Raw genomic sequence first — 56,174 nt, forward strand, 5'->3', positions numbered from 1 at the left:
GGGTCACCGCTTGCGCCGGTTGGCAGGTAAAGGTTCTGTCCGATTGGCTCAAGACCACCCGGGTTAATGAAGTCCACCGTAGTAATCTGACCAATAACGGCGTTAGCTTGCTGTCCACGTAATCTCGCAGAGACTTCACCATCGGTACCGATAGTCACCTGAATAGCATCAGGCGGTACGACAATTTCCGGTTCAAGCGGATAGCCTGCACCAGAGGTCACAATCACACCTTCATCATTAAGAGTGAACTGACCGTTACGCTGGTAACCGATGTTGCCGTCTGGCAGCAAAATCTGGAAGAAACCATCGCCTTCGATCATCAGGTCGAGAGCGTTGTTGGTGGTTTGGGCATTACCGTTGGTGTGAACGCGTTGCGTTGCCACCACTTTTGAACCGGCACCCAACATCAAGCCGCTTGGCAATTCGGTATTCTGCGAAGACTGACCGCCTGGCTGATTGATATTCTGGTAAAACAAATCTTCAAAAACCGCACGGGACTTTTTAAAGCCCACCGTTGAGGCGTTTGCCAAGTTATTCGAAATCGTCGAAATATTGGTCTGTTGTGCGTCTAGGCCGGTTTTACTCACCCACAGTGCTGGATGCATACTGAATTCCTCTCAATTAACCCAAGCGCAGCAGAGAGTTAGATGCTTGATCCATTTCCTCTGCGGTCTTCATTAGTTTGACTTGCATTTCAAAGTGACGCTGAAGGTCAATCAATCCCGTCATCTCGCTGATTGGGTTGACGTTACTGCCTTCCAGCGCGCCGGTCAGGAGCGATACGCCCGCATCGGCTTCATATACAGTGCCGGGATTAATCGGCTTGAATACGCCATTTTTGTCTTTGAAAAGCTCTTCGTTATTCGGGCGGACAAGTTTGATACGATCAACTTCTTCCATCGCTTCCGGTGGTGCACCCTGTGGTAACACTGACACCGTGCCATCAGTTCCAATTTCAATTTTCGAAACAGGCAAAGGAAGGAAGATAGGCGCGCCTCGCTCACCTAGGATCAAATGGCCATGACCATTTTGCAGCATGCCTGTTTGGTCGACTTTCAGGTTACCCACGCGGGTGTAACCTTCCTGGCCGGTGCCATCCAAAACCGCCAGCCATCCGTCACCTTTAATCGCAACGTCAAGTTCACGACCTGTGGTGATGGTTGAGCCTTGTGCAAAGCTATGCCCTGGGCGCTCTGTCATGTTGAACACACGGGTAGGCAAACCTTCACCGTATGCCTGCATGGCACGAGCTTGCTCCAAATCAGCGCGAAAGCCGGTAGTACTGGCGTTAGCCAGGTTGTTGGCACGCAGCTGCAAAGCCTGCATATCTTGTTTGGCGCCACTCATGGCGAGAAATAGTGCGCGATCCATTAAGACGTTCTCCTGTCGCTTATGCATTAAAGAAAGCAAGAAGAGTGCCAAAACGTTATTTTGTATTTTTACAATACGTTAGCGCGATAATTGAGCAAATTGAGGAGAGAGATGAGAGTCGTTCTGGGAAAAGAATTGCCGCCCGGTAGCCGAGCGGCAAAAGAACACATATAGCAATTAACGAATCTGAAGAATCGTTTGTTGCATCTGGTTACCTACTTCCAGCGAACGGGAGTTAGCCTGGAAGTTTCGCTGTGCGGTGATCAAGTCTACCAGCTCTTGGGTCATGTCGATGTTTGACTGTTCGATAGTACCGCTTTTCACCTTACCGAACGCGCCTTGCATCGCTTCACCCCAAACCGCTTCACCAGACTGTTGAGTCACTTTCCACTGGGTATTACCCGCTTGGGAAAGACCCTGCTGGTTAGATACGCGAACCATTGCCACACGACCCAATGCAACGTTTTCACCGTTACTGTATGTCGCCATGATGGTACCTTTCGGATCGATGTCCACTTTAGCCAGGTAGCCCGTGGTTGCACCATCCTCTGTGAACTTACGCATTTCAAACGGTGATGCGTACTGCGTTGGCTCTTCGAAGTTGATAGTCAGCGCTTGCGATCCGTCTGCACCGTTCATTTCAAGGCCTGCACCGTTAGGGCCAAACTCTACGGTCTGGATTGGCGCGCCGTTGTTTACGGTATTTACAGAACCATCACTGTTAAATTCAATCGAGTGACCCACCTGACCGGTTGCACTGGTGAATTCACCGGCAGTCAAACTCAGCGGCTTTTCACCGGTCGCGTCTGTTGCCGTGTAGTAAACGGCCCACTTGTTGGGTGTCACGTTATCTTTGACGTAGTAAGTCGTCAGTTTATATGGCTGGCCCAGTGAGTCAAAGATCGTGGCTGACGTCGATTTGTTGTATGTGTCTGGGTCTTCAGGATTGAACAGCGCTGGATCTTTCTCTGCGCCACCTGCTGGCAGGTTCAAACCAATATCGACATTTTCAGATGCACGTGGCTGACCAAACTGATCTGGCACGTTCAGCGCTTTCGGCTCAAAAGAACCTACTTGCAGTGTTTCATTGTCAACGTTGTAGCCCAGCAGGAACTGACCCTCTGAGTTAACAATGTTGTTGTTTTTATCAAGGTGGAAAGCACCGTTACGGGTCAACACATTGTTTTGCGTTGCAAGATTGTCGTTAGCAACCGCGAAGTAACCGTTACCACTGATACGCAGATCCAGTGGGTTATTGGTGTAGATACTGGAACCTTCATGGAACTGCTGCGCAACAATCGAGGTTTGCACACCGCTACCTGTGGTGGTCTTTGCGTTCGAGAAGATCGACGCAGAATAAACGTCACCAAACTCAGCACGCGACTCTTTAAAACCAAAAGTGTTGGCGTTCGCAATGTTGTTACTGGTGGTGTTCATGTCTTTTTGAGCTGCCGCCAGGCCACTCAGTGCGATATTTAAAGCCATTGCTGGAACTCCTCTGTCCTTTTAGCTCTTGCTCACGTTGCCAAGGCTGGATGATTTACCTACTTCAAGCACTTCGGTGAGTTTGACCGGAGATGCGTAACCGGCGATGTTCAACATCACGTTACCGTCGCCATTCCCCAATAGAACACTGTTGACGTTCGCGTAGGTGGAAAGCTCAAGATCCTGAGACTTACCATCAATGTTGCCGCTTACGTTGACTTTGTAATTACCTTCCGGCAGTGGGTTGCCAGCATCGTCTTTGCCGTCCCACTCAACACGGTGATCCCCCGGAGACTTGGCACCCATGCTGAAGGATCTCAGCAACTCGCCACGCTCGTTCTGGATTCGGACAATCACATCATTCAGGGCCTGTGGCAGTTTCACCATACCGGCAATGCCACCTTCCGCTGATTTGAAGCCTTCGTTACCCGGAACCAATACATCCTGACCTACCAGTGAGGATGCCTGCAGCGCCTGACTGGATGTCATGGCCGCGTTCAGGGAACCGAATTGGTCGTTCATTTTGCCGATGCCGTCTACGGTCGCGAATGATGCCATCTGTGCAATCATCTGCTCGTTATCAACAGGCTTGAACGGATCCTGATTTGCCAACTGCTTGGTCAGCAGTGACAGAAAATCTTCTTGCTTAAGGTCGGTCTGGCCAGTGACTTTCTCGCCAGTGTCACCACGCTCAGCACGTTGTTTTTCTTGCAGCGCTTTGAGCTGGTCGATGTAGCTACCGCCACCTGCTCCGCCTGCGCCGTCAATAGGATTCATAGTGCCGTACTCCTACCTTATTTGCCCATTTGTAGTGTGCGCATCAGCATTTGTTTGCTCGCCTCTGCCACTTCTACGTTGGTTTGATAAGAACGGGAGGCCGAAATCATGTTGGCCATCTCTTCCATCACGTTGACATTGGGCTTATAAATATAGCCTTCCGCATTTGCCATTGGGTGTTCAGGGTTGTATTCCGCACGCAGCGGCTTCTGGCTTTCAACGATGCCCGCAACACGAACCGGAACACTGTCGCCTTGCTGGTACTTGTTCAACTCCGCCGCAAACACAGGGTGACGTGCTTTGTACGTCTCTGCCGCTGAGCTACTTACAGAGTTAGCGTTTGCCAGGTTACTGGATGTGGTGTTGAGCCGAACTGACTCTGCGCTCATGGCAGAACCGGTCACATTGAACACATTAAAAAGACTCATCCATTATTCCCCTTTCAGTGCCTTGGACATGTTTTTGAACTTGGAGCCAAGGAAATCCAATGACGCTTGATACTCAAGGGCATTTTGCATGAACAGGTTACGTTCTACCTGCGCATCCACAGTGTTGCCGTCGCCAGTATCAGGCTGGTTTGGAATGCGGTACATTTTCTGGCCGTTCACCTGAGAAGTGGCAGGGATATGCCGCTCGTTGGTACGACTCAGGCCAAAGTTTGCCCCAGAGGTTGCCGCTTGTAGCGCACGTTCGAAGTCAACATCCTGAGCTTTGTAGCCCGGCGTGTTGGCATTTGCCAAGTTGCTCGACAGCGTTTCCGCCCTTTGAGCACGCACACCCACTGTGTGTTGATGAACGCCCAGCGCTTTGTCGAATGATATCGCCATACGGCACCTCCAAAATCTTATACCGGATATTTTGCAAGTAAGATGCCAACTTTAAATGTTATTTCATTTCGTATGATGAAGTGCTTTGAATCAATAGGTTATAGAAAACATCTCATTTCTAGTCGGCAATCTACTTTTCGGCAGACACAAAAAAAGCGGCAACTTCTGTGCCGCTTTTTCTATAAACTAAGTAAAGCTACTTCAATTTGTAAATGATGCCAGGGTTGCAGCGAATCATCTCAAATCTGTCAGTCAAACCCGTCAACGATTCTGACGCACCCAGCAACAAATAACCACCAGGATTAAGGCTACCGGCCATTTGGTTCAACACTTTAGATTTCATATCAGGTGAGAAATAAATCAACACGTTACGGCAAAAGATAATGTCGAATTTACCGAGCATGCCGTAGCTTTCCATCAGGTTTTGCGGCTTGAAGGTCACCATGCGTTTTAGGGTGTCTTTCACCTTCATACGTCCTTCGCCAGCATCTTCAAAGAATTGGCGCTTACGCTCTGGTGACAGACCTCTGCTCAAAGCAAGGTTGTCGTAAATGCCGGTGCGGCAATTTTCGAGCATGGTAGAGGAAATATCTGTCGCAGTGATTGCCACATTCCCCAGCATACCTGGTTTTTTCTGCTGCACTTCCTGGATGGTCATCGCGATTGAGTAAGGTTCCTGACCTGAAGAGCTCGCCGCTGACCAGATTTTAATTGGCCTTTTGCTCTCTGCCACTTCAGGCAGGAGACGGTTGGCAAGGACTTCAAATGGATAGGAATCCCTGAACCACAAGGTTTCATTTGTGGTCATGGCATCAATGGCTGATACAGCCAGATCGCGGTTACGGTTTGTGAGAACAAGCTGGAACAGCTCGGACATTGAAGCGAGTTTATAGCGCGTAAGAAGCGGACTAAGTCGGCTTCTTACGAGATATTGCTTACTGTCGCCAAGAACAATGCCACATTTGCTTTCGAGATATTTACAAAAATCACGATACTCTTGTTCTGTGATCGCTATATTCGTCATGGATTAGTTTTCTTGACCTTTTACCGCGTTCATTACGGCTTCGCCGAGTTCGTCTGGGTCGAACTTCGGAATGAATGCATCTGCCCCAACTCGCTGTACCATCGCTTCATTGAAGACACCACTGAGAGAGGAGTGCAATACTACATGAAGATCTTTGAGGTTAGGATCTTTTTTAATTTCAGTTGTTAAGGTGTAACCATCCATCTCTGGCATCTCAATATCGGAGATGACCAGCGCAAGATCGTTGATGGTCCCTTCTGCCGCCATGCCTTGGAGTTTATCCAGTGCATCTCGTCCATCATGCGCCAACACCACGTTATAACCAATGGTTTCCACCGCACGTTTCACCTGACGACGGGCAACGCTTGAATCATCAGCCACCAGCACTGTTGTTGGTTCAGAACTACCCTCTTCAAACACAGGTTTATTTGCCAACAACTCTTCACTGATCTCTTCATTAACAGGAGAAATCTGATTCAGAATTTTTTCTACGTCGAGAATTTCTACTAACTCGCCTTCAATTTCTGTAACGGCAGTCAGGTAGTTTGAGCTGCCAGTGCCTTCCGGCGGTGGCAGGATAGCTTCCCAGTGCATATTCACAATTCGCTCAACAGAGCCAACCAGGAAACCCTGCGTCGAACGGTTGAACTCTGAAATAATGATAAAGCGATTTTCTGGGTCAGTGATCGGCATTCCGCCTGTTGCCAGGCTCATATCAATCACTGAAATGGTTTGTCCACGAATGTGCGCCACACCTTTAACCAACGGGTGCAGATTTGGCATGGAAGTCAGCTTCGGGCACTGGAGTACTTCCTTTACTTTAAAAACGTTGATGCCGTAACGCTGCTTACGCATCAAACGAAAGGTCAACAGCTCTAAGCGGTTTTGTCCGACCAGTTGCGTACGCTGATTGACCGTATCAAGAATCCCCGACATAAGATAAACTCCATATTGCCCTGTTTTTGTTATCGTATTGCAGCAAGCAACTTCATTCTCACCCGCATCTTGGCATGCGAATTGAAGGAATTACTGCATCTAAATTCACCATACTAACCAATATGTGACATATGTGTTATCAAAGATTAGTCTGGCTCTTTATCGGCACGTTTCTGTATAGCTTTAGCTCAATTATAGCTGCTGCACCGTCAAGTCAACTCGATGCAGTAAAAGAAGCAGCGCAAGCACATGTGGAAAGCCTGATCACTCCACCCGAATATGGCAAGCTTGAAGTACAGGCTGGCAATCTGGACAGTCGACTCCAACTCTCTCACTGCCCTTCACCACTGGTTACTGATGTTCCCGGAAGACAATCACTCAATAAAAGTGTCACCGTGATGGTGAGCTGTAAAGAAGATGGTTGGCAAGTTTATGTACCGGTGCAAATTAAACTGCTAACGCCAGTTGTTGTAGCAAGGAGACCGCTGGACAGGGGAATGACGATAGCAGCTGACGATCTTATCGTTCAGTTAGTCGATGCCCGATTTCAGCGAGGACAAACTTACACTGATGGGTCAACGATTGTCGGTTCGCGCATCAAGCGCGTGGTTGGGATAGGTGAACCAATTAGCGGTAACGACATTTGCATGGTCTGCCGTAATGATGAGGTGATTATCACGGCGTCAGGTAGTGGACTGAATATTATTGCAAAAGGTACAGCATTAAGTGACGGTGCTCTCGGTGAACAAATTAAAGTCCGCAACCGCAAATCCAATCGTATAGTCGATGGTACAATTACCGCAGTCGGTCAGGTAATTGTAAAATTCTAACTAAATGCAATTAAGTGCTAAAGTTCATAGTAATGCGGCCGATACTGTGAGCAACAGAAGGTTCGGACAGATATAAGGCTTTATTATGGCAAGTATCGATCACCTGCGTTCTGGTCAGCCATTGAGCACGAACAGAAGCAACCAAAGCAAGACGCAAAGCACTTCCGCCGAAAGCGGTTCTGCGGGCGAAGTGCGCAATCACCGTGGAGATGCATTCTCTATGAGCGACGAAAGTCGTGCGATTGGCGCCCTCAACCAGCAGATGGCTAGCGAAACACATTTTGACAGCGCAAAGGTAGCAGCGATAAAAGCAGCTATTGCAAACGGTTCATATAAAGTGGATGCAGACCAACTGGCTGCAAACATCATGAAGCACGAAGATGATCTTCGTGGAATGAAGTAAGCCTTCATGTCTGAAGCACTCTCTTTCGAGCAACTTCTTCAGGCACAGGCTGAAAATGTTGACGCGCTGCTTGAAGTCATGGAAAAAGAAACCTCGGCAATCGCCTCAAGAAAGGCTGCTGACGTTGGCGCCTGCGCGAAACAAAAGCTCACTCTGATCCAAAACATCCAGTTAAGAGATGCCCAATTAGCAAAATGTCCCGAGCTCCAATCACCTTCTGAAGAACATCTTGCGGCTATCTCACATATCAAAGCATCTCTAGAAAAATGTCATCAGACGAATGAGGCCAATGGCGTTGCGCTTCAACGCGCACAACTCAGCATGCACAAGCTTCGCAACCTGTTTCAAGAAGCGGCAGGTAAGAGTGAAATGACTTATGACAGCGAAGGCCAGGCATCAGGCAGCCGAACACTGGGCACCAATGTTAAAGCCTGACCCACGAATGAAATCAAAAAGAAAGCCGCTCATTTGAGCGGCTTTCTTACGTTTATTTGGCATTAGAAAATGATCGCATCATCTCTTGGCACGTGGTGAGATTCTCCATAATCTGACATTTTCTTCATCTTACGCAGGTTCAGCTGTAACTCAGTCACATAGCTGTCGCCCACTTTGTAGCTGGCAATGACTTCTGCCGCGCGAATAATCCCGTCAGATGCACCACGGGTTCTGTCATGACCCAGTTGTTGGTCATCTACCTCTGTCAAACCGCTCACTCGAATACCGTACACTTGCTCGGACAGTTCTTTATAAGCTTCCAGTTTCGACGCTCGCATCGCACGGAACTGCTTTTCTTCTTCCGTTTCACCACGCTGTGCGCTGATAGAAGCCGTTCCAACAGCAGTTAGCAACTCGTCAGAGCGAATAGTGGTAATTGGTTGGCAAGCAGTCAACATCAATAACATTGCCAGTGATAGCCAAGTCTTCATATTCACTCCAAAATTATGGTTTCAAAATGATAGTGTCTGAGGGGTGCTTACGCTGGTCACCACGGATGATCACGCCATCCTGAATACGAACCTTACGCAATGTATCAATGTCGCGGCCAATTCTGTCCGCTGGCAAAAAGCCCTGTGCCGATGCCACGACCACACGTGAGCGCATGCCAACAATACGGGCATTAACCAACACGCCACCGCCTTGACGCAACATGGTGCCAGTCAGTACATAATCGATTTGTTGCTCTGGATGCAGCTCTTTCCAATCGCGACTCAGTGAAAAGTCACCATCTTTCGTTACTCGGATAGTACCAGTGTTCTTAAAGTCGATGACGGTAAACCCGCGACGCTGCATCTGATAAATCATGCCTTCGGTGACAGAGTTCCCCAGCCAGTTGGTTTCGTCCATCTCTTCGACATCGACAAAGGAAACAACTGCCATGGGCGTTCTTGCCGTCAGGTAGTTGTTGGTTTCCAACAGTTCTTCCGCCAAACCATCCATAAAATAATCCAGCGTGTGCCGTGGGGTTTGCTGCAACAGGAACTGGCTCCCCGAATACGGTTCTTTACCGTTGTAAATCGGGTTATAGGCGCAAGATACGGTTGCTAGACTGAGTAATATCACTATCCAGTTTTTCATTGTCGTCTGGCTCCGGACACGATTTAGGACTGACCTGTTACTTTCTAGGGCAAAAGCCCAGTCCACTATTCATCCCTATTTCGGGAACATTATTTGCATTGAGTGGCTATATTCTCGCTTTATTGGCTAACCACCTTGCCGCTTTTTCAGCGATGTTATCTGGTCTAGCAATTTTTATACCTACTATTGGAAACCAAGGTTATGCGCAAAAGAATTATTAAGCCTCTCGTCGCTTGTATCGCGCTGGCATCGGCCTCTATCAACGCTGCATGGTACGAAGTGACTGGGATTAGCACGGTTTTAGAAAGCAAAGAGCAGGCAAGAGAACGAGCCTTGGAAGATGCCATATATCAGGCACTAAAATTCTCTGGGGCTGATATTGCCGGCCTGACAAGCGTCCGTCCTTACCTGAAAGAAGCGAAAGATGACTATCTTTTCAGCGGCGATGAAATTCGTCATATTCAGGTGCTTAAAGCGAAGGAGAAAGGCGGTGTCATGAAATTGACAGCGCGTATCGACATCTATCCGACGGCAAATGCTTGCCACAAGCATCAATACAAGAAAGGCTTGGTGTTGGGACGTTTTGATATTGTGTCCCCTCAACATGCAGCGTTAGGCGGCATTTTCCAGTTCGGGGACGACTTCACCGTTTTACTTCAGCGTCAATTTGAAACCCAAGCGCAGAGCTTTGTGGTTCAGGGCATTACCCCTTACTCCATTTCTCCCTCACAGCCTCACATGGCCACAATGGTGGCGGAAGATACTGGCGCACAATATCTGATGGTCGGCACTATCACTGACATGACAGCAACGATTGATCAGAAAGTGCTGAGAAGAGATCAAACCAACAGGCAGCTAGCTCTGTCTATCGATGTGATTGATGGAAAGTCCGGTGAAGTGATTTACCAGAATATCTACAGAGACATTGCCTCCTGGCCTTTTGAGCGTCACAGCAAAGTGGACACAAAAACAGCGCGTTTCTGGGCATCTCCTTACGGTGAGATGGCCCAGCGTATGAGCCGTAATATCCTGCTAGATCTTGAAAGCAACTTGGCATGCCGCGCCACGACTCCAGAGATCGTTTCAATCAATGGGCAAACCGGGCAAATCAATGCCGGACGTATTCATGGCGTGAAACATGGCGACGTGTTAGCGCTATGGCACAACGCTTCTTTCACCGACCAATACGGCATTCATCGTACACAGATGAAAAAGAGCGAGATAGGGCTCTCGGTAACCCGAGTCTATGAGAGCTCAGCAGAAGTCGCGGTCTCCCCGGTCGAGCTTGGCCCAAGCATTCAGATAGGCGATTTGGTAACCAAATACACTCAATAAGTCCTTTAAAGCCTTAACGTTACAGCACAATTGGGTATACTAATCATCCGGCGTTGATATTCTTCACATCAGCGCCAACGCTCCCATAGCTCAACAGGATAGAGCAGTCGCCTCCTAAGCGATCGATCGGGGTTCGAGTCCCTGTGGGAGCGCCATTTTTAATATCACCAACGCCACTAGTTCACTCCTTTTCTTCCAGCTTGTGTCAATTTACAGCCTTTTGCAGATATAAAAAAACGCCTGCAAGGCAGGCGTTTTTTGTCATTCAATTCGCAATCAATTATTTGATAGTGAAAGGAATTGTCAGAGTCACTTTGATGTCGCTCTCGTCTTGGAACAGGTTGGTATATGGTGCCCAGTTACCTGCATCCGTGTCGTTCACGTACTCGGTGTAGTACATGCCCAGGTTTGCACCTTGCAGCGCGCCGTTTTGGATTGCGTAGTTAGCAAATACACTACCTGCGTATTCGAACAGGTCATCTGCACCAGCTACATCAGTAGATGCCATACCGAATGCACCGCTGATACCTGCGCTGAAGCCAGGAGCACCCAGGTCAGTGAAGTCACGCGCTACAGAAGCAAACGCCGCAAATTCGCCGTCGTGGTTGAAGTCAGAACGGTTGTTCCACCAGATGTCGTAAGTACCGTTTGAGCCGCCGTATGCTTTAGTCAGACGGTAGGACATGTTACCAATCAAAGATGCATCTTTGTCTTCAGCAACGGTGTAAGTTGCTTCTGCACGAACATTGTACGCACCGAAAGATTTAGCAGAAAGGAACGCCAGCTGGAATGCAGTACTGTCAAACTGACCGTCATCCTCTACAACATACAGTTGTGGAGACAAGTACAGGCCGCCGTCAGTAGTGTACTTCACTTTAACGTGAGCGTTTTTACGGTCGCCATCAGTCAGGCCCGCGTAAGCAACGTCTAACAGAAGGCCGTTGTCAAAGGTGTAACGACCACCGATTGAGTACGCATCACCCGCATCAGTTTTACCGTCTGCTTCGCGGAAACCGTAAGTGTCTTTGAACCAAGGAGCCTTGTATTCAGTTGCGTAGACGAAACCTAGTTGCAGGTTATCTTGGTTGTAGCCAATTTCACCACCAGTGTAGCTACCCGCTGCGTATGACCAGTTCACACCAATCGCACCAGGTACGGAAGGTTGGAACCAACCAGCTTTCGCTGTCACGCTGTCGCCGAACTTAAATTTAGCAGCTGCAGTTTGCACAGCAACGCCATTGTCAGTACAGCCTGAATCCCATTCACCTTCACAGCCAGTGTTAGCATCTGGTTGCATGTCATATGGGTTGTTAACGTTCCAGAAGTTCATCTCATGGTCAGGGCTACCATTGTTGTATAGATCGAATGTGCTATACACGTTCAGATCCAAACCAGCAACGTCGCCAACATAGCCAGACGCGAAGCCCAGGTTCATCATTACTGAACCATGGTCTAGGTTAGTGGTTTTAGGTGTATCTTGACCGGTAGCTGAATCAAAGCCGCCACGAGTACGGTCGCGGAACCAAAAGTTAATGCCACCAGAGATAGATGAATCTTCAAAGAAGCCTTCAGCCTGAGCAGTCGGTGCAGTAATCATTGATGCGCCAGCGATTACACCTACAACCGCCATGCTCAGCATAGAGCGTTTAAACAGTTTTTCCATGGAATACTCCTAAAATTTCAATTTAAACCGATGGGGAGTTCGTCACTCTTAGTTGGCCGCCGAGAGCAACGACACCGGTGTATTTATTGATTTAATGTATCAACGAGTCGAAAGCTTAATTCGTAACGATAAAAAAAAAATCTGAGACTGCGGGAACTTTGAAACGCCTCAAAATTAAAATATAAAACAATATATAGTCATATATATCATTGACTTAGGTTAGTTAAAAAAACATAAAAAAGGCGCACTTTTTAGCTTTACCAGAGTGCATCTGATCCTGATCACGCAAACCAAAAGAAAAAGGAGCCTTATCCTCAAAAAGAGAAATAGATAAAGCGTCATATATTGATCTGATTCTCATTTCTTTCTGATGAAAATCACACTTATTCAACCTATCAGCAAAGAAAAAGCCCCTGAAGAAATCAGGGGCTCAATTGTTATGCGTCCAATTCTCGATTGTTGTTACTGAGCTTCACGCTGTGCGATAAACTCTAAAGCTTGTTTGATACGGGAAACAACACGAGCTTTACCAATCAGATCCATTACCGCATCAACGGATGGTGACTGACCCTGGCCTGTTACAGCAACACGAAGTGGCATACCCACTTTACCCATCCCTAACTCGAGCTCACTGCAAACGTCAGCGATAAGTTGGTGGAGGTTTTCAGTGTTCCACTCTTCAATAGACTCAGCTTTACTTAGTGCCAACTCTAAAGCTTCTTTTGCCACAGGACGAAGATGCTTTTTCGCTGCACCCGCTTCAAACTCTTCGAAGTCTTGATAAAAATAGCGACATTGTTCAGCCAATTCGATCAAAGTGTTACAGCGCTCACCAACAAGCTTTATCACATCAGTGATAGCCGGGCCGTTACTAACATCAATCTCTTTTGCATCAAGATGCCACTGCAGGTATTTCGCTACATAATCTGGCTCAGACGTCTTGATGTAATGATTGTTCAACCAAAGCAGTTTATCTGTGTTGAATGCAGATGCTGACTTACTAACCGATTCAAGATTAAACAACTGAATCATTTCATCTAGAGAGAAGATTTCCTGATCACCGTGAGACCATCCCAAGCGAACAAGGTAATTCAGCAGTGCCTGTGGAAGGTAACCGTCATCTCGGTACTGCATCACACTCACTGCGCCATGGCGTTTAGAGAGTTTTGCGCCGTCATCACCCAGAATCATTGAGCAATGTGCGAACTCTGGTACTGCCGCACCAATAGCTTTGTAAATGTTGATTTGGCGAGGAGTATTGTTGATGTGGTCTTCACCACGAACAACCTGAGTAATACCCATATCCCAGTCATCAATGACCACACAGAAATTGTATGTCGGGCTGCCATCTGTTCGGCGGATAATTAGATCATCTAACTCACTATTTGCGATTTCGATGCGACCACGGATTTTATCTTCAAAAACCACAGAGCCTTCTTTCGGATTGCGGAAACGAATACAAAACGGTGAATCTTCCGTTGCTGCTTCATTCGCTGCAACCACTTTAGGATGGTCTGCATCATAACGCGGCTTCACGCCCGCAGCCATTTGCTCTTCGCGGATTTCATCCAACAGTTCTTTTGGCGCATAGCATTTGTATGCTTTATCTTCTGCAAGTAATTGATCAACAACTTCGTTGTAACGATCAAAGCGCTTGGTTTGATAGTACGGTCCTTCATCCCAATCAAGTCCCAGCCACTCCATGCCTTCAATGATGGCATCGATAGCTTCTTGGGTTGAGCGCTCTAGGTCAGTGTCTTCGATACGAAGAACAAATTCACCACCAGTGTGTTTGGCACAGAGCCAAGAATACAGTGCAGTACGCGCACCACCTACATGCAAGAAGCCTGTTGGGCTTGGAGCAAAACGAGTTTTAACAGTCATGTTAATCCTATAACGTTCAGCGTGATTGAATAGAACGGAGGGATTTCCGATAGGGCGCTATTGTATGCTGTGAGCGCAGTCAGGACAACGTCTGAAAGTCTCTGGGCGACTGCCTTTCAAAAGGAAAATTAGGAATGAGAAATAGGAAAGCCCCGATCGGGACATCGGGGCTTTCAAAGCATATAGATGAGAAGGTTACATCTCATATTTATATGGGGCTGGTACTTCTCCGCCTCGGCCTCTGCAAAGAACGGGTGGCATCATTGTTGATTCTCCGTTAATAATGCATGGTCTTTCCCAAAGAGTCGGCCCTGCATTTGAGGTGCTAGCTTGAGACACTCCCACACCAGCAGCCATAACCACCGAAAACATCACAATTGTTTTTAAAATACGCATATTTCTTTCTCCTATTGCGTGATATTGCTCGCAATTTGAGAATAGAACAGGTTGTTTTTTTTGTGACAAAAATAAGAGCTTTTTTTTTCTATTCAAATCAGATGATTAATCTTAATCACCCACACAGCTCCCTGAATAATCGACAAGCACAAAAAAGCCCCCGCAAAAGCGAGGGCTTTTTGTTAAATATATCTCTTACAGGAAGTTGTAAGGGATGATTACTTGCAGACGGAAGTCTTGGCGAGCGTAATCAGAGTTGTCGTTCATGTCGCGCTCAAGGTGAGTCGCGTGGAAACGAATGGTAGAACCTTTCAGTGAACCATTTGGTACTGAGTAACCGATAGTACCGTTAACTGCGTACTCAGCGTCAAAACCAACTTGCTCTTCGCTGATGTCAGACAGAGCTACACCTGCGTAGGCAAACCAACCTTCACCCAGGTCGAAGTTGAAGCGGTTGTACCAAGCGATTTGGCTGTCTTGGTTCCAGTCAGACAGTGCATCCCACCACTGCTGCCAAGTACCGTTGTTCGAACCGTATGCACGAACAGTACGTGGAGAGAACTCTGCAGAGTTCTTAGTGTGAGTGTAACGAATTTGAGAGTCCCACTTCACATCACCCAGAGGCATTGCGAACTGGATACCATGGTGAGCACCAAGACCATCATAAGTAGACTTGTCGTTTACAGCGTAGATACCGTAACCCAGGCTCCAACCGTCAGCAGCGTAGTTAAACTTAGCTGCGTAAGAAGTAGAGCTATCGTCTGAGCCACCGTTTGCCAGGTTAGCTTGACCAACACCCAGGTCTACAGAAACATCACCAACAGCACCAACAAGACCTACAGAGTGAAGGAAGTCAAACGCTTGTTTTTCTTGTGGTGTTCTTTGAACAGTTTCCCACCAAGGTGCAGTGTGTTGATCTGCAAAACCATAGCCCAGAGTCCAACCGTTCAGGTCAACGAATGCTTTACCACCGCGGTAAGTACCTGGTACGAAAGACCAAACGTTACCGATGGTACCAACACCCATTTGGGTCAGGCCGATGTCACCGCGAATAGAATCAGTTTTAAACTTGATTGCAGCTTTAGTCGCCTTGAAAGTACCTTGAGTGTCTTGACCACCCCAGCCGTCACACAGAACGATTTCGTTACATGCGCCGTTGTTGTAAAGAGAACCACCCAGGTAACCACCAAGGTCAACACCAATCGCACCAGCATAACCAGATGAGAAGTTAACACCTAAGTTCCAATCGCTGTAGTTGAGGTTTTCAGTCCACTCAGCGTCTGCACCAATTTTACGGTGGCGGTAGCGCGTGTCAGAAACAACAACAGTCGACAAAGAAGCGCCTTCAAGAAACTCATTCAGTTTCTCTACGTACTGATCACCAGCTGCACTTTCAGTAGCAGCTTGTGTTGGCATTGCCGCAACACCTAGGATTGCTGCAGTCAAAGCAGACACTTTGAAAATGGTTGAACGTTTTTCCATGGAAAATAACTCCTAAAAGGGATTTTTCAGAATTCCGAATCATCGCCGTAATGGTTGGCCGCCGAAGCAATGACTCGTTTATTCGATTTTCTAAAACGGCTCAATTTCCCCGATTTAGATTTTTTGTTACCGATTGAACTCTCCCTCAACCGATGAGTCTCAGACTACTTTCAGCTGAAAAAACATCAACGAGAACTTTATTTGTTATTAAAAAAATATGACTCGGTGCAAAGTTCCATCCATGTTCGTGATCGAGATCCCTTATTTAGATAAATACATAAAAACAAAAACATAAAACATTTAAAAACAATAGCTTGACGGGGTTTTATTGGTGGTAAAAATACCAGAAAGACCGTATTGAGATCGTTATCACATATTCATTTTCGAGACGACGAAATGAATTTCCAGTCGTTTTAACGGCCAAATTTCACCTCGTGAAATATCTGAAATGGATCGCAAAAGCGCTTGGGGCGGGGCATAAAAAACGCCAGCATGATACTGGCGTTTGTGGATGATTTGTATTTAATGGATTAACGTGACAACAATCTCACCATTCCGTCTTCATCTAAAATTTCAATGCCAAGTTGCTGTGCTTTAGCCAACTTAGAGCCGGCTGCTTCACCTGCAATCAAAAGATCGGTTTTTGCAGAAACGCTTCCCGTTACTTTCGCACCTAACGCTTGAAGAGCTGCTTTTGCATCGTTGCGGGACATTTGCGATAGGGTTCCAGTCAATACAACGATTTTACCCGCCAATGGTTGTGGTTCATTTTCGTCTCGCTGTTCAATGGCAGGCCAATTAATACCACTTTCAAGCAATACATCAATAACGTCTTTGTTGTGCTCTTCATTAAAGAAGTTCACCACATGTTTAGCGACTATGACGCCCACATCCTGTACTTCGACTAACTGTTCTTCTGTCGCTTCACGAATCCCCTCGAACGTGAAGAAGTGGTTAGCCAGGTTTGCTGCCGTTGCCTCTCCTACTTCCCTGATGCCCAGAGAGTAAATAAATCGAGGCAGCGTGGTTTCTTTAGCTTTTGCCAGTGCATCCACGAGGTTTTGTGCAGATTTTGGTCCCATACGGTCGAGCATGGTCACTTGCCCTGCTGTGAGCTTGAACAAATCCGCGGGTGTGGTGATCAGTTCCTTCTCAATCAACTGCTCTACAATTTTGTCGCCAAGCCCATCGATATCCAGGGCTTTACGTGAAGAGAAATGCTTAATGGCCTCTTTGCGTTGTGCGCGGCAAATCAAACCGCCGGTACAACGAGTAACTGCTTCGCCTTCCACACGTTCAACGTGAGACTGGCAAACCGGACAAGCATCAGGGAATACCACGTCTTTTGCATCATCAGGGCGGCGGCTATCTACTACGCTAACGATTTGCGGGATCACATCACCAGCACGACGAATAATCACGGTATCGCCAACTTTTACGCCAAGACGCGCAATCTCATCCGCGTTATGCAATGTGGCATTGGAAACAGTTACGCCGCCAACAAACACAGGTTCAAGTTTGGCAACAGGCGTAATAGCACCAGTACGTCCAACCTGGAATTCGACATCTTGCAGTACCGTGATTTCTTCCTGAGCTGGGAATTTATAGGCAATGGCCCAGCGCGGGGCTCGGGCGACGAAACCCAAACGTTCTTGAGTGTCAATGGCGTCAACTTTGATCACCACACCGTCAATTTCATACGGCAAGTCATTGCGACGCGCGCCGATATCCTGATAGTAAGCTTTGACGTTTTCGATGCCTTCGACTTTTTTGACTTCCGGACTGAGTGGAATGCCCCAGATTTTCAGTTGTTCTAAACGACCGATATGGGAATCACCAAACGCTTCGGACATCACACCCACCGAGTAGGCATAGAAACGAAGGGGACGGGTTGCGGTAATTTTTGGATCTAGCTGACGAAGGCTTCCTGCCGCGGCATTGCGCGGATTCGCAAATGCTTTTTCACCTTTTTTGATGTTTTTTTCGTTAAGTTTTTCAAAGCCTTCCTTAGGCATGAAGACTTCGCCACGCACTTCCAAACGCTGAGGCCAGCCTTCCCCTTGAAGCTGCAAGGGAACATTGCGGATGGTACGGACATTGTGAGTAATGTTCTCACCTGTCGCACCGTCACCACGGGTAGCGGCTTGTACCAGAACACCATTCTCATACATCAAGCTCACTGCCAGACCATCCAGCTTAGGTTCACAGCTAAAGATGAAATCACCTGAGATGTTCAGCCTGTCCTTCATGCGCTTTTCAAACGCTTCAAGCTCTTCATCACCGAAGGCATTGTCGAGAGACAGCATTGGAATTTCGTGACGCACCTGTTCAAAGGCACCTAACGGCGCACCGCCAACACGCTGGCTTGGAGAATCTGCCGTCATCAACTCTGGATACTCGGCTTCTATCGCCAGCAGTTCTTGCATCATGCGGTCATATTCCGCATCCGGAAGTTCCGGTTTGTCTTCGACGTAGTAAAGGTGGCCGTGATAGTTAAGCTGCGTTTTCAGCGACTGCAGTTTTTGTTGAATTTCCGTGGTCATCAATGCTGCCTAGTTTGCTTCACCACTTTTTAGTGGCTTGGATATTGAGAATGTGCGCCAGTATACCCGAACTCCCACAAGGCGCGAAAATACCGCTTGTTGATAATGCATCCATGCGATTATGATGCTGTCAGATTTATCATTGAGTGACACCATGAAGGGTAACGCATTAAGACACAATGGCAGTTTGGGCACTTTGCTCGCGTTGCTGCTTGTCTTTTTTTCGCTGCCATCATTCGCGGCAGACTCTGTCGACACTAACAGCGATCACTCAAACTGTCTGGTGGTCACTCACCATGAAGCGCAAACGTCAGCACAAGATGCGCTCACTTCGTTAAATGCTGAGCACCGGGCGCCAGCCAAATCGCTCACACCTAGTTTATCCACTTTACTCAGAAACGGTTCCTGGCTGCCAGAAAGGCTTGCCAACACTGAACCTGAATATGAACTCGTTATCGAGCTGGCAAACGTTGCCACTTTGCTTGATTACTATCATTACGACGACACTTTCAGCCACTGGCACGACTGGACTCGCTCTCCCCCAGCGACCAGGCACCGTATCGCGGGCTGGAAAGATTCCAATCTGCAATACCGATTCATTTCTCAAGCTCAAGCCTGAACTTCAAATCCCAGCTGATTTCCATCGGCGAACTAAACACGTCCACGCAGTGGACTAAAGATTTGACGTATTTGCCGTAAATGTTTTGCGGTGACGAGCGAGAGCTATGCAAAAAACAACTCAAAAAAGAACAGGTCGAACGACCCTGTTAAATCACTATCCTGCATGGAAGTACGTGGTGCTTATCACCACCATCATCATCATGCTGTTCAGCGCCCTGCCGTCTTGGTTTGGCGAAAGTCCGGCTATCATGATTTCCCACAAAGGGAATACGCCATCGGCTGTCGCGATCAAAAGCATCTTGGATAACAAAGATGTCGACGTGACGCGTATTGACCAACAAGGCAACAAAACCACCGTGGTGCTGGGCAATGCATCCCAACAAAATGCGGCTAAGCAGATTTTGGCAAAACGTATGCCGGAAGATGACACCGTGACACTGGCCATGGTGCCAGCAGCACCAGCTTGGCTGCTGGAGATGGGATTCAAGCCAATCAAGCTTGGTCTAGACCTTCGCGGCGGTGTGCAATTCCTGCTGGATGTCGACATGCAGCAAGTTTTCCATGCTCATGCAACACAAGCCGCTGATGCGGTCCGCGAGCACGCGCGCGAGCTTCGCGTCCGTGGTGTGCGCGTTCAAGTTAATGGTGAAGGTGACTTAAAAATCGTTGCACCATCCAGTGCTTCTGAAGGCGAGCTGCGCCAATTCCTCCGCGAGCAATATCCGCAATGGGAAGTAAAAGGCAGCGGTGACAACACCCTGACCATGAGTTTGAAAGAAGCGGAAAAGCAAACGCTCACTAACCTAACTGTGCAACAGAACCTGCAAACCATGCGCTCTCGTATTGAGGAGCTCGGCATCACAGAAGCAGCAGTTCAACGTCAGGGCGAACACCGCATTCGCATCGAACTGCCAGGCGTTCAAGACCCAGCCGCCGCCAAAAACGTGATTGGCGCAACTGCAAGTCTTGCGTTCTATGAAGTGGTAAGTGATTACAAACCTGGCTCCATGGTAATCCCAGAGCAAAACGGTCGCCCGGTGCACGTTAACCGGAAACCGGTTCTGTCAGGTGAGCACATAGTCGATGCGCGCGCCAGCATGGGTGAAATGGGCATGCCGGAAGTGAACATTTCGCTGGATTCGACCGGCGGTAAAAAAATGTCTGACTTCTCAGCGCAGCATATCGGCAAACCTATGGCGACCGCTTACAGCGAATATAGCCGCAATGCAGAAGGTAAAACTGAGCAAGAAACGTCCATCATCAGCGTGGCGACCATTCAGTCCCAACTGGGTAACCGTTTCCGCATTACCGGCGTTGGCACCCTGCCTGAAGCACAGGATTTAGCGCTATTGCTGCGTGCAGGCTCTCTCACTGCACCAGTAACCATCGTTGAAGAACGCACCATTGGTCCTTCTTTAGGTGCAGAGAACATTCAAAACGGCTTTGCTGCGCTGGCAATGGGGATGGGCTTAACCCTTCTGTTTATGGCAGTGTGGTACCGCAAGCTTGGCTGGGTGGCAAACCTCGCCCTTGTCGTCAATATGGTGATGCTACTGGGTCTGATTGCCCTGCTTCCTGGCGCAGTACTCACGCTGCCAGGTATCGCTGGACTAGTGCTTACCGTCGGTATGGCGGTAGATACCAATGTCCTGATCTTCGAACGAATAAAAGAAAAAGTCCGTGAAGGAAGAAGCCTGGCTCAATCGATTGATTTGGGTTTCAGCAGTGCGTTTGCCACTATCCTCGACTCCAACATCACCACACTTATCTCAGCTGCAACCTTGTATGCCATTGGTAATGGCCCTATCCAAGGCTTTGCTCTGACATTGGGCTTAGGTTTGTTGACCAGTATGTTTACCGGAATCTTTGCGTCACGCGCTGTGATCAATCTGGTTTGGGGTAGAGATTCACGTCGCGGAGTGAGGGTATAACAATGATTACGATGAAAAACGCAACAAAACTTCGCCGTATTGGCAGCCTGATTTCCTGTGTGCTCATGGTGCTTTCTATTTTTACGTTGAGCACCAAAGGCCTCAATTTCGGTCTCGATTTTACCGGCGGTATGATCAGTGAAGTTCAATTGGACTCAACGCTAACTGCCAACCAAATTCAAGACAAACTGGAAGCTGCGCTCAAACAGCCTGTGACCGTGGTGTCAGCCGGAGAAGCTGGTGATTGGGTACTTCGTTACGCCGCACCGGAGAAATTGAGTGAACAGCCTGAGCTCAAGCCTATCCTTGAGTCTTTCTCACAAACTGTCGAGATGATTAACGTCAGTCTGGTCGGCCCACAAGTCGGTCAGGAACTGGCAGAGCAAGGTGGATTGGCTGTGCTTATTACTCTGCTGGTGATTCTGGGTTACCTGAGTTTCCGCTTCGAGTGGCGCTTGGCGTCAGGCGCACTCCTGGCACTGGTACATGATGTCGTTCTCCTGCTGGGCTTTTTCTCTATCACAGGGATGGAGTTCAATCTGACAGTATTGGCAGCACTCTTGGCCGTGCTGGGTTACTCGCTGAATGACTCCATCATTATCTCTGACCGGATCAGGGAACTGCTGAAAGCGAACGTGACCTTGCCAATCGCAGAGCTCAACAACCGCGCGATTGCTTCTACTATGTCCCGCACTCTCATCACCTCAGGAACCACACTGATTTCTGTTGGATCACTGTGGCTGTTGGGAGGAGAGCCGCTATATGGTTTCTCCATCACTATGTTTATCGGTATTGTCGCCGGCACCTGGTCAACCATGACGGTCGCGACCATTATTCCGGAAATGACGAATCTGCGTCCTGAACATTACATGCCAACACCTGTGTCTGACGCACCATAAAGCCTTAAATTCCAAGCCCGCTTCTGCGGGCTTTTTATTTTCAGCCGCTAGGGGCTGTTGATCTTTGGTGGTTAAGTTTTGTTCTCGCTATAAGCGTTTTAGGCGCGGCGAGGTGTGTGCCGCCTAGTCATTCTAAGCAAATACACCTCAACAAAGCATAAAACGCTTAGAGCAGAACCCTTCGGGCAGCGTTTGTGGGGAATTTCTGCTGCGTTATCAGCGTCTCATGTAGGCTAGCTACACATCGAAGCTTCTGCCTTGCATAAAATCCCCACAAACTGCTGCAAAAATCATCACCAAAGGTCAACAGCCCCTAGATTTAGGTCTTTTTAGGAAAATCCAGTGAACTCTGATTTGGTTTGCTCACTCAAAGAATGGCAGCACAACTTGCAATCGAGCTTGAAGCTCAACAGAATGCTTTCAGAAATCAGGAGACATGTTTTAGGCAATGCAGACAAAATCGGCAAAACTTCGTGCGCAGTGGGCGCTCACCTTTATCTGGTGGGTCGTGTTCGTGTGCCTGTCGCAAAATGCCGGGTTGTTTAACGTATGCCCACAGAAAAATCTCAATGCCTCAGAGCTTTCACAAGAAATCACACAGATAAAAGACAGTGCCGCTGCCGGTGATTGCGAGTTAACAGAACAACTTTTGTCCTCATCCAAAATTGGCTGGGAAGATATCACGCTGTCACTGTTTGTTTGGGTCTTGCTGTTCGTTGGCTTTCTGCCGTTAATACGTATAAAAACCGACGCTCAAACGGAGCCGATACACTCCCCCTACCGTTTACATCTAAAACTCTGCGTATTCCGAGAATAAGCCAATCGACTTTCACCCAGTTTCGATTGAATTATTTTAGGAATGGTAATGAAAAACACTTCAAGATTTTTTAAACAAGCACAATGGCTGATTGGCATTTTGTTGCTTGTTCTGTGGGCAATGGTTCCCGCACACGCCCAGACACCGGATACCGGATGGCTGACAAACCCTGCTCATCCACCGGTCAAAGCCCGCGTTGCGCTGACTGGCAATGTCAATGAATCAACCAACGCCGTTGAAGGCTTTATGGAAATTAACCTCTCCGGTGACTGGAAAACCTACTGGCGCTCCCCCGGAGAAGGCGGCATTGCGCCAAGTCTAAATTGGCAAGCATCAGACAACGTCAAAGATGTGGACTGGCAATGGCCAGCTCCACAACGCTTCGATTTGTTAGGTATTGATACGCTGGGCTACACAGGCGATATCATTTTTCCCATCACGCTATACGTTGATGACATCAACAAACCAGCAAACTTTGCAGGTACGTTAACGGTCTCTTCCTGTACCACAGTGTGTGTGCTCACCGACTACGAGTTTGAACTGGCATTTACACCAGACAATCTAAAACCCAACGCAAAGTTGCTGCACACGCATGCGCAGGCCGCTAGCCAAGTCCCTAAAGCATCACCTCAACTGAAAAATATCAGCGCGGTATGGGATGATACAAAACAGCAACTGCAAGTTTCCGCAAATAAAGCTGTCGATTGGCAATCACCCGACATCATTGTTGATGGCAGTTCAGACGCACTAACCGATGTGGCTTTTTCTGTGCCGACAATTTCAGTGAATGGCGAGACCATCACCGCTACCTACTCCGCCAGCAGTTGGATGGGAAAACCTGCGCTGGCAGATGAAGCGATAAAGCTCACCTTTATTGATAAGGATTTTCTGGCTGAGCAGGAAATCTCGGCAAAGGCGGGAACCATTGTTGAGTCAGTACCCGACTTTTCCTTTGCGTCTGCCATTGCCTTCGCGCTGCTAGGCGGGCTTATTCTTAATATCATGCCTTGTGTGTTGCCGGTGCTTGGCCTAAAAATGAGCACCGTGATTACCGCTCAGGGTCTGGAGAAAGTACAAATACGGAAACAATTTCTTGCCTCAGCTGCGGGTATCTTGTTTTCATTTTGGCTACTCGCTGCCTTCCTGCTCACCCTCAAACTCACTGGTAACGCGATCGGTTGGGGCATTCAATTCCAAAGCCCGATGTTTATCGGTGTGATGGTGGCGATTACGACGCTGTTTGCTGCCAACATGTTGGGATTATTCGAGATCAGGCTGCCCTCTTCGGCGAATACCTGGTTGGCAGCCCGTGGCGATAACTCCTATGTAGGGCACTTTACCCAGGGTATGTTTGCTACATTACTTGCTACCCCATGCTCTGCACCGTTTCTTGGTACCGCGGTTGCGTTTGCTCTAACCGCATCAACACCAACCCTGTTTGCGATTTTCTCCGCGCTAGCTGTCGGTATGGCGCTGCCTTGGTTGCTCGTTGCCGCAATGCCTTCCCTAGCAACGAAATTGCCAAAGCCAGGCGCATGGATGAACCGAGTGAAGTGGTTATTTGGCTTTATGATGCTTGCAACCAGCGTCTGGCTACTGACATTGCTGGCCAATCATTTATCGCTGCTTTGGCTTATCATCCTGAGCTTTATCGTCATTGCCTTTTTCATCACCAGAACCCACAAAGTTCACGGTAAGAAAACAGCAGTAATCGTCAGTGGCGTGGGCATTTTGCTGACGGCTGTAACGCTGGTAATTGCAAGCCTTACAGCCTCTAAATGGGTGACGCCTCTGCCACCTGATTTAGCGTGGCAAAAGCTCGATGAATCGCGGATAGCGCAAGAAGTGAATGCAGGAAACACCGTGTTTGTGGATGTCACTGCAGATTGGTGTATCACCTGTAAAGCGAACAAAATCGGTGTTTTACTGCAAGAGCCCGTCTACTCCAGACTTCAGGCGGAAGATATGGTGACATTCCAGGGTGATTGGACTTCTCCCAACGGTTATGTGACCGACTATCTGCGTAAATACGGCCGCTATGGTGTGCCTTTTAATATTGTTTATGGCCCAGCAGCACCAGAAGGCATCCCGCTTCCTGTCGTGCTGTCGAGTGAAGATGTCATTCGTGCCATCAATCATGCTAAAGGAGGTTGAAACCATGGACACTCCAAAAGACAAGAGTAAATGGAAACAGCCCGGATTCTGGATAAAGGAAATCCTGACACTGGTGATCTTGTTTTCCGTTGTTTCATTCGCTGTGGATCTTTGGCGCAGTCAGGACATGCCGAACGAGCAGTTGCCAAATGCTGCCTTACAGGATCTTTCAGGTGAAACCATAGATTTGGTCGCGCTAAGTGAAGACAAGCCCGTGGTTTTGTACTTTTGGGCCACATGGTGTGGCGCATGCAAATTTGTGACGCCAACCGTGGATTGGTTAGCGGAAGATCATGAGGTCGTCTCTGTTGCGATCACTTCAGGCTCAAATGATCGTGTTTCCGCCTACCTTCAACATCACGACCTCAAATTCGCCACCATCAATGATGAGCGAGGATCTTTGTCCGGTATGTGGGGCGTGCGCGCGACACCAACCATAGTGATTGTTAAAGACGGCAAAATCACATCTATTACCACCGGCATCACCACACCACCCGGTTTATTGGCTCGCCTTTGGTTTGCCTAACGCATTCGAGATTTGGATACATCATGAAAAATACAATGACTTCCCTGCTTGCACTGATTTTTTTAGTGCTCTCTGCGCAGGCTTTCGCTGAAAAAAACACCCTGACCATGGACCAGGAAAACAAGCTTTCCGACATTGTCACCATGCTTGAAAACCACCCTGCGCTTATTCCAGGGCTTCACCAAAGCTTGTCCGCATATCTGTCTCAACAGCAGCAGTTTGATGCGGTTTTAAAGGAAAACCACGCCTACCTCTATGACAATCCCGCACATCCACAGTTTGGCGGCAAAGACGCAGAGCTGGTGATCATCAATTTTACCGATTACAGCTGTCCTTTCTGTAAAAAGCTGGATCCCGTGCTCCACGAAATTGCCAAGAATAATCCGGCAGTCAGAGTCGTCAACATTCTGGTTCCCTTGAAAGAAATGCATGGCTTACTGCCCGACGTCAATTCGGCAACTCTCGCGATCAACGTTTGGAACCACGATAGAGACAACTATCTGGATGTTCACCAGTTGCTATTGAAGAAGCCAAGCGCACACGACCTGCGCTCGGTGAAACGCGTAGCGAAGGAAACAGGTACTGATAGGTTTGCAGAAAACGATGCTCAAACAGGTGAAATGCTGGAAAAAAACTATCAGCTTTTCAGTCAGCTTGGACTTCGCGGCACACCCGCTATGATCATCGGCGATCAAGTCGTTCCGGGCTATCTGCCTGAAGATAAACTGCAGGCGATCATCAACCAACATCTGGAAAATTAAACGCCTCTGAGAAATACCTCTCAAACAAAAGTGCCTGGCTCTCGATTAGTGATATGTATTCCTGATCAAGCTGGGCATTTTTCATATCTATGAAAAATCGAAAAACCTTTTTCGAGCCACCTTTAATTTGTAGAAACCGACAAAATCCCGCCGCCTAATTTTCAATCAAATCAGTGTGTAATAACAAAAAAGCAACAAAAACAACCAACACTGAGAGGAAACAACATGTTACGTACTCGACTACTCCCTTTGGTGGCAGTGGTATCGGCGACAATACCTCAACTCGCCTTTGCACACGGCTATATGGACTACCCACCTGCACGTCAGGAAATTTGTGACAGTGACGGTGGCTACTGGGAATCAACGGATGGCTCAACTATCCCGAACGCCGCTTGTCGCGCTGCTTTTAAAGAGTCTGGCTGGTATCCATTTGTGCAAAAGCCGGAGTTTGCCAAACTCGTTTCTGATTTCACCAATCAAGCAGCTGTAGAAGCGGGCGTACCAGATGGCGCGCTGTGTTCTGCGGGTGACCCGAAAAAAGCCGGTATCGACATTCCTTCTTCTGAATGGCAAGCCACACCGATTGACCCAAGCTTGAACGGTAAACTGACTCTGCTATACCGTGCATCAACGCCCCACAACCCAAGCTTCTGGAAGTTCTACCTCTCAAATGCCGCCTACAACTCGGCAACTGATGCATTGAAATGGTCAGATCTGGATTTGATCGCTGAGTTTGGCAATGTACCCGTTGTGGTAATCAACGAGAAAAAGTACTACCAAATGACTATTACCCTGCCAACCGACCGCACTGGCAACGCAGTGCTTTATTCACGCTGGCAGCGCGATGACCCAGCAGGCGAAGGCTTCTACAACTGTTCAGACGTCAGCTTTGGTGGCGACATCGTTGTTCCAACATGGCAAAGCCTTGGTGCAGCAGTTAAAGCAACTGACAACGCCAATAGTGGAGACACCGTCTGGTTCCGTGTTTTCGATGGAAGTGGGACAGAAACCGTGTTCGAAAAGCTCGCTATTGACGTGACCAACCAAGACGAAGCGGTTTGGGCAGCTCAGTTAGCAGATATCATCAATAATGGTTCGACCGGTGTTCGCCTCGGTAAACTCTCACAAGACGGTTTGGTGTCTTGGGACAACGCCGATCTTTACGGCAATCTGGTTTACGTGAAAGACCAAAGCGCTACCTTCCAGCTCGATATCAAACGGGAAGTCTTGAACAACGCGCCAGTTCTCAACGTTCCACTAACGGTGAATGTAGAAAGCGGTCAATCGACTCAAATTGCTGTTTCAGCAACAGATGCTGACAACGATGCACTGACATTTAGTGCCAGCCAAGGCACTGTGACAGTCACAGGCAATGATGCAACCATCGGTTACATTGCGCCAGCAACCACTACCGACCTCAACGATACGATTACTGTGACAGTCACTGACGGCACAGCGAGTTCTCAGGCTGTGATCAGTGTAAACGTTAAAGGCAGCGGTGGTACGGGCGGTGAAACAAACTGGGATGCTAATTCAACCTATCTGGCTGGCGATAAAGTGACACACTTTGGCGTGACGTACACGGCACAGTGGTGGAACAAAGGTGAGGAGCCGGGAACGTCTTCTGCGTGGGTCGCGGACAAAGGTGCTGGTGACCAAGCCTGGAGCAAAGATATTGCCTACAGCAGCGGCGATACTGTGGTTTATGAAACGAAAACCTACAAAGCCAAATGGTGGACCAAAGGCGATCTACCAAAGAATGGCGGGCCTTGGACGGAAGTGAAGTAACACACGCTACCAATGTAGCTGATATAAAAAACGCCCCTGAAGGGGCGTTTTTCTTTGTCTTGTCAGATTCAATCAGGCGTGTGCGTGAAACTGCTTAATTTTATCGCGGTAACCATCAAGACGCTGTGGTGTCATCATATTGCGGTTATCGTCTGTCACCAGACCACCAAGCTGATCAGCAACTTGTTGGGCAGTTTGAAGCATGAGCTTAAAGTTCTGCTCGGCTTCACCGTAACAAGGCAACGTCATAAACAAGGTAATACCCGGTGTGGTGAACTGATGAATCGTTGCCAGCGGGAAGCTACCTGGGTTAAACATGTTTGCTGCGCTGAACAAAACTTTGCCTGTACCAGCCAAATCAGCATGACGATGGAAAATTTCCATCTCACCGAAAATCATACCGTGCTGTTCAAGGCAGTTAATCAGCTCTTCGCCATCAAACTCACTGTTGTTGGCAGCCTGCACATTCATGATCAACACTTGTTGCTCAGGCTCTTTCGGTGCTTCCTCTTCAACCTCTACCGCTTCTTCTGAAACAGTATCAGTCGCCTCTTTCTCTTCAGCCAACGGCGCAATAGCCTCTGACTGTGCAATCACTGGTTCAGCAATCGTCTCAGAAAAAGCGCTCTCTTCCTCAGGCGTTTGAATAGATTGCACGGGAGAATCAACAACCTTATCAGCCTCTTCCGAATCTGCTGCTGAAAAGACCGGTAATGGCAAATCGTCTTCTTTTTCCTTTGCAGGCATTTCTTCTGTCTGTCCTGCAAATAAAGGATCGACGTCCGGCTTTTCACCGAAGTTGAGACCTGGCTCTTTGCGCTCTGTTTTTGGCTTTTCATTGCTACCCGCCTTGATCACGCGGACTGAGCCAATACCGTCCTGATCAAAACCAGTTTCGTCCTTTTCCCTTAACTTACCAATTGGCTTTTCACCAAATTTCGCGGGCTTTTCCTTACGGCTTGTCCACAAGCCATGAAGCAACAACGCGGCGATAGCCACCGCACCCAAAATGATTAAAACAAGGCGCAATTCCTGCATCATTTAATCTCAGCATTTATCCAATTAACGACGAGAGTCCGCAAGCGGTTGTGACCTATCTAAACACCTTGGTACAACCTTTGGCAATGTCGCACATACAAATTGCTGACTACTGTACCAAAAAGCGTATGAAAGTTAACGTCCATACCGCGAGAACACTGAAAAAGTCACTGTTATGACAGCGAAAACACGCACAATGCGCATATTAAACAGGTTCCACTGAGCTGTTTGACAATGGCTGAGTTCAATAATTCACCAGTGGCGTAAATTGCCATTATCTGGTCTTAGACGTTAACATTCCCTCTTCAACGAGGCATCGATAGCGGTGTTGCATCGCCAGCTGGAATATCAATATTGCGTTTTAAACCCCGAAAACCCAAGGTTTCTTCTCGATGCGCCGTCACCTGTAAGATGAAGTCAAAGTTGGCTTAGTTCCTGCTTTAGCAATAAAAATATTCAATTTTTGCCTTTGGGATAGGCACGGAAAGGAGATTCTATGAACCCAACTCAAATGGCTAAGCAGCCGGTATCTGGTGCGAGCTATTTTCTTCGCGGATTTTCCCTCATGTTTACGCCCGGGATCCGTCGCTTTGTCATTATTCCGTTGGTCGTAAACCTGCTTTTGATGGGCACCCTAATTGGTGTTGTCCTTTCTCAACTCAGTGATTGGATTAATGGCTGGTTATCCTACCTACCTGAAATGCTGAATTGGCTCTCATATGTCTTGTGGCCTCTGCTGGCAATAGCAATATTAGTTATTTGTTCTTACTTTTTCAGCACCGTTGCCAACTGGATTGCGGCCCCTTTCAACGGCCTGTTGGCTGAACACTTGGAAGCTAAGCTGACAGGCAAACGTCCACCAGACGATGGCATTGCTGGCATCATTAAAGATTTACCGCGTGTGTTTAAACGCGAATGGCAGAAGCTTGCTTACTACTTGCCGAAAGCACTGGGTCTGTTATTGCTGATGTGGATTCCCGCCATTGGTCAAACGCTCGGCCCGGTGCTGTGGTTTTTGTTCAGCGCCTGGATGATGGGGATTCAATACTGTGATTACCCGTTTGATAACCACCGCGTCTCTTTCCCCAACATGAAAGCAACACTTCGTGATAACAAAGGCTCTACCATGAGTTTTGGCGCTTTGGTGATGTTTTTCACCATGACACCGATTCTCAACCTTTTTGTTATGCCGGCCGCCGTCTGCGGTGCAACGGCGATGTGGGTAGATAAATATCGCGGCAATCTTGCCCGCTATTAATTACTCCCAACTTCGTCTCAATGCTTCGGAAAAACACCTTTGCTCTACAGAGCAAAGGTGTTTTCTGCTTCTAAATACACTATTTAGTGTTACCCGCATCTGAAACCATGCTGATAACAATAAGATATAACTAACGATTACTTTGCTTTCAGCCAAATCAGGATATTCTAAATCTCGTATATCCCCTGCAAACCGAAGGAACGAAGAAGATGGGTAAAATTTACGAAGATAATTCAACCACTATCGGCAACACGCCGCTTGTACGTCTAAACCGTGTATCAAACGGCAAAGTGCTGGTAAAAATTGAAGCTCGCAACCCTAGCTTTAGCGTTAAATGCCGTATCGGTGCAAACATGATTTGGGATGCAGAGAAAAGCGGCAAACTGAAGCCTGGTGTTGAGCTGGTTGAACCAACCAGTGGTAACACAGGTATCGCGCTGGCTTATGTTGCTGCAGCCCGTGGTTACAAACTGACTCTGACCATGCCTGAGTCAATGAGCCTTGAGCGTCGTAAGCTGCTGAAAGCACTGGGTGCAAACTTGGTTCTGACCGAAGCAGCGAAAGGCATGAAAGGGGCGATTGCTAAAGCAGAAGAAATTGTTGCTGCTGACCCAGCGAAATTCCTGATGCTGCAACAGTTCAATAACCCTGCTAACCCAGAGATCCACGAGAAGACCACAGGTCCTGAGATTTGGGAAGATACTGAAGGCGAAATCGACGTATTCGTATCTGGCGTAGGTACGGGTGGTACGCTGACTGGTGTTAGCCGCTACATCAAAAACACCAAGGGCAAAGCAATCACCACTGTTGCAGTAGAGCCAGCTGAATCTCCAGTTATCACTCAAACTGTGAATGGCGATGACGTTCAACCAGCACCTCACAAAATCCAAGGTATCGGTGCAGGCTTCGTACCTGGCAATCTGGATTTGTCTCTGGTTGACAAAACTGTACTGGTTACCTCTGACGAAGCGATTGCAATGGCACGCCGTCTGATGGAAGAAGAAGGTATCCTTGCAGGTATTTCTTCAGGTGCTGCTGTCGTTGCTGCCAACAAAATTGCAGAATTGCCTGAGTTCGCAGGCAAAAACATCGTAACGATTCTCCCAAGTTCTGGTGAGCGTTACCTGAGTTCTGCACTGTTCGCTGGCATCTTCACAGAGCTTGAAAACCAGCAATAACAGGCCTCGCGCTTCCAAATCCAATCGCATGATTGGCAACAAAAAAGCCCCGTTGGGGCTTTTTTGTTTGATTTTTTCAGCCTGCTCTAGTAAAAAATCCCCGCCTTTTATTTTCGGCCTCGAAATTAATATCCGCCTCGACTGTGAGTCAGGTGTTGTTTTGAGCGAAAATGTCACAAAAGTTTGACTTGGATTAAGCTAGGGCACTCAAATCTTGGTTAGTTTACCGTCCATCGATAGCCAAAACTGGTCAATCAGTTTAAGCTAACCGAAGATTTAATACATAAACCTAAATAAATAATGTATCGGGGTAAAACATGTATCAAAAGCAAGTAGAAATCACTGCTGAAAACGGTCTGCACACTCGTCCTGCGGCTCAGTTTGTTAAAGAAGCGAAAGGCTTCGATGCAAAAATCACTGTAGAATCTGGCGGTAAAGAAGCAAGCGCAACCAGCCTGTTCAAGCTGCAAACTCTGGGTCTGACCAAGGGTACTGTTGTTACTATCAAAGCAGACGGTGCACAAGCTCAAGAAGCAGTTGATCACCTGGTTAAGCTGATGGACGAGCTGGAATAATCCAGCTCTTTTTCTATCCATTAGTATTTCAATTTGATCAATGTAGGGTAAGGCTATGATTTCAGGTATCCTGGCATCTCCTGGTATTGCTTTTGGTAAAGCGCTGCTACTCCAAGAAGACGACATCGTCATCAACAAAAATCCAGTTCCAGCTGACCAGCTAGACGCAGAAATCGCTCGTCTTTACGACGCACGCGAAAAATCTAAACAGCAACTTGAAGTGATTAAAGACAAGGCGCGCGAAACTTTCGGTGAAGAGAAAGAAGCGATCTTTGAAGGTCACATCATGCTGCTTGAAGATGAAGAGCTAGAAGAAGAAATCATAGCTTTCATTAAGGACAACAATGCTTCTGCTGAATACGCGATTTACAGCGTTATCGAAGAGCAAGCAGTCACCCTCGAATCTCTGGACGACGAGTACCTGAAAGAGCGTGCAACTGACATTCGTGACATCGGCTCACGTTTTGTTAAGAACGCACTGGGTATCAACATCGTGTCCCTGAGCGCAATCAATGAAGAAGTGATTCTGGTCGCTAACGACCTGACTCCTTCTGAAACTGCACAAATCAACCTAGACTACGTGCTGGGTTTCATCACCGACATCGGTGGCCGTACGTCTCACACCTCTATCATGGCGCGTTCTCTGGAACTGCCTGCGATCGTTGGTACCAACGACATCACCAAGCGTGTGAACAACGGCGATATGCTGGTTCTTGATGCAATCAACAATACGATTGTTATCAACCCAAGCGAAGAAGAATTGACCAAATTCAAAGCTATCCGTGACGAGTTCATCGCAGAGAAAGAAGAGCTGGCAAAACTGAAAGACCTGCCTGCTGTTACTCTGGATGGCCACCAAGTGGAAGTATGCGGCAACATCGGTACAGTGAAAGACTGTGACGGCGTTAACCGCAATGGCGGTGAAGGTGTAGGCCTGTACCGTACAGAATTCCTGTTCATGGACCGCGATGCGCTGCCAACTGAAGAAGTTCAGTACAAAGCGTACAAAGAAGTTGCAGAAGCAATGCATGGCCACCCAGTGATCATCCGTACCATGGATATCGGTGGTGACAAAGATCTGCCATACATGGACCTGCCAAAAGAAATGAACCCGTTCCTGGGTTGGCGTGCAGTTCGCATCAGTCTGGACCGTCGTGAAATCCTTCGCGACCAGCTGCGTGCAATCCTGCGTGCGTCTGCACACGGTAAACTTCGCGTGATGTTCCCTATGATCATCTCTGTTGAAGAAATCCGTGAGCTGAAAAAAGCAATTGAAGAGTACAAAGCGGAACTGCGCGCCGAAGGTCTGGCATTCGACGAGAACATCGAGATCGGTGTGATGGTTGAAACCCCTGCTGCTGCTGCAATCGCTCACCACCTTGCAAAAGAAGTTGAGTTCTTTAGCATTGGTACAAACGACTTAACCCAGTATACTCTTGCGGTTGACCGTGGTAATGAGCTGATCTCTCACCTGTACAACCCACTGTCTCCAGCAGTACTGACCGTAATCAAGCAGGTTATCGACGCTTCTCACAAAGAAGGCAAGTGGACCGGCATGTGTGGTGAGTTGGCTGGCGACGAGCGTGCAACGCTGCTTCTGATGGGCATGGGTCTGGACGAGTTCAGCATGAGTGGTATCTCTATCCCACGCATCAAGAAGATCATTCGTAATGCTAACTTTGCTGATGTTAAAGCAATGGCGGAAGAAGCACTGGCAATGCCTACTGCAGCAGAAATTGCTGAGCATGTAGAAAAATTCATTGCAGAGAAAACTGTCTGCTAAGATACAGCAGCAAAGAATTGATAACGCTTAGGAGCAAACACTATGGGTCTGTTTGACAAACTGAAGAAGCTGGTTTCTGACGACAGCAACGACGCTGGCGCGATCGAAATCATCGCACCACTGTCTGGTGAAATCGTAAACATCGAAGACGTGCCAGACGTTGTTTTCGCTGAGAAAATCGTTGGTGACGGCATCGCGATCAAACCAGCTGGCGACAAAATGGTTGCACCAGTAAACGGTACCATTGGTAAGATTTTCGAAACTAACCACGCGTTCTCTATCGAATCTGAAGACGGCATCGAGCTGTTCGTTCACTTCGGTATTGATACCGTTGAACTGAAAGGTGAAGGCTTCAAGCGTATCGCTGAAGAAGGTCAGACTGTTAAAGTTGGCGACCCAATCATCGAATTCGATCTGGCTATGCTGGAAGAGAAAGCGAAGTCTACCCTGACTCCTGTTGTTATCTCTAACATGGACGAAATCAAAGAGCTGAACAAGCTGTCTGGTGCCGTTTCTGTTGGTGAAACTCCAGTACTGCGTATCAAGAAGTAATTCTTGATACGCAAGAAAAAGCGCAGCTTCGGCTGCGCTTTTTTTGTGTCGGTTAGAAAGGGAGGTGAACACTTCCCTTTTTGTTTAAAACGTTTCTGACAGTTGGTAAAGACGCAGCCCTGCTTTCAATGTCTCCGCATCTGCAGAGCCTTCAAAGTTGACTGTTACCGGAGAACATGGCATCAACGTGAAGCTACTGTCACTGAAGCGTCCCTCGCCTTCAAACTCAAGATGAACAAAGAACGCTGGCAAATCTGACGTCAATACCAGCTGCAAGCCATCCATCCCTTCTATGATTTCAACGTCCACTGAGGCCTTAGGTAGTGGCAAGCGCTTATAAACATCATCAAACCAGGTGTTGGTGATCTCCTTGCCTTCGCATTCCATGACCACATGGAAGAAACCCTGATGTTTACGCTCATCAATCACTTCTCTATCGCATTGCCAAACCATTTGGTTGTCATCTTCGCCCAACTTGGTTTCAAACGGCCAGGTATCAATCACTTCGCCTTGCCAGTCATACCAAGTCACCTGCCCTCTAACATGTACATTCCGGTGCTCATCATTGATCAGACGAAGTGCCAACGCATCTTGCTCTTCCACGAATACCGCCGCCTGAGCATCAAAGAAGCGCTTGGCATGATAGTGGAGTTGCTTCCAGCGCCCCGTGTACTCAATGCTTGACCACGAGCTCACTGGCCAACAGTCATTCAGTTGCCAGTAGAGAATCCCTCGGCACAGTGGTTTGTTGGCGCGCCAGTATTCACTCGCTGTCTTAATTGCCAGTGCCTGCTGAACCTGGCTCAGATATAACATCTGTGCGAAATCTTTCGGAAAGCGGAAGTAGCGGGTGAACATCTCCGTCATGATGCTGTTGCCACGTCCATTTTTCTGGTGTTGCTCAAAGGTCGGTGATGTGACGTTCCAGTCGGCTTCTGAAGCGAAAGTTTTCACTGTTGGAAGAGACGGCCAGGACTGATAACCAAACTCACTACAAAAACGCGGCTTTACTGTGTGGTAGGCATCAAAGGACTTACCTGAGTGCCACACATCCCAGAAGTGCATGTCACCCTTGTTGTCATCATGCCAGGCATCGCCAAAGTCCAACTCACCATTACAAGGCGAACTCGCCCAGAAGCGGCGGTAAGGGTCCTCACGCTCAACCACTTCCTGCAGCACCCGGTTAAGGCGATCATAATTCACCACGTACTTTTCGCGGTTGGTGCGCGACTCTGGATACCAACCGATCGCACCAATAACTTCGTTATCACCGCACCACAGGGCAATAGAGGCATGATCGCTGAGACGACGCACCTGATACGCCACTTCCAGCTCTACATCTTTCAGAAATTCTGGTGTTGAAGGATAAAGCGCGCAGGCAAACATGAGATCTTGCCACACCATCAGACCCAGCTCATCGCACAACTCGTAGAAGCAGTCACGCTCATACATACCACCGCCCCAGACACGAATCATATTCATGTTCGCCGCTTTTGCATCTTCTAAAAGCTGACGATAGCGTTCTGGTGTTTGCAATCCCGGCATGGCATCCAATGGAATCCAATTAGCCCCTTTGGACATGATCGCTTTACCATTCATCACAAAAGTCAGTGCCGACCCAGCTTCGTCTGGCGTGGTATCCAGATGGAGCTCTCGAAGACCAATGCGTTTGGTGACCCGTTGACCATCAACCGATACAGTCAGTGAGTAAAGCGGTTGACTACCGTACCCTGTTGGCCACCAACGCTCTGGGTGAGTTATCGTGAAGCCACAAGTCAAAGGCTCAACATCTGCTGCAATGATAGTGCTTTGTGACTCACCACAAGGAGATGTAAGCACGCATTCAATCGCCGCAGAATCAGTACCAACGACTTCTGCATCGATAGAAAGGGTAAGGTCGCATTGGCCATTACTTTGCCATTGCTGGGCAGTGCGAACACCTTTGAGCGCCACATTGTGAATTGGCTGTAACTTCACGCTGTCATAAATACCGCTGGCAAGCAGGCAAATACCCCAGTCCCAGCCAGCGTGGCATTGGGTTTTGCGAAGGGTGTTCATGTGAGGAATTTGATTATTACCCACCGCCCAAGGCACAGGAAATGGCAAACGTTCAGCACGTGCTTTCGCCTCAATATCGGCACGCTTCAAGGTGACAGTGAGTATGTTCTCACCTTGCTTGAGGTAAGGACGCACATCAACTCGATATTCTCGGAACATATTGGCGCACAGCAAGACAACCTCGCCATTCACCGCTATAGATGCCACGGTATCGACCATACTCAGCATTAGGTCAACACGAGGTGCTTCCAGCGTTGATGAATCTGCCTCGAACGATTTCGTCAGGAGCCAATCATGCTCACTGACCCATTGAACGTCAGTTTCATTGCAACCGTAGTAAGGGTCAGGGATTTTATCAGCTGCCAACAAGGCACTGTGAACATCACCAGGGATTTGGATCGGTGCGACAATGCTGTCATCAGCTAATGATGTCAGTGTCCATTCACCGTCGAGTATTAATTGGGTCACGCAATTTCTCCGGATAGTACGAGATGCCGCGAACCGCTAATTCCTTGATACTGCAAAGCGTCCTTGTTGCCACGCCCATTCAACGACTCTCAAAACATAAAAACTGGGCTGAGAACACCACAGATATGAAAAGCCGTCGAGTAGAATAAGGACGTATATGCCCGCCAATTGTCATTTCCAAAATCTGGCTCAAAAAACCGGAAAAGCCCTTTTAACCGCGCTCACAAATTCACATAAAAAAAGCACCGACTAACGGCGCTTTTAATGTTATCAATAAAATTCAAAGCATTGATAAATCAGATGCTTTCTAGCACATCCATTGAAGGTGCATAGAAGTAAGCGCCTGTTACTGGTGTGGTAAAGCGAAGCAGCATGTCTGTTTTACCATCGCGCTCACCGAACATGCTTTCCAGCATGGTCTTGTGTACATGTTGAGTGTGACAATAAGCTAGGAACAGCAGACCGTGCTCACCGGAAACAGAGCCATATGGCAGACTGTGGCGAACCATTTTCAGACCTTTGCCATCTTCTTTGATATCGACACGGCCAACGTGAGAAGTTGGCGGTACATCTTCAAGTTCAATCGAATCTGGCTTGGTGCGGCCAATCACTTTCTCTTGTTGCTTGATGGTCAGCGGCTCCCATGCTGCCAGTTTATGCACGTAACGCTGCATCATAACGACACTGCCACCAGCACATTCTCCATCAGCGATGATCGCCACATCACGACGCGCTTCTTCGCCTTCCGGATTTTCTGTACCGTCGATAAACCCAGTCATGTCACGCGAGTCTAGGTAACGATAACCGTATGTTTCATCAATGACTTCGATCTCTGACGCTATAGGAGACAAGAACTTTCTTAGTAAGAAGAAGTTAAGATCATGACGGGTTGAGTGGGCATGAAGGAAAATATCACACTCCGTTGCTGGTGCATGGGCATCACCTTCCCCCAGAGGGCGGAAGCCCGCAAAATCAGCAGGTGTTACAACGCCATTGTCGGCGCAAAAAGCCGGAGAAAAAGAGACAGCCGCTTTTAAATCAGCACCTGGCTGCTGAGCATTAATGTCACCAACCAGAGAGTGGAGTGCGCGACATTGCGCAAGAACGGCAGAAGCAGAACCTTTGACTTTCAGGACTGTGTAAAGTGCGAAAGGGCCTGCATCCGCAACGATTGCCGGTTGAGAGACCGCCATGTAGAACCTCCAGATAATACAGCTAGACAACCCAAACAACCTCAAAACACGGAAAGCAGCCAGTATTTTAAGGTCGATTAGGTCTTTAATTTTTAGTGTTTTAAGAAAACTAGCATATTACCTGTGAAGCGCCGAGACTTTGTCTCAGATCTGTAAAGTGGGATTTCGGGCACTTATACCGAAGTAATTTCCACTTTAAGCGATGCAAATTCATCCAATTGCTCATTGCTTTGGTTTACAGAGGCTGGCGTATTAAGGCCTGCACTGACAACTGGCGACATAATGGTTCGCCAGCCACCATCATCACACTGTTCTTGAACCAGAAGGGAAATCTTCACCTCATCAGCCGTTACTTCTAAAAGCTCGGCTTTACCGATGAGTGCACCTGTTGCTTCGCCGTTATCAAACAGCACGGTTTCTTCACCAGGCACCAATGATACCGAGGTTTGCGCACGGTGTTGCTTTCCGGCACGATCCATTTCGAAATTAACGTCAACCTGCCAGTCAGCCATGGCCAAGGGGCTTAACATTGCGCTGAACAGGACAAGCCCTTTCTTCCACTCATTCATTTTTTTCTTCTCTTGTAATGGGGGCTTCAAACAAAAACTGAATACGGCGGCTTCTTAATAGGTATAACGCCAGCCAAATCGCCATCAGTAACATTAACGCTCCACTCCAGTGGAACTCCCAACGCTGAGTCATCAGATGCTTGATTTGCAGTATCAAATCACCACTCAACGCCACTAGGAGAATGTACTTACCGCCCCGCCATATCCGCTGGAAAAAAGCAGGATATCGATGAAGACTTCCAGCCATCAGCATCAAAGCGACAGCAGGAAATCCCAGTGCCAGCCCGACATAAAGTGCATCATGACTTGGGTAAATCAGCGAGAGCAAATCTTTGCCTTGCTCCCGGCTGACGCCTGCAATCACAAACACTATCCAGGAACGCGCCAGAAAAAGACCTGTCAGCCAGAACATTAGGTTAGGCTTCGCGTTGCCATGTTTGTCGTAATAGTCAGGAGATTGGTACAAAAGCGTATTCATCTATCTTTGTTCTTCAAGGTTATGTACCGCCACCGGTAACGGTCTGCGTGCAAAAAAACAATGTTCATAACCCTCCTTGGCACTTTGTCAGTATTCACGTAGAGCACAAAGCTCAGGCTCATTATTTTGCGGTGTAGCTCAGTATCTTTCAGCCCAAGCTTTTAGCTCGCTCACATTTATCAAATGGTCACTGCCGTCCCGCTAACACTCACCATCAACATTCCACCATTGGGGCCGACCACTTCATAATCAAGGTCAATCCCCACCACAGCGTTTCCTCCTGCGGCACGTGCCCGCTCTCTGAGTTCTTCGAATGCAATTTCACGCGCCTTAGCAAGTTCTTGCTCGTAAGCCGCCGAGCGACCGCCGACTATGTCGCGAATGCTCGCAAAAATATCTTTAAAAATATTCGCACCCAGGATTGCTTCACCAACGACTACGCCATGGTAGTGTCTAATTTCGCGTCCCTGTACTGTTGGAGTAGTGGTTAAGATCATTTGTCCTTTCTCCCTTTTATTGTCATTAGAGGTCTGACACGATTCTCAGATTTTGGTTTCGTGACATCCGTTTATCATCGTTATAATCGCTCACTAAGTGATACCGTTAAAGATGAAAATAAGATGAGCAACGCGACGCCCTCGCCTGAAACCCAGCAAGAAGCCATGAAAATTGCCAAGGCGACGCAAAAGCCTGGACAGACCAAAGAACAAACCAAACTCATTGCTCAAGGCATAGAGAAAGGCATTGCGCTATACAAGAAACAACAGAAAGTTAAAGCGCGGGATCGCGATAAAGAGCGAAAAAAGCAGCTTAAACAAAAACAGGTTGATACAACCCAAGTGCAGGATGTGACTGAAACTGAACAGTCAGTGTCTACGTCTCGCAACCTTCTGCCTTGGGGACTGCTGATAGCCAGTTGGGTAGGGTTTGCAGCCTATATAATGAGCAACCAATAACAGGGAATACACCATGAAAAAGACGCTCTCACTCGCCACTGCCGGCGTAGCCATGATATTTGCGCTTGGATGCGCACAAGGAGAAGACGCCGTGACAGATAAATCTCTTAGTCCATGTGGCGACAAGCCAAACTGTGTATCCACACAAGACACTCGTGAAGACTTTAACGTGGCGCCTTTTGAATTGGCCGAAGGCGTTTCTATGGCTCCAATCCTCGAAGTCGCGCTCAACATGCCCGGTGCCCGCCTTGGCGATCAAGAATCCGGTTACGCGCGTGTAGAGAGCGTCAGTAAGATCATGCGCTTTGTTGATGACCTGGAACTTCGCATTGATGGTGAACAACTGATTGTCCGTTCCGAGTCACGTGTCGGTTATTCTGACTTTGGCGTCAACCGCAAACGCGTTGAGGCGCTACGTGTGGCGCTTCAGGAAAAGGGACTTATCAAGTAAATGGATATTCCGGCACTTAAAGCACACAGCGAATCGCTGGTCGGTATCCGTCATGATGTGAAGTGGGGTGGTGTCGACGTTTACAGCGTGCACCAGACCAAGATGGTTTGCATTTTCTATGATGGAGAGAAGATGGCCTGTAAGGTGCCGGAGGATTTGTTCATTATGATGGCGGAGATCCCGGATTGCCGTCCGGCGCCGCACCTAGCAAGGGCGGGATGGATAGAATTTGGCAAAAATTGTCCCCTGCCAACGGTGGAAATCGAAAATATCATTTCCCGTTCCTGGCATTTGGTGGTGGACAAATTGCCCAAATATGTTCAGAAATCGCTAAGGCCTGTTGGCGCCGAAGCCTGAAAACAAAAAACGCAGACTCGATAGCTGCGTTTTTTGTTTTACACCGTAAGCGTTCCCATGATGTCCTGCTTACGCTCTTCAACCCACTCACGTTTGAATGGGCCCCAGTCAGTAAGGCGGTAGTACCCGTCGTTGTGGCGACGTCCATCCTGAATGAAAGACAATTCAATACCGAGACCTGCCAGAGACTTGATCACATCCTGAATAGTGCGGCGTGGCCAGCCAGTGGCTTCAATCAAACGCGGAACGTTTGGACGTTCCATTTCTTCAACCAAAAAAGCGAGATACAGTCTTCTTGCAAAAACCGGATTCAGTTCCATTGAGACCTCCTAATATGACTGATTTCCATTATTCAATGAATTGCAAAGGAGGTATTGCGCTTGATCAAAATGAACGTCTATTCATTAGCATGTCTTTTGGTCGTTAACTCTCTCCACACCATGCGCCTTGAATCGCATTGATCAGGTTTTCCACTTTGCTATCTGCAATGCGGTAAAAAACGGACTGAGACTCTTTGCGCGTCTCGACTAATCCAGCTTGTCGCAACACGGTGAGGTGCTGGGAAAAAGCAGATTGGCTCAAGGCACTATTCTCAAGAAGGCTCGAGACATTTTTCTCCCCTTCCCGCAACTGACAGAGCACCATCAACCTTTCTGGGTGCGCGAGAATTCTCAGCACTTTAGCTGCATCATTGGCTTGTTGTTGTAGTTCTTTACCCATTGCTGGCAAACACCCATTAAATTAGATTTATCTAATTTAATTTACATCAGAAACCGCTAATGTAGAAGTTTTGAATGAAATTGATTTATGAAGCTATTCGAATAGAAGTTTATTCAATGAAGGGGGAAGTCGCCTCACGCCTTGCTTTCAACACTTCGCAATGTCAATCTAGCACCCTCGACGTAGCACTATGAGGAAACAGTGAATGACCACAATGGTTTACGGGATTAAGAATTGCGACACCATCAAGAAAGCGCTGAAGTGGCTTGATGCGGAAGGCAAACCGTACACGTTTCATGATTACCGTAAAGACGGTATCGATCAGGAAATGTTAAAGCAATTTGTGGAAAAGCTGGGCTGGGAAGCACTGGTCAACAAACGTGGTACCACCTTCCGAGGACTTTCCGAAGAACAAAAGAACAATCTGGATGAATCCAATGCCGTCTCTTTGATGCTGGTTCATCCTGCCATGATTAAGCGCCCTCTTTTGGTTCACAACGACACGTATCACCTCGGCTTCAAAGCTGGAGAATACGAGACAATTTTTAGCAAATAACACCGATTTAAGAACAAGGACACACAACCCCATGACAGACAGTGCGGTATTGTCTCTGGCCAAGGAATTAATAGGCCGTCCATCCGTGACTCCAGAAGATGAAGGATGTCAGGAACTGATGATCGAGCGCCTCGAAGCGCTGGGATTCAAAATCGAACGCATGGTGTTTGAAGACACCACCAACCTTTGGGCTCGTCGCGGTACTGAAGGCCCGCTGTTTGCCTTTGCTGGTCATACTGATGTGGTACCAGCAGGCCCTTTAGAACAGTGGAAAACGCCTCCCTTTGAACCGACGATCGTAGACGGCTACCTGCATGGCCGTGGTGCGGCTGACATGAAAGGCTCACTGGCCGCTATGGTGGTCGCAACTGAGCGCTTTATCGCAGAAAACCCGGATCACCGTGGTTCATTGGGATTCCTTATCACCTCTGATGAAGAAGGCCCGTTTATCAACGGAACGACCCGTGTGGTCGACACCCTGATGGCACGTGATGAAATCATCGACATGTGCATTGTTGGCGAGCCAAGCAGCACGAACGCGGTGGGTGATGTGGTGAAAAACGGCCGTCGCGGCTCACTGACAGGTGATGTCACCTTCAAAGGTATCCAAGGCCACGTTGCCTATCCGCACCTTGCTAAAAACCCAGTGCATCTGGCTCTGCCAGCACTGGCAGAGCTGACCGGCGTTCAATGGGATGAAGGTAACGCCTACTTCCCGCCAACCAGCCTGCAAATTCCAAACGTCGCCGCTGGAACAGGCGCAAGTAATGTTGTTCCGGGTGAGTTCCATGTCCAGTTCAATTTACGTTACAGCACCGAACTGACTGCGCAGGACATCGAAACCCGCACGCATGCAATCTTCGACGCGCACGGTCTGGACTACGATATCAAATGGACCTACAACGGTTTGCCGTTCCTGACAGATGCTGGTTCTTTGCTTGATGCTGTCGTTGAAGCCGTGGACGAAGTGAACAGCGAGAAGCCTCAGCTTCTCACCACTGGCGGCACCTCTGATGGTCGCTTTATCGCGCAAATGGGCGGTCAGGTGATTGAGTTAGGTCCGGTCAACGCCACCATCCACAAAGTGAATGAGTGTGTGAAGATTGATGATCTTGAGAAACTGACTGACATGTACCAGAAAGTATTGGAGAAAGTGCTGGCCAAATGAGTTGGACCCTTTCATCACTGACAGGACAATCACAAGACCATCTGTGTACACTCGCAGATGGTCTGATGCTGCATAATGAGGTTCAGTCGGATTTTTTGGCTATGCAGAGTGCCGCAGAAAAAGCCGGATTTGAACTCACTATTGCCAGCAGCTTTCGTGACTTCACCCGTCAGCAGATGATATGGGACAACAAGTTCAATGGCCTTCGCCCCATACTTGATGGTGACGGAAATCCTTTGGATGTCAGCCAGTTCAGTGAAGACGATAAAGTACGCGCTATATTGCGCTGGTCAGCCTTGCCGGGGGCAAGCCGTCATCACTGGGGCACCGATATCGACATCTATGCAAAAAACCTCTTGCCTGAAAGTATCTCCACCCAGCTTGAGCCTTGGGAATACCTTACCGGACACCAAAAGCCTTTCTTTGATTGGCTTTTGATCAACATGAAAACACACGGCTTTTACCTACCTTATCGCGAAGATAGAGGCGGTGTGGCATTTGAGCCCTGGCACATCAGCCATATCCCAACCACGCAAGGGGCGCTGGATATCCTCACGCCTGACGCACTCCGCACCGCGATCGCATCTTCTGACATCGCTGGACGGGAAACTGTGCTAAACCAGCTGGATTGGATATATTTTCAGTACGTCTCGAACGTTTGTGAGGTCTGAACATGGATATACTCACCAATCCCTACGTGATCATTTTTATTGTGGTCGCCGTTGTGGTCAGCAACATCATGGCACTGAAATACACGGCCAATGCCAAATTCGGTATGAAGCAAAAGCCTAAGCCAAAAGATGAAGACCAAAGCAACGAGCAAAAGAAAGAGCGAAAGCCTTACGATGATGAGGATGACGACGACAAATCGTCTTTCTGGTGATCGAAAGCGGCGACCAAAGGGTCGCCTTTTTTCAGTCTGAAACTTTTTGCGCAAACGTTTGCGTTTTCAGTAACAGCACATGTTCAGTTCTGGTATCATGCAAGGCGTTTGGAGGGTGAGAGTCAGGAAGTCGCCGCTCTCACCGCATAGAATATTGTCTTGCCAGTGACGAAGCCTCGTCCGGCCACTTTTAGATAGGAATGTCTCAATGAGCCTTGCGAATCAAGTTCTCGCCGTTAACGACGATCTTCCCATTCGTACCCACCAACCTGTTCACAGCGGTAAAGTCCGCTCTGTCTACTGGCTGACAGAAGAAGACAGCAAACGTCTTATTCAGGAAAAAGGCTATGACGTTGCCCCTGATGCGCCACTGGCCATCATGGTGATCAGTGACCGTATCTCCGCGTTCGATTGTATCTGGCATGCTGAAGGCGGCCTGAAAGGCGTCCCTGGTAAAGGCGCTGCACTGAATGCCATTTCCAACCACTGGTTCCGCCTGTTCAAGGAAAATGGCCTGGCAGACAGTCATATTCTTGATATTCCCCACCCGTTTGTTTGGATTGTTCAAAAAGCCAAACCCGTCATGATTGAAGCTATTTGCCGTAAATACATCACGGGTTCAATGTGGCGTGCCTACGCAAAAGGCGAGCGCGAATTCTGTGGCATTGAATTGCCTGAAGGACTGGAAAAAGATAAAGCGCTGCCAGAGCTTCTGATCACACCATCGACCAAAGGTATTCTAAAAGGCATTCCAGGTGTGCCTGAAGCGGATGACGTGAACATCACCCGCAAGAACATCGAAGATAACTTCGCTGCGTTTAATTTCTCATCTGCTGATGACATTGCGCGATACGAAACCTTGCTCAAAGAAGGTTTTGGCGTGATCAGCAACGCACTCGAAATGATTGACCAAACCTTCGTCGATACTAAGTTTGAGTTTGGTTATGTTACTGATGCAGCTGGTAAAGAAAAGCTCATCTACATGGATGAAGTGGGTACACCGGACTCTTCCCGTATTTGGGACACCAAGGAATACGTGGCTGGCAATATTGTTGAAAATTCCAAAGAAGGCTTCCGCCAGTTCCTGCTGAACTATTTCCCTGATCCAGACATTCTGCTCAACAAAGAACGTATGCCAGAGCGTGAAGCTTTAGCACGCGACAACGACTTGCCTGTAGATGCACTGATGGACATATCGCGCACCTACATTGGCATCGCAGAGAAAATCACTGGCGCACCGATTCATCTGAGTGACAACCCGAAACAGGAAATCATCGACATCCTGAAAGAAGAATACGGTTTGATCGACTGATTCTTGAAAAATGAGAGACAAAAAAAGAGGACGCCTTGGCGTCCTCTTTCTCGTTCTGTACAGACTTATTGGTTGTTTAAACGCTCTACGGCGGCAGTGAATGCAGGCGCGATACCGGCCAACACATCTTCACTTACAGGCTTGCCTGAACTATCCGTCACGTTAATTGACGTACGGTTACCCAAGTCACCCAACAGAATGTTGTAGTTTTTCTGGCTAAGCTGAAGTGGCAACACACCAATTTCTTCCCAGAACTCATCATCCGGGGACTTGAATTCGACAGTCAAAGTACCTTGCGAGCGGTTACGATCTTCGATGGTGAACCCAAGCTCACTCAAGATATTCGGGAAGCGTTCCCAGAACACTTCATACGGTGCACGAGCGATAATGACTGGCGATCCACCCCGGTCTTTACCTAGGCTAATTGGAATGTTCTTCACCAACTCCAGCGCGCGCAAACGTGCTTCTTCACGCAGGTCGGCATCATAACGGGCAGTAATCATATTAGTCATTTGCGCGTTATAGCGGTCACGTGATGCCTGGGTCAGGTTATCTGCAGAGCCGTTACGCTTCCATTCCACCATTTCGATGTGGAAACCATAACGATTACGTTCCTCTACGGGTTTCACCACATAGCGACTTTCAATGACTTCTTCATCTTCGTCAATCGTCCAGACCAGCCAATCCGTTTCAATGCCGTCTGGCGATGAAGTGCGAACCGGGATCTGAGATTTTGCCGTCATGTCCTCAATGGTTTCCCATAGGCGCTGTGCTTGTTCTTCACGTGGCATCCAGACAGTGACACCCTGTCTGTTCTGCTCATAGCGTGCACCCGGGATCAACTCAAGTATTTGCTGAGGTGGACGTATATCGATATCACGACCTACCGGGCCTTGGAAATCATTAGCTGGAATGCGGTAAGCACCGGAAAACTCAGGCTGCTGGTCAGGAAGGTTTTTCCAATCTGACAGCGGTGGTGTTTCAAGGTATTTAAAATCATCCGACGCCTGACGGCGCGAATCAGCGCTCGAGCAGGCCGCCAGCATAGCGACCATCACAGCACTCAAGCCGAACTTAAAAACAGGTTTCATTAAAACTCCAAAGAAGCGTTACAGCACGCCTGCATCCAACAGAGCCTGCTTCACTTTAGGCTGCAGTTTCACATCCAAAATGGTCAGCGGCAGACGCAGTGTACCGTCCGCGATCAAGCCCATTTCATGCAATGCCCACTTCACTGGAATTGGGTTAGCTTCGACGAAAAGATCAGTGTGCAAAGGCATTATCTTCTCATTGATTGAACGGGCTTCGTCCATTTCTCCTGCCAGCGCCAGTTTGATCATTTTTGCCATTTGCGCTGCAGCAATGTTGTTGGTCACTGAAATCACGCCATGGCCGCCAGCGGCAACAAAATCCAGGCCAGTGAGATCATCACCACTCAGTAAGATAAAATCTTCGCCACAAAGTTCACGGTGAAGTCGAACACGGTCCAAATCACCGGTCGCATCTTTGATGCCAATAATGTTTTCGAACTCAGAAAGTCGCGCAACCGTCTCTGGCAACATGTCAGCAACAGTACGGCCTGGCACGTTGTACAGAATTTGCGGAAGTTCGCTCGATTCAGAGATAGCTTTAAAATGCTGGTACAGACCTTCCTGGGAAGGTTTGTTGTAGTAAGGCACGACGCTCAGGCAACCAGCGATACCAGAACCCGCAAACATTTTGCTGAAGGTAATCGCTTCATGAGTTGCATTTGCGCCTGTACCTGCGATGACAGGAATGCGTCCATCGGCGAATTCGAGTGTCTTCAGAACAATCTTGATATGCTCTTCTACGGTGACAGTGGCAGACTCACCTGTCGTCCCGACAGAGACGATGGCGTCAGTGCCTGCATCAACATGAAAATCAACGAGATTTTTCAAACTGGCGTAATCAACTTCACCAGAGCTATCCATAGGCGTGACAAGTGCCACGATACTTCCTGAAAACATTTCCATCTCCAAAAACGCGTTTTGAACCATGGTACTTTTGGCGACAGGCAAAAACAAGCACGCTGAAGGGGCTTATACCCTGTGTTTGCGCGGTTGATCACCGTGAAAATGAACGATATTGTGCGCTTAGACGTATTGCCACTCGCGACAATGATTTATCCGCGTATTTTAACAAGACGCATGCTCACTCGTTGCGACATGAAAATTAAGAAGGAAGAAACATGCAAACGCTCGAAGCCGGTGCGGCAGCACCAGAATTCTCGCTGCAAGATCAAAACGGAAACACAGTCTCTCTGAGCCAGTTCAAAGGCAAGAACAAAGTGCTGGTTTACTTCTACCCGAAGGCAATGACACCGGGTTGTACAACTCAAGCCTGCTCACTGCGTGACAGTAAAGCAGAACTGGATGCACTGAACACCGTCGTTCTTGGCCTAAGCCCAGATCCAGTGAAAAAGCTGAAAGGCTTTGAAGAAAAGAAAGAGCTGAACTTCGCCCTGCTGAGTGATGAAGACCACGCTGTTGCCGACGCTTTCGGCGTCTGGGGCTTGAAAAAGTTCATGGGCAAAGAGTATGACGGCATTCACCGTCTAAGCTTCTTGGTGGATGAGAACGGTGTTATCGAACATGTGTTCAACAAGTTCAAAACCAAAGACCACCATGACGTAGTGATCAACTACCTGAAAGGCGAGTAAGCCCTACAGGAACGAAAAAGGCCGTCAATGACGGCCTTTGTTGTTTCTGCGACTAACCCAACTATGGTAGCTATTTTTCTGGAAACGGAATTGCCAGTGCTTCAGGGTAACCTCTCAGCGTAGTCAACGTTTTAGCTTTCTCCACTACCTGTGATTCGGTCAATGACTCGGTCAGCGACAGTGCTGGTGCATTCCAATCTGAAGGCAATGTCACACCATGAAGCGCTTCTAACTGTTCAAGGATGCGGTCTGCCGCTTGCAGTGCCGATGAAGCTTTAACCAACTCAACACGCGCGTAGCGCTCACCTTCAAAAGACGCATCTGCCGCACGCAGACTTGGATCGTCTCCCGGAATTTGCTGAGCGCCACAAAGCGGCTTTCCACCCACTTCGGCTTGCTCGAATTCCGGCAGCCATTTGGCGAAGTGGGAAATGGCGCGGGAAGTACGCTCTCGTATTTCTGGCCATTCCCAACCACCGTCTGCCTTCTCAACCATACTTTCTGGCAAGGGTGGATAAGAGGTTTGGTCGTCGCTTCTTACCAGACCACCTTCAAATAAGGTGATCTCTTGCGTCATGCCGTGGAGCTGAATGAATCCTTGAGGGTATGGCGTAAGTTGCGCCATACCCTGAGGGGTACCACGCTCTCCGTGAATAATCACTTCCGGCCACTGGCCGGGTTTAGATGGCCAATGAGCCACATACGCCGCTTTGTACTCGACCCAACGCTGTTTCGGTGAAGAAACCATGTCGTCCAGCTTGCCAGTGCGGAACCCAGCAGCATTAATCAAGTAATCAACACGTTGAGATACGACTTCACCTTCAGCGCTTTTTGCTTGTATGGTCCAGCCGTCACCCTCTGACACCAAATCAGTGACTTGGTGACCAAGTTTCAGCTCACAATATGGTGAATCTTCGAGGCCCAAAGCAGCAGTGGCAGCCAAACGGAAAACACTTAGGCCGTATTCCTGCACAACAACAATCGGATATTTGAAGTTGTCATGCGGCATGTGGTGCGCAACAGGAATCATCCACTCTTGTGGGGTTTGAGGTGACTCGGGTAGCGGAAGATCTGACAATGCCACCATGTCTTCGCGGAAAAACAGCGTGTAGTAATCGTCCGGCGACCCTAATACAGCATTATCAGGGTCTTGTTTTACGAGCATTTTGTAGTGCGTGGTAAGCAATTCGAGACGATTCAAAATGGCGTCGGGCTCGCCAGGGTCTGTTGTTGGGATTGCAATAACAGTGGGGCGTCTGTTGACGGAATGCGGATAAGCCCGCACGGTAGCAATAGATTGCTCCAACAGTGTTATACATTGCTGCTCAGAAATCTCACGGTACAAATTCCCACCAGCATGCAGATGACAAATTGGCGGTCCACTGACAAGGCTTGCCCCTGCTTCGAACAGCACGGTGTTAATGCCCATACCAGACAGTTTCAATGCAGCCGTTGAACCTGCAACTCCACCACCCACAATGCCAACAGTAAACGCTTCGCTTAATGTCAACGCACTACCCTCAACACACTTATCGACGTTATTTTTCATTTTATTCGTTAGCTAATCGCAACCTACTCTGACGGAGGAGGTAAAAATAAATAGAGACCCAAATTCAGGTCTCTAACAGTACTTACTTTAACACGGTGAAGATCAGTTTAGTTGTTAGTTTCTGCTATTGCTTCTTCTGGTTCATTCGAAGGTAGCGCATTCCATACCGCTTTCACCAATGTCGCCAGTGGGATAGCAAAGAAAACACCCCAAAAGCCCCAAAGACCACCAAAAACCAAAACCGCCACGATGATCGCCACTGGATGCAGATTCACCGCTTCAGAGAACAACACTGGCACCAACACATTACCATCCAGAGCCTGAATGATCCCATAAGCCAGCATTAAGTAACCCAGTTCAGGGCTGATGCCCCACTGGAACAACGCCACCATAAAGATAGGCAGCGTAACCGCTGCTGCGCCGATATAAGGAATCAGCACAGACAAACCGGTCGCGACACTCAACAGTGCCGCATAGCGGAGGTCCAAAATCGCGAAGGTAATGTAACTGGTGATACCCACGATGATGATCTCAGTGACCTTGCCACGGATATAGTTGGAGATTTGCTCATTCATCTCCATACCCACTTTATTAGTCAACCGGCGATTTCTAGGCAGTAAAGACGTAAACGAGCGCATCATTTCGTCTTTGTCTTTCAACAGGAAGAAGACCAACAGCGGCACCAAAATCAGGTACACCGCCAACGCAGCCAGGCTCACCAGCGAAGACAAGGAGCTCTTAACCACAGTTTCACCCATGCCCAGCACACGGCTTTGCAGTGTATCGATAAAGGTATTCACCATGTGCGGCTGAATAAGCTCCGGGTACTCATCAGGGAGATGAGAGACATAGCTCTGAAAATCGTTGAACATTTTTGGAATGTCAGCGATGAGGTTGATGATCTGGTTCCAGATAGTTGGCATCAAGCCAAAGAAAGCCAAAATCATAAAGCCAACGAAAAGCAGAAGAACCAGTATGACAGATAGCGTCCGGTTGAGACCCAGCCCTACCATTTTGGCAACAGGCCACTCCAACAGGTAAGCCAGTACGATAGCGACGAGAAGCGGGGCAATCAGGTTGCCAAAGAAGTAGATGACCACAAAGCCCGTGACGAGCAGCGCAATCAAACTGACCGCGTGCGGGTCTGAGAACCGTCGTTGATACCAACGGTTAAGCATTTCTAGCATGTAGGTTCCTGTTTATAGTTTGGTGACATTCATCACCGTCGCTCCCTGAACAGACTCGCACTCAAATTCAAAACCGTTCTTTTCCAAGTAACGGGGAATGTCCTTCAAGGCGCCACTGTCCGTAATATATAGCGCTATTTGCTGTCCTTGCTTCAGTGATGCACAGGCTCTTTTCGCCAAGAGCAACGCCATTGGACAACGTTGCTCGCGCAAATCAAGGGATTGAATTTCCATTCTTTCTCGCTGACCGCTATTATCGTCGGCATTGTATACTCAAACAACGCGGATAAGTAGTTTGGGTGTCCTGACAACCTCGCTGCGAAAGCCAGAACCTCTCGCCAGCCACGTTGTCTATCTATAACAACACCTCAATGATTTCGCGTGCTGGAGGCACCAACGTCAGTCATGCAGCTTTTCAAAAAAGCCACAACGAGCCTTCTTATTGCATCACTTACTTTTACATCACCAGTGATGGCGACGTCGTACAGTGATCTCCCTGAGATCGGTACCGCAGCAGCAGGTACGCTGACGGTTGAGAAGGAAATCGAATACGGCGACGCTTACATGCGTATGCTTCGTGGCAGCCAGCCTATCGTGAATGACCCTGTCTTATCGGAATATATTTCCTCACTGGGTGCATCTCTGGTCGCCAATGCTAATGATGTTAAAACACCTTTTGAGTTTTTTCTGATACGGAATCGTGACATTAACGCCTTTGCCTTCTTTGGTGGTCACGTTGCATTACACACAGGTCTATTTCTCCATGCACAGAGCGAAAGCGAGCTTGCGTCAGTTGTCGCTCACGAAATTGCGCACTTAACGCAGCGCCATTTGGCACGTGCTATGGAAGAGCGGGCAAAACAAACGCCGCTGACGATGGCTGCATTGGTCGGCTCTCTCATGTTGGCGATTGCTGCTCCTCAAGCAGGTATTGCTGCCGCTCAAGCAACCACGGCGGCGTCTATTCAAAGTCAAATCAACTACACCCGAAGCAACGAGAAAGAAGCCGACCGGATTGGTCTGGAAACCCTCTCCCGCTCAGGGTTTGATGTAAATGCAATGCCAATATTCTTTACCCGTATGGCTGACCAATACCGCTTTGCATCAAAACCACCGCAGTTTTTGCTGACTCACCCATTACCAGACTCACGTATCACCGATTCACGGTCTCGCGCGCAGCAATATCCACAACGCACGGTTCCGTTGTCGCCAGAATACCACCTGGCTCGAGCCCGCGTGATCGCGCGCTTTGCCGGTATTGATAGTGCGGCTGCCATCGATTGGTTTGACCGACAACTCAAAAAAGCTTCCCCTGCCCGTGCCCAGTCACTGAATTACGGTAAAGCGCTGGTGTATATCGACAGCAGACAATTCGATAAAGCCGGAAAGCTTTTAGCGCCGCTGTATAAGGCACAGCCAAATAACCGCTTCTATCTCGATGCGATGACAGATTTAGACGTCGCGCAGAAGCACTATGATGCGGCACTGAAACGTCTTGATAAAGCACTCGCCAGTCAACCAAACAATGCTGTATTACTGTTAAACCGTGATTATGTATTGGTGAAAGCGGGTCGTTATGACGAAGCCATCAAAGGGCTGGTGAGAGTGACGCACCGTTTCCCAGCCAATACCAATGGCTGGTCATTGCTTCAGGAAGCCTACGACAGTGAAGGTATCCGCCACGGCGCTTTGGCAGCACAGGCAGAGCTTTACGCCCTTCAGGGTCGCTGGCACAAGGCCATTAACAATTACACACAAGCCAGTCAGCTTGTGGAACTTGGCAGCCTTGATCAGGCTCGCTACGATGCACGTATAGATCAGCTCAGGGTACAGGAAGCGCGTTTCGCGGAATTGCAGCGCTGAGCGACAAACTAAAACGAAAAAGGAACTGTCATGTCAGTCACTATCTATCACAACTCTCGTTGCTCCAAGAGCCGTCAAACCCTAGCGCTGCTCGAAGAAAAGGGCATTCAGCCAGACGTTGTGGCTTATCTGGAAACACCGCCTTCTGCAGACACACTTAGAACCTTGCTGGGGCAGTTGGGCTTCGACTCTCCGCGCCAAATGATGCGTACCAAAGAAGCCATCTACAAAGAGCTACAACTGGCAGATGCGACTGACGAGCAACTGATCCAAGCAATGGTTGAAAATCCAAAGCTGATTGAACGCCCAATTGTTGTCGCAAATGGCAAAGCGGCTATGGGTCGCCCACCAGAAAACGTATTGACCATTCTGTAATGACTGAGATTCTGGTTCTCTATTATAGCCGCCATGGCGGGACTAGAAGCATGGCCCGCCTAATTGCCCGCGGTATAGAAGCATCAGGTGCAGTAGCGAGATTACGCACCGTGCCAGACATTTCTGTTGTTGGCGAATCGCCATCAACAGAGACGCCGGAAGACCCATATGTATCGATAGAGGATCTGAAAACCTGCCATGGTATGGCTCTTGGTAGCCCTGTACGTTTTGGCAACATGGCAGCACCGCTCAAGCACTTTATCGATAGTACAGCCAAAGATTGGCTGGCGGGCACTTTGATTGGAAAACCAGCCATGGTGTTTACGTCAGGGTCTATGCCCCACGGTGGGCAGGAAACCACGCTTAATACCATGATGTTGCCACTGCTCCATCACGGTATGGTGATTGTCGGTCTGCCACATTCAGAACCTGCCCTGCACACAACACAAGGTGGTGGCTCACCTTATGGGCCTTCACACATTACGGGTGAAGGCAGACGTCAGCCAGATGCTGACGAGAAAAGCCTCGCTATTGCTGGCGGTAAGCGTCTGGCTGAAATAGCCACGCGCCTCAAAGATTGATAAAAGGAGTTATCCCGTTGTTTTCTTCCAGTTCAACACTGCGACCTCTGGCTCTCGGGTCGTATTTGGCACTCATTGGCTGGGTCGCTATGTGGCATGGTGTGATTTCACCACACCCACATGTGAACCCAATCGGTGTCGCTATTGCTTGGATACTCCCACTGCTTTTGCCTCTTTTGGGTATTTTAAGAGGTAAGGCCTATACGCACGCCTGGGCAAACTTCATTTTGATGTTCTATTTCCTGCATGCGTTGACCATTCTCTGGGTCGATGTGGGTGAGCGTTGGCTGGCTGCTATTGAACTGGCGCTGACTTCGTTTTCTTTTGTCTGCAACGTATATTACGCCAAGCGCAAAGGACAAGAAGAGGGGCTGGGACTGAAGAAACTCTCCCAAGTCGAGAAAGAAGAAAAAGCGCGTTTCGAGCAATAAACCCCAAATCGCAAGCAACAAAAAAGCAGGTTTCTCAACCTGCTTTTTTTGAATCCAATAGATGCTACTTAGCCAATCCACTCATACTGAATCGCCACTTCTACTGGCTCTGGAGCGGGTGTTGGCTCAACAGGCACAATCACACCATCAACATTTTCTGTGACAACTGGTGCCTCCACTTCCACCATTGGTTGCGGCAGAGCTTCGACTCGGCGAAGACGACGGTCAACCATCATCTCGTTGTGGAAGATATCTTCAGAAGCCAGAAGGCTGACTCGAAAAGTAGCGGTACCATCTACTATTGATTCCAATCGCAATGAAGCGACTGAATTCAAGCCTTTCAACGTACGCTCTATGACAAAGAAGTCTTCTGCATCGTCAAGCCCTGACACTTCCAATGCTTTTGCGCCGCTATCAGCTACACCAAGGTTCACTGCCAAGCGACCCGCATAGAAGTCAGCCATTTCATCAATCATGGTGGCAAAAGCTTGTTCAGGTGAGCCTGAAGCCCGGCCTTCAACTGGCGCATCTTGTCCAATACCCGCAGCATTTGGGAAAAGCTGCCAACTTATGCGGTTGTTATGTACCTTTACCACCGCCACACCGGCTGGGTTGTATCTCGCACTAGCCTGAGCGATAGGTCCTGCGAACCCACCCCAAAGATCGGGAATAGACACTGCAACCACATCGTCAAAGTCACCCACAGGCATCAAAACAGGTAAACCTCTGCGCTCACCTTCTGCTTTCAGCTCGTTGATAAGCGGTGAAGCCGACTGCTCCCACACTACATTACGTTGCGAAGCGTTGTCCTCCACCAACCAAAACAGCACTTCAGGACGAGGAGTCCCCCAGTAAGTCGCTTGCGCTTGGGTTAACAGTGTGCGGATCTTGCGATCATCAAAACCTAGAATTAAAGAACGTTGACCTTCCACATCACCATAACCGAGCTGGGTGATGTATTGATTCACCGTTGGCAGTGCTTTTTGGATAACCTGATTATTACCCACTTCAGACTGACCAGATGCGCGGATCAGCACATCAATAAATGCCGTTTCTTTCGCAGCTTGTTCCGTTGCTGCATCGCTGTCATCCAACACCACTTCAGCACTGAACAATGAAGCGGCCATTGCACTGGTTTGCCCCAGTACGAGTGCCAAAACGAAAATGAAGGTTCGTAACATAAATTTGCCAGATAACTCGATTTTTAAACGTTGATCATAAAGTGAAGCCCTACTGTCAGCAATGGCTAAACACCGAAATTGAGTGTTATAACAACTGCTCAGGCCAGCGAAAACAATCTCTCTGTTACTTCATTGACAATTTTTCCGACAGAAAGTTTGTCAATCAGTGTGAAGTATACTGACAGTATGCAATAGCTCACTTAATTGCCCCTATAAATCATGATAGTATCCCGCGATTTTAAAAAACTCAGGAAGGTGCGTCATGATGCAAGTGTTACAAGGGGCACAAATGCTATTTGTTGCCTTTGGCGCGTTGGTGCTGGTTCCACTCCTTACGGGACTCGACCCTAACGTTGCTCTTTTCGGTGCCGGTATCGGTACCCTTCTTTTCCAAATCATCACCAAACGTTCTGTCCCCATTTTCCTCGCTTCCTCTTTTGCTTTTATTGCACCTATCTTGTTCGGTGTTCAAACTTGGGGTATCCCAGCAACCATGGGCGGCCTAATGGCTGCAGGCTTGGTGTATGTGTGCATGGGTGGGTTTATCAAAGTGCGTGGTGTCGGCTTCATCCACAAACTGCTGCCACCTGTGGTAGTAGGTCCGGTCATTATGGTGATTGGTCTGGGTTTAGCACCTGCTGCCGTCAACATGGCGGTGGGTAAATCGGGTGACGGTGCCATTCAGTTGGTCGATGGCTCAGTGGCACTTTGGATTTCGGCGGTTTCACTCATCACAACCATCGCTG

At 48.4% G+C, this 56,174-nt stretch carries 59 protein-coding genes and 1 tRNA gene (2 of these 60 cut by a window edge); 32 read left to right on the forward strand and 28 right to left on the reverse strand.

Annotation, left to right across the window (positions count from 1 at the left end; translation table 11 throughout):
* From flgG to GCE9029_RS09930, 8 genes are all read right to left on the reverse strand, one after another.
* A protein-coding gene (gene flgG, locus GCE9029_RS09895) for a flagellar basal-body rod protein FlgG (RefSeq protein ID WP_002537902.1) crosses the window boundary here: on the reverse strand, window positions 1-605 show its 5' portion. 184 nt of this gene lie to the left of the window's left edge; 605 of the gene's 789 nt are visible here — the first part of the coding sequence; it begins with the start codon at window positions 603-605; the stop codon falls past the left edge of the window.
* Window positions 606-621: 16 nt separating this feature from the next.
* Window positions 622-1,371: a flagellar basal body rod protein FlgF gene (locus tag GCE9029_RS09900; protein WP_062663012.1), complete on the reverse strand. Its 750-nt coding sequence runs from the start codon at window positions 1,369-1,371 to the stop codon at window positions 622-624.
* Window positions 1,372-1,548: 177 nt separating this feature from the next.
* Window positions 1,549-2,856: a flagellar hook protein FlgE gene (gene flgE, locus GCE9029_RS09905; RefSeq protein ID WP_062663013.1), complete on the reverse strand. Its 1,308-nt coding sequence runs from the start codon at window positions 2,854-2,856 to the stop codon at window positions 1,549-1,551.
* Between the two features lie 21 nt (window positions 2,857-2,877).
* Window positions 2,878-3,633 carry a flagellar hook assembly protein FlgD gene (gene flgD, locus GCE9029_RS09910; protein WP_062663014.1) on the reverse strand — a complete coding sequence of 252 codons (756 nt, stop codon included), beginning with the start codon at window positions 3,631-3,633 and terminating at the stop codon, window positions 2,878-2,880.
* Window positions 3,634-3,650: 17 nt separating this feature from the next.
* A complete protein-coding gene (gene flgC, locus GCE9029_RS09915) occupies window positions 3,651-4,061 on the reverse strand; it encodes a flagellar basal body rod protein FlgC (RefSeq protein WP_002537908.1) in 411 nt (136 codons plus the stop codon).
* A 3-nt stretch (window positions 4,062-4,064) separates the two neighbouring features.
* Window positions 4,065-4,460, reverse strand: coding sequence for a flagellar basal body rod protein FlgB (flgB, locus tag GCE9029_RS09920; RefSeq protein WP_002537909.1), 396 nt, complete (start codon window positions 4,458-4,460; stop codon window positions 4,065-4,067).
* A 196-nt stretch (window positions 4,461-4,656) separates the two neighbouring features.
* On the reverse strand, window positions 4,657-5,484 hold the full coding sequence (locus GCE9029_RS09925) for a CheR family methyltransferase (protein ID WP_062663015.1): 828 nt from the start codon (window positions 5,482-5,484) through the stop codon (window positions 4,657-4,659).
* A 3-nt stretch (window positions 5,485-5,487) separates the two neighbouring features.
* The gene (locus GCE9029_RS09930; protein WP_062663016.1) at window positions 5,488-6,420 is read right to left on the reverse strand and encodes a chemotaxis protein CheV; all 933 of its coding nucleotides are present in this window, start codon (window positions 6,418-6,420) and stop codon (window positions 5,488-5,490) included.
* A 131-nt stretch (window positions 6,421-6,551) separates the two neighbouring features.
* Between GCE9029_RS09930 and flgA the strand changes: the two genes are divergently transcribed.
* The 3 genes from flgA (at window position 6,552) to flgN (ending at window position 8,088) form a co-directional block, all read left to right on the forward strand.
* Window positions 6,552-7,250 (forward strand): flagellar basal body P-ring formation chaperone FlgA, encoded by a 699-nt coding sequence (gene flgA, locus GCE9029_RS09935; protein WP_062663017.1) that lies wholly within the window; start codon window positions 6,552-6,554, stop codon window positions 7,248-7,250.
* A gap of 85 nt (window positions 7,251-7,335) precedes the next feature.
* Window positions 7,336-7,653, forward strand: coding sequence for a flagellar biosynthesis anti-sigma factor FlgM (gene flgM / locus GCE9029_RS09940; protein ID WP_062663018.1), 318 nt, complete (start codon window positions 7,336-7,338; stop codon window positions 7,651-7,653).
* A 6-nt stretch (window positions 7,654-7,659) separates the two neighbouring features.
* Window positions 7,660-8,088 (forward strand): flagellar export chaperone FlgN, encoded by a 429-nt coding sequence (flgN, locus tag GCE9029_RS09945; RefSeq protein ID WP_062663019.1) that lies wholly within the window; start codon window positions 7,660-7,662, stop codon window positions 8,086-8,088.
* 62 nt (window positions 8,089-8,150) lie between these two features.
* Here the strand turns inward: flgN and GCE9029_RS09950 are convergent, their stop codons facing one another.
* Both GCE9029_RS09950 and GCE9029_RS09955 read right to left on the reverse strand, forming a co-directional pair.
* Window positions 8,151-8,579, reverse strand: coding sequence for an LPP20 family lipoprotein (locus tag GCE9029_RS09950; RefSeq protein WP_062663020.1), 429 nt, complete (start codon window positions 8,577-8,579; stop codon window positions 8,151-8,153).
* 13 nt (window positions 8,580-8,592) lie between these two features.
* The gene (locus GCE9029_RS09955) at window positions 8,593-9,228 is read right to left on the reverse strand and encodes a FlgO family outer membrane protein (RefSeq protein WP_062663021.1); all 636 of its coding nucleotides are present in this window, start codon (window positions 9,226-9,228) and stop codon (window positions 8,593-8,595) included.
* A gap of 201 nt (window positions 9,229-9,429) precedes the next feature.
* Here GCE9029_RS09955 and GCE9029_RS09960 point away from each other — a divergent pair, with 201 nt between their 5' ends.
* Together GCE9029_RS09960 and GCE9029_RS09965 are read left to right on the forward strand one after the other, a co-directional pair.
* Window positions 9,430-10,563, forward strand: coding sequence for a flagella assembly protein FlgT (locus tag GCE9029_RS09960; protein WP_062663022.1), 1,134 nt, complete (start codon window positions 9,430-9,432; stop codon window positions 10,561-10,563).
* 79 nt (window positions 10,564-10,642) lie between these two features.
* Window positions 10,643-10,718 (forward strand) — tRNA-Arg (locus GCE9029_RS09965).
* 125 nt (window positions 10,719-10,843) lie between these two features.
* Here the strand turns inward: GCE9029_RS09965 and GCE9029_RS09970 are convergent.
* The 4 genes from GCE9029_RS09970 to ligA form a co-directional block, all read right to left on the reverse strand.
* On the reverse strand, window positions 10,844-12,226 hold the full coding sequence (locus GCE9029_RS09970; protein ID WP_062663023.1) for an OprD family outer membrane porin: 1,383 nt from the start codon (window positions 12,224-12,226) through the stop codon (window positions 10,844-10,846).
* Between the two features lie 462 nt (window positions 12,227-12,688).
* Complete coding sequence (gltX, locus tag GCE9029_RS09975) at window positions 12,689-14,110, reverse strand: glutamate--tRNA ligase (RefSeq protein ID WP_062663024.1); 1,422 nt, start codon at window positions 14,108-14,110, stop codon at window positions 12,689-12,691.
* 591 nt (window positions 14,111-14,701) lie between these two features.
* On the reverse strand, window positions 14,702-15,988 hold the full coding sequence (locus tag GCE9029_RS09980; RefSeq protein ID WP_062663025.1) for a hypothetical protein: 1,287 nt from the start codon (window positions 15,986-15,988) through the stop codon (window positions 14,702-14,704).
* Between the two features lie 530 nt (window positions 15,989-16,518).
* On the reverse strand, window positions 16,519-18,531 hold the full coding sequence (gene ligA, locus GCE9029_RS09985) for an NAD-dependent DNA ligase LigA (protein ID WP_062663026.1): 2,013 nt from the start codon (window positions 18,529-18,531) through the stop codon (window positions 16,519-16,521).
* A gap of 121 nt (window positions 18,532-18,652) precedes the next feature.
* Between ligA and GCE9029_RS09990 the strand changes: the two genes are divergently transcribed.
* The 8 genes from GCE9029_RS09990 to GCE9029_RS10025 all read left to right on the forward strand — a co-directional run bounded on the left by GCE9029_RS09990 (window position 18,653) and on the right by GCE9029_RS10025 (window position 28,028).
* Entirely contained in the window at window positions 18,653-19,150 is a 498-nt protein-coding gene (locus tag GCE9029_RS09990) for a hypothetical protein (protein WP_231870066.1), read from the forward strand.
* A gap of 106 nt (window positions 19,151-19,256) precedes the next feature.
* On the forward strand, window positions 19,257-21,083 hold the full coding sequence (secD, locus tag GCE9029_RS09995) for a protein translocase subunit SecD (protein WP_082804310.1): 1,827 nt from the start codon (window positions 19,257-19,259) through the stop codon (window positions 21,081-21,083).
* A 2-nt stretch (window positions 21,084-21,085) separates the two neighbouring features.
* Entirely contained in the window at window positions 21,086-21,982 is an 897-nt protein-coding gene (gene secF, locus GCE9029_RS10000; protein WP_002537927.1) for a protein translocase subunit SecF, read from the forward strand.
* Between the two features lie 448 nt (window positions 21,983-22,430).
* A complete protein-coding gene (locus GCE9029_RS10005; protein WP_062663029.1) occupies window positions 22,431-22,799 on the forward strand; it encodes a hypothetical protein in 369 nt (122 codons plus the stop codon).
* Window positions 22,800-22,847: 48 nt separating this feature from the next.
* Entirely contained in the window at window positions 22,848-24,953 is a 2,106-nt protein-coding gene (locus GCE9029_RS10010; protein WP_062663030.1) for a protein-disulfide reductase DsbD family protein, read from the forward strand.
* A gap of 4 nt (window positions 24,954-24,957) precedes the next feature.
* The gene (locus GCE9029_RS10015) at window positions 24,958-25,479 is read left to right on the forward strand and encodes a protein disulfide oxidoreductase (protein ID WP_062663031.1); all 522 of its coding nucleotides are present in this window, start codon (window positions 24,958-24,960) and stop codon (window positions 25,477-25,479) included.
* 23 nt (window positions 25,480-25,502) lie between these two features.
* Window positions 25,503-26,240, forward strand: a complete 738-nt coding sequence (locus GCE9029_RS10020; RefSeq protein WP_062663032.1) for a DsbA family protein — start codon at window positions 25,503-25,505, stop codon at window positions 26,238-26,240.
* A gap of 225 nt (window positions 26,241-26,465) precedes the next feature.
* A complete protein-coding gene (locus tag GCE9029_RS10025; RefSeq protein ID WP_062663033.1) occupies window positions 26,466-28,028 on the forward strand; it encodes a lytic polysaccharide monooxygenase in 1,563 nt (520 codons plus the stop codon).
* Window positions 28,029-28,100: 72 nt separating this feature from the next.
* Here GCE9029_RS10025 and zipA read toward each other — a convergent pair whose 3' ends face one another.
* Entirely contained in the window at window positions 28,101-29,069 is a 969-nt protein-coding gene (gene zipA / locus GCE9029_RS10030; protein WP_062663034.1) for a cell division protein ZipA, read from the reverse strand.
* A gap of 493 nt (window positions 29,070-29,562) precedes the next feature.
* Between zipA and cysZ the strand changes: the two genes are divergently transcribed.
* From cysZ to crr, 5 genes are all read left to right on the forward strand, one after another.
* Complete coding sequence (cysZ, locus tag GCE9029_RS10035) at window positions 29,563-30,324, forward strand: sulfate transporter CysZ (RefSeq protein WP_062663035.1); 762 nt, start codon at window positions 29,563-29,565, stop codon at window positions 30,322-30,324.
* A 209-nt stretch (window positions 30,325-30,533) separates the two neighbouring features.
* Window positions 30,534-31,502 (forward strand): cysteine synthase A, encoded by a 969-nt coding sequence (gene cysK / locus GCE9029_RS10040; protein WP_002537933.1) that lies wholly within the window; start codon window positions 30,534-30,536, stop codon window positions 31,500-31,502.
* A gap of 317 nt (window positions 31,503-31,819) precedes the next feature.
* Entirely contained in the window at window positions 31,820-32,077 is a 258-nt protein-coding gene (locus GCE9029_RS10045; RefSeq protein WP_002537934.1) for an HPr family phosphocarrier protein, read from the forward strand.
* Between the two features lie 55 nt (window positions 32,078-32,132).
* Window positions 32,133-33,860 (forward strand): phosphoenolpyruvate-protein phosphotransferase PtsI, encoded by a 1,728-nt coding sequence (gene ptsI / locus GCE9029_RS10050; protein ID WP_062663036.1) that lies wholly within the window; start codon window positions 32,133-32,135, stop codon window positions 33,858-33,860.
* A gap of 42 nt (window positions 33,861-33,902) precedes the next feature.
* A complete protein-coding gene (crr, locus tag GCE9029_RS10055; RefSeq protein ID WP_002537936.1) occupies window positions 33,903-34,412 on the forward strand; it encodes a PTS glucose transporter subunit IIA in 510 nt (169 codons plus the stop codon).
* An 84-nt stretch (window positions 34,413-34,496) separates the two neighbouring features.
* Here the strand turns inward: crr and GCE9029_RS10060 are convergent, their stop codons facing one another.
* The 5 genes from GCE9029_RS10060 to GCE9029_RS10080 all read right to left on the reverse strand — a co-directional run bounded on the left by GCE9029_RS10060 (window position 34,497) and on the right by GCE9029_RS10080 (window position 39,675).
* Complete coding sequence (locus GCE9029_RS10060; protein ID WP_062663037.1) at window positions 34,497-36,938, reverse strand: beta-mannosidase; 2,442 nt, start codon at window positions 36,936-36,938, stop codon at window positions 34,497-34,499.
* A 296-nt stretch (window positions 36,939-37,234) separates the two neighbouring features.
* Window positions 37,235-38,131, reverse strand: coding sequence for a Dyp-type peroxidase (locus tag GCE9029_RS10065; protein WP_062663038.1), 897 nt, complete (start codon window positions 38,129-38,131; stop codon window positions 37,235-37,237).
* A 173-nt stretch (window positions 38,132-38,304) separates the two neighbouring features.
* Entirely contained in the window at window positions 38,305-38,700 is a 396-nt protein-coding gene (locus tag GCE9029_RS10070; RefSeq protein ID WP_062663039.1) for a hypothetical protein, read from the reverse strand.
* Window positions 38,693-39,178 carry a DUF2919 domain-containing protein gene (locus GCE9029_RS10075; RefSeq protein ID WP_062663040.1) on the reverse strand — a complete coding sequence of 162 codons (486 nt, stop codon included), beginning with the start codon at window positions 39,176-39,178 and terminating at the stop codon, window positions 38,693-38,695. Before GCE9029_RS10075 ends, GCE9029_RS10070 begins: the two co-directional genes overlap by 8 nt.
* Window positions 39,179-39,357: 179 nt before the next feature.
* Complete coding sequence (locus GCE9029_RS10080; RefSeq protein WP_062663041.1) at window positions 39,358-39,675, reverse strand: heavy metal-binding domain-containing protein; 318 nt, start codon at window positions 39,673-39,675, stop codon at window positions 39,358-39,360.
* 123 nt (window positions 39,676-39,798) lie between these two features.
* On the opposite strand from GCE9029_RS10080, the gene GCE9029_RS10085 reads away from it, so the two are divergent.
* The 3 genes from GCE9029_RS10085 to GCE9029_RS10095 are packed head-to-tail and all read left to right on the forward strand — an operon-like array spanning window position 39,799 to window position 40,942.
* Window positions 39,799-40,134, forward strand: a complete 336-nt coding sequence (locus GCE9029_RS10085; RefSeq protein WP_062663042.1) for a DUF2956 domain-containing protein — start codon at window positions 39,799-39,801, stop codon at window positions 40,132-40,134.
* 13 nt (window positions 40,135-40,147) lie between these two features.
* A complete protein-coding gene (locus GCE9029_RS10090; RefSeq protein ID WP_062663043.1) occupies window positions 40,148-40,585 on the forward strand; it encodes a DUF1499 domain-containing protein in 438 nt (145 codons plus the stop codon).
* Window positions 40,586-40,942, forward strand: a complete 357-nt coding sequence (locus GCE9029_RS10095; protein WP_062663044.1) for an MmcQ/YjbR family DNA-binding protein — start codon at window positions 40,586-40,588, stop codon at window positions 40,940-40,942.
* A gap of 38 nt (window positions 40,943-40,980) precedes the next feature.
* On the opposite strand, the gene GCE9029_RS10100 is transcribed toward GCE9029_RS10095, so the two are convergent.
* Window positions 40,981-41,262 carry a winged helix-turn-helix domain-containing protein gene (locus tag GCE9029_RS10100; protein ID WP_062663045.1) on the reverse strand — a complete coding sequence of 94 codons (282 nt, stop codon included), beginning with the start codon at window positions 41,260-41,262 and terminating at the stop codon, window positions 40,981-40,983.
* A gap of 103 nt (window positions 41,263-41,365) precedes the next feature.
* Window positions 41,366-41,662 (reverse strand): ArsR/SmtB family transcription factor, encoded by a 297-nt coding sequence (locus GCE9029_RS10105; RefSeq protein WP_062663046.1) that lies wholly within the window; start codon window positions 41,660-41,662, stop codon window positions 41,366-41,368.
* Between the two features lie 205 nt (window positions 41,663-41,867).
* On the opposite strand from GCE9029_RS10105, the gene GCE9029_RS10110 reads away from it, so the two are divergent.
* The 5 genes from GCE9029_RS10110 (at window position 41,868) to GCE9029_RS10130 (ending at window position 45,581) form a co-directional block, all read left to right on the forward strand.
* A complete protein-coding gene (locus GCE9029_RS10110) occupies window positions 41,868-42,218 on the forward strand; it encodes an ArsC family reductase (protein ID WP_062663047.1) in 351 nt (116 codons plus the stop codon).
* Window positions 42,219-42,249: 31 nt separating this feature from the next.
* On the forward strand, window positions 42,250-43,386 hold the full coding sequence (gene dapE / locus GCE9029_RS10115; RefSeq protein ID WP_062663048.1) for a succinyl-diaminopimelate desuccinylase: 1,137 nt from the start codon (window positions 42,250-42,252) through the stop codon (window positions 43,384-43,386).
* Entirely contained in the window at window positions 43,383-44,057 is a 675-nt protein-coding gene (locus tag GCE9029_RS10120) for a M15 family metallopeptidase (protein WP_062663049.1), read from the forward strand. Before dapE ends, GCE9029_RS10120 begins: the two co-directional genes overlap by 4 nt.
* A 2-nt stretch (window positions 44,058-44,059) precedes the next feature.
* Entirely contained in the window at window positions 44,060-44,269 is a 210-nt protein-coding gene (locus GCE9029_RS10125) for a DUF2897 family protein (RefSeq protein ID WP_002537949.1), read from the forward strand.
* 208 nt (window positions 44,270-44,477) lie between these two features.
* Window positions 44,478-45,581 (forward strand): phosphoribosylaminoimidazolesuccinocarboxamide synthase, encoded by a 1,104-nt coding sequence (locus GCE9029_RS10130; RefSeq protein ID WP_062663050.1) that lies wholly within the window; start codon window positions 44,478-44,480, stop codon window positions 45,579-45,581.
* Between the two features lie 65 nt (window positions 45,582-45,646).
* On the opposite strand, the gene bamC is transcribed toward GCE9029_RS10130, so the two are convergent.
* Together bamC and dapA are read right to left on the reverse strand one after the other, a co-directional pair.
* Entirely contained in the window at window positions 45,647-46,672 is a 1,026-nt protein-coding gene (gene bamC / locus GCE9029_RS10135; protein ID WP_062663051.1) for an NlpB/DapX family lipoprotein, read from the reverse strand.
* Window positions 46,673-46,690: 18 nt separating this feature from the next.
* A complete protein-coding gene (dapA, locus tag GCE9029_RS10140; protein ID WP_062663052.1) occupies window positions 46,691-47,569 on the reverse strand; it encodes a 4-hydroxy-tetrahydrodipicolinate synthase in 879 nt (292 codons plus the stop codon).
* Window positions 47,570-47,790: 221 nt separating this feature from the next.
* On the opposite strand from dapA, the gene bcp reads away from it, so the two are divergent.
* Complete coding sequence (bcp, locus tag GCE9029_RS10145) at window positions 47,791-48,261, forward strand: thioredoxin-dependent thiol peroxidase (RefSeq protein ID WP_062663053.1); 471 nt, start codon at window positions 47,791-47,793, stop codon at window positions 48,259-48,261.
* Between the two features lie 70 nt (window positions 48,262-48,331).
* Here the strand turns inward: bcp and GCE9029_RS10150 are convergent, their stop codons facing one another.
* The 3 genes from GCE9029_RS10150 to GCE9029_RS10160 all read right to left on the reverse strand — a co-directional run bounded on the left by GCE9029_RS10150 (window position 48,332) and on the right by GCE9029_RS10160 (window position 51,231).
* Window positions 48,332-49,810, reverse strand: coding sequence for an FAD-dependent oxidoreductase (locus tag GCE9029_RS10150; RefSeq protein WP_062663054.1), 1,479 nt, complete (start codon window positions 49,808-49,810; stop codon window positions 48,332-48,334).
* 107 nt (window positions 49,811-49,917) lie between these two features.
* Complete coding sequence (locus tag GCE9029_RS10155) at window positions 49,918-50,997, reverse strand: AI-2E family transporter (RefSeq protein ID WP_062663055.1); 1,080 nt, start codon at window positions 50,995-50,997, stop codon at window positions 49,918-49,920.
* A 12-nt stretch (window positions 50,998-51,009) separates the two neighbouring features.
* Window positions 51,010-51,231, reverse strand: coding sequence for a sulfurtransferase TusA family protein (locus GCE9029_RS10160; protein ID WP_062663056.1), 222 nt, complete (start codon window positions 51,229-51,231; stop codon window positions 51,010-51,012).
* 171 nt (window positions 51,232-51,402) lie between these two features.
* On the opposite strand from GCE9029_RS10160, the gene bepA reads away from it, so the two are divergent.
* The 4 genes from bepA to GCE9029_RS10180 are packed head-to-tail and all read left to right on the forward strand — an operon-like array spanning window position 51,403 to window position 54,247.
* On the forward strand, window positions 51,403-52,860 hold the full coding sequence (gene bepA, locus GCE9029_RS10165; protein WP_062663057.1) for a beta-barrel assembly-enhancing protease: 1,458 nt from the start codon (window positions 51,403-51,405) through the stop codon (window positions 52,858-52,860).
* A gap of 30 nt (window positions 52,861-52,890) precedes the next feature.
* Window positions 52,891-53,235 carry an arsenate reductase (glutaredoxin) gene (arsC, locus tag GCE9029_RS10170; protein ID WP_062663058.1) on the forward strand — a complete coding sequence of 115 codons (345 nt, stop codon included), beginning with the start codon at window positions 52,891-52,893 and terminating at the stop codon, window positions 53,233-53,235.
* Window positions 53,235-53,816 carry an NAD(P)H:quinone oxidoreductase gene (gene wrbA / locus GCE9029_RS10175; RefSeq protein ID WP_062663059.1) on the forward strand — a complete coding sequence of 194 codons (582 nt, stop codon included), beginning with the start codon at window positions 53,235-53,237 and terminating at the stop codon, window positions 53,814-53,816. The genes arsC and wrbA overlap by 1 nt, the downstream gene beginning before the upstream one ends.
* A gap of 17 nt (window positions 53,817-53,833) precedes the next feature.
* Entirely contained in the window at window positions 53,834-54,247 is a 414-nt protein-coding gene (locus GCE9029_RS10180; protein WP_082804311.1) for a DUF2069 domain-containing protein, read from the forward strand.
* A gap of 68 nt (window positions 54,248-54,315) precedes the next feature.
* Here the strand turns inward: GCE9029_RS10180 and GCE9029_RS10185 are convergent, their stop codons facing one another.
* Complete coding sequence (locus GCE9029_RS10185) at window positions 54,316-55,428, reverse strand: DUF2066 domain-containing protein (protein WP_082804312.1); 1,113 nt, start codon at window positions 55,426-55,428, stop codon at window positions 54,316-54,318.
* Window positions 55,429-55,690: 262 nt separating this feature from the next.
* On the opposite strand from GCE9029_RS10185, the gene GCE9029_RS10190 reads away from it, so the two are divergent.
* Window positions 55,691-56,174 carry the 5' end (the start) of a uracil-xanthine permease family protein gene (locus GCE9029_RS10190; protein ID WP_046302860.1) on the forward strand. It continues 758 nt past the right edge of the window, so only the first 484 of its 1,242 coding nucleotides appear in the window; it begins with the start codon at window positions 55,691-55,693; the stop codon falls past the right edge of the window.

This window comes from Grimontia celer, assembly GCF_900055185.1.
GTDB lineage: Bacteria > Pseudomonadota > Gammaproteobacteria > Enterobacterales > Vibrionaceae > Enterovibrio > Enterovibrio celer.

What these genes read in the sequence shown, in the direction of transcription:
- GCE9029_RS09950 (WP_062663020.1), bottom strand. Translation starts at nt 8,579, where the DNA reads ATGAAGACTTGGCTATCACTGGCAATGTTATTGATGTTGACTGCTTGC.
- bamC (WP_062663051.1), bottom strand. Translation starts at nt 46,672, where the DNA reads ATGAAACCTGTTTTTAAGTTCGGCTTGAGTGCTGTGATGGTCGCTATG.
- GCE9029_RS09900 (WP_062663012.1), bottom strand. Translation starts at nt 1,371, where the DNA reads ATGGATCGCGCACTATTTCTCGCCATGAGTGGCGCCAAACAAGATATG.
- bcp (WP_062663053.1), top strand. Translation starts at nt 47,791, where the DNA reads ATGCAAACGCTCGAAGCCGGTGCGGCAGCACCAGAATTCTCGCTGCAA.
- secF (WP_002537927.1), top strand. Translation starts at nt 21,086, where the DNA reads ATGATTACGATGAAAAACGCAACAAAACTTCGCCGTATTGGCAGCCTG.
- GCE9029_RS10150 (WP_062663054.1), bottom strand. Translation starts at nt 49,810, where the DNA reads ATGAAAAATAACGTCGATAAGTGTGTTGAGGGTAGTGCGTTGACATTA.
- GCE9029_RS09925 (WP_062663015.1), bottom strand. Translation starts at nt 5,484, where the DNA reads ATGACGAATATAGCGATCACAGAACAAGAGTATCGTGATTTTTGTAAA.
- arsC (WP_062663058.1), top strand. Translation starts at nt 52,891, where the DNA reads ATGTCAGTCACTATCTATCACAACTCTCGTTGCTCCAAGAGCCGTCAA.
- wrbA (WP_062663059.1), top strand. Translation starts at nt 53,235, where the DNA reads ATGACTGAGATTCTGGTTCTCTATTATAGCCGCCATGGCGGGACTAGA.
- gltX (WP_062663024.1), bottom strand. Translation starts at nt 14,110, where the DNA reads ATGACTGTTAAAACTCGTTTTGCTCCAAGCCCAACAGGCTTCTTGCAT.
- zipA (WP_062663034.1), bottom strand. Translation starts at nt 29,069, where the DNA reads ATGATGCAGGAATTGCGCCTTGTTTTAATCATTTTGGGTGCGGTGGCT.
- GCE9029_RS10090 (WP_062663043.1), top strand. Translation starts at nt 40,148, where the DNA reads ATGAAAAAGACGCTCTCACTCGCCACTGCCGGCGTAGCCATGATATTT.
- GCE9029_RS09980 (WP_062663025.1), bottom strand. Translation starts at nt 15,988, where the DNA reads ATGGAAAAACGTTCAACCATTTTCAAAGTGTCTGCTTTGACTGCAGCA.
- GCE9029_RS09930 (WP_062663016.1), bottom strand. Translation starts at nt 6,420, where the DNA reads ATGTCGGGGATTCTTGATACGGTCAATCAGCGTACGCAACTGGTCGGA.
- ligA (WP_062663026.1), bottom strand. Translation starts at nt 18,531, where the DNA reads ATGACCACGGAAATTCAACAAAAACTGCAGTCGCTGAAAACGCAGCTT.
- GCE9029_RS09990 (WP_231870066.1), top strand. Translation starts at nt 18,653, where the DNA reads ATGATGCTGTCAGATTTATCATTGAGTGACACCATGAAGGGTAACGCA.
- GCE9029_RS10095 (WP_062663044.1), top strand. Translation starts at nt 40,586, where the DNA reads ATGGATATTCCGGCACTTAAAGCACACAGCGAATCGCTGGTCGGTATC.
- GCE9029_RS09970 (WP_062663023.1), bottom strand. Translation starts at nt 12,226, where the DNA reads ATGGAAAAACTGTTTAAACGCTCTATGCTGAGCATGGCGGTTGTAGGT.
- GCE9029_RS10125 (WP_002537949.1), top strand. Translation starts at nt 44,060, where the DNA reads ATGGATATACTCACCAATCCCTACGTGATCATTTTTATTGTGGTCGCC.
- GCE9029_RS10065 (WP_062663038.1), bottom strand. Translation starts at nt 38,131, where the DNA reads ATGGCGGTCTCTCAACCGGCAATCGTTGCGGATGCAGGCCCTTTCGCA.
- crr (WP_002537936.1), top strand. Translation starts at nt 33,903, where the DNA reads ATGGGTCTGTTTGACAAACTGAAGAAGCTGGTTTCTGACGACAGCAAC.
- bepA (WP_062663057.1), top strand. Translation starts at nt 51,403, where the DNA reads ATGCAGCTTTTCAAAAAAGCCACAACGAGCCTTCTTATTGCATCACTT.
- flgE (WP_062663013.1), bottom strand. Translation starts at nt 2,856, where the DNA reads ATGGCTTTAAATATCGCACTGAGTGGCCTGGCGGCAGCTCAAAAAGAC.
- GCE9029_RS10005 (WP_062663029.1), top strand. Translation starts at nt 22,431, where the DNA reads ATGCAGACAAAATCGGCAAAACTTCGTGCGCAGTGGGCGCTCACCTTT.
- GCE9029_RS10155 (WP_062663055.1), bottom strand. Translation starts at nt 50,997, where the DNA reads ATGCTAGAAATGCTTAACCGTTGGTATCAACGACGGTTCTCAGACCCG.
- flgB (WP_002537909.1), bottom strand. Translation starts at nt 4,460, where the DNA reads ATGGCGATATCATTCGACAAAGCGCTGGGCGTTCATCAACACACAGTG.
- GCE9029_RS10025 (WP_062663033.1), top strand. Translation starts at nt 26,466, where the DNA reads ATGTTACGTACTCGACTACTCCCTTTGGTGGCAGTGGTATCGGCGACA.
- GCE9029_RS10130 (WP_062663050.1), top strand. Translation starts at nt 44,478, where the DNA reads ATGAGCCTTGCGAATCAAGTTCTCGCCGTTAACGACGATCTTCCCATT.
- dapA (WP_062663052.1), bottom strand. Translation starts at nt 47,569, where the DNA reads ATGTTTTCAGGAAGTATCGTGGCACTTGTCACGCCTATGGATAGCTCT.
- GCE9029_RS10100 (WP_062663045.1), bottom strand. Translation starts at nt 41,262, where the DNA reads ATGGAACTGAATCCGGTTTTTGCAAGAAGACTGTATCTCGCTTTTTTG.
- dapE (WP_062663048.1), top strand. Translation starts at nt 42,250, where the DNA reads ATGACAGACAGTGCGGTATTGTCTCTGGCCAAGGAATTAATAGGCCGT.
- GCE9029_RS10015 (WP_062663031.1), top strand. Translation starts at nt 24,958, where the DNA reads ATGGACACTCCAAAAGACAAGAGTAAATGGAAACAGCCCGGATTCTGG.
- GCE9029_RS10120 (WP_062663049.1), top strand. Translation starts at nt 43,383, where the DNA reads ATGAGTTGGACCCTTTCATCACTGACAGGACAATCACAAGACCATCTG.
- GCE9029_RS10110 (WP_062663047.1), top strand. Translation starts at nt 41,868, where the DNA reads ATGACCACAATGGTTTACGGGATTAAGAATTGCGACACCATCAAGAAA.
- GCE9029_RS10045 (WP_002537934.1), top strand. Translation starts at nt 31,820, where the DNA reads ATGTATCAAAAGCAAGTAGAAATCACTGCTGAAAACGGTCTGCACACT.
- GCE9029_RS10160 (WP_062663056.1), bottom strand. Translation starts at nt 51,231, where the DNA reads ATGGAAATTCAATCCCTTGATTTGCGCGAGCAACGTTGTCCAATGGCG.
- secD (WP_082804310.1), top strand. Translation starts at nt 19,257, where the DNA reads ATGCAAAAAACAACTCAAAAAAGAACAGGTCGAACGACCCTGTTAAAT.
- GCE9029_RS10020 (WP_062663032.1), top strand. Translation starts at nt 25,503, where the DNA reads ATGAAAAATACAATGACTTCCCTGCTTGCACTGATTTTTTTAGTGCTC.
- flgA (WP_062663017.1), top strand. Translation starts at nt 6,552, where the DNA reads ATGTGTTATCAAAGATTAGTCTGGCTCTTTATCGGCACGTTTCTGTAT.
- flgD (WP_062663014.1), bottom strand. Translation starts at nt 3,633, where the DNA reads ATGAATCCTATTGACGGCGCAGGCGGAGCAGGTGGCGGTAGCTACATC.
- flgC (WP_002537908.1), bottom strand. Translation starts at nt 4,061, where the DNA reads ATGAGTCTTTTTAATGTGTTCAATGTGACCGGTTCTGCCATGAGCGCA.
- GCE9029_RS10185 (WP_082804312.1), bottom strand. Translation starts at nt 55,428, where the DNA reads ATGTTACGAACCTTCATTTTCGTTTTGGCACTCGTACTGGGGCAAACC.
- flgM (WP_062663018.1), top strand. Translation starts at nt 7,336, where the DNA reads ATGGCAAGTATCGATCACCTGCGTTCTGGTCAGCCATTGAGCACGAAC.
- GCE9029_RS10010 (WP_062663030.1), top strand. Translation starts at nt 22,848, where the DNA reads ATGAAAAACACTTCAAGATTTTTTAAACAAGCACAATGGCTGATTGGC.
- GCE9029_RS10080 (WP_062663041.1), bottom strand. Translation starts at nt 39,675, where the DNA reads ATGATCTTAACCACTACTCCAACAGTACAGGGACGCGAAATTAGACAC.
- ptsI (WP_062663036.1), top strand. Translation starts at nt 32,133, where the DNA reads ATGATTTCAGGTATCCTGGCATCTCCTGGTATTGCTTTTGGTAAAGCG.
- flgN (WP_062663019.1), top strand. Translation starts at nt 7,660, where the DNA reads ATGTCTGAAGCACTCTCTTTCGAGCAACTTCTTCAGGCACAGGCTGAA.
- cysZ (WP_062663035.1), top strand. Translation starts at nt 29,563, where the DNA reads ATGAACCCAACTCAAATGGCTAAGCAGCCGGTATCTGGTGCGAGCTAT.
- GCE9029_RS10075 (WP_062663040.1), bottom strand. Translation starts at nt 39,178, where the DNA reads ATGAATACGCTTTTGTACCAATCTCCTGACTATTACGACAAACATGGC.
- GCE9029_RS09955 (WP_062663021.1), bottom strand. Translation starts at nt 9,228, where the DNA reads ATGAAAAACTGGATAGTGATATTACTCAGTCTAGCAACCGTATCTTGC.
- GCE9029_RS10085 (WP_062663042.1), top strand. Translation starts at nt 39,799, where the DNA reads ATGAGCAACGCGACGCCCTCGCCTGAAACCCAGCAAGAAGCCATGAAA.
- GCE9029_RS09960 (WP_062663022.1), top strand. Translation starts at nt 9,430, where the DNA reads ATGCGCAAAAGAATTATTAAGCCTCTCGTCGCTTGTATCGCGCTGGCA.
- GCE9029_RS10070 (WP_062663039.1), bottom strand. Translation starts at nt 38,700, where the DNA reads ATGAATGAGTGGAAGAAAGGGCTTGTCCTGTTCAGCGCAATGTTAAGC.
- GCE9029_RS10105 (WP_062663046.1), bottom strand. Translation starts at nt 41,662, where the DNA reads ATGGGTAAAGAACTACAACAACAAGCCAATGATGCAGCTAAAGTGCTG.
- cysK (WP_002537933.1), top strand. Translation starts at nt 30,534, where the DNA reads ATGGGTAAAATTTACGAAGATAATTCAACCACTATCGGCAACACGCCG.